Source organism: Paenibacillus sp. MCAF9, from assembly GCF_052114265.1.
Lineage (GTDB): Bacteria > Bacillota > Bacilli > Paenibacillales > Paenibacillaceae > Pristimantibacillus.
The window spans coordinates 57,672-115,342 of sequence record NZ_JBFREL010000014.1; the positions used below are offsets into that span (position 1 = coordinate 57,672).

At 46.8% G+C, this 57,671-nt stretch carries 44 protein-coding genes and 1 pseudogene (2 of these 45 cut by a window edge); 37 read left to right on the top strand and 8 right to left on the bottom strand.

The features are described 5' to 3' along the window. On the bottom strand, positions 1–5 hold the beginning of the coding sequence (locus tag AB4Z45_RS20355; RefSeq protein WP_441911190.1) for a VanZ family protein. Its footprint begins 997 nt before the window's first position; only the first 5 of its 1,002 coding nucleotides appear in the window; it begins with the start codon at positions 3–5; its stop codon lies beyond the left edge, outside the window. Between the two features lie 202 nt (positions 6–207). On the opposite strand from AB4Z45_RS20355, the gene AB4Z45_RS20360 reads away from it, so the two are divergent. Both AB4Z45_RS20360 and AB4Z45_RS20365 read left to right on the top strand, forming a co-directional pair. Continuing rightward, a complete protein-coding gene (locus AB4Z45_RS20360; protein WP_441911277.1) occupies positions 208–1,239 on the top strand; it encodes an ROK family protein in 1,032 nt (343 codons plus the stop codon). Between the two features lie 89 nt (positions 1,240–1,328). Further along, positions 1,329–1,427, top strand: a complete 99-nt coding sequence (locus tag AB4Z45_RS20365; protein ID WP_441911278.1) for a maltose acetyltransferase domain-containing protein — start codon at positions 1,329–1,331, stop codon at positions 1,425–1,427. Here AB4Z45_RS20365 and AB4Z45_RS20370 read toward each other — a convergent pair. Then, a complete protein-coding gene (locus tag AB4Z45_RS20370) occupies positions 1,410–2,183 on the bottom strand; it encodes a copper amine oxidase N-terminal domain-containing protein (RefSeq protein WP_441911192.1) in 774 nt (257 codons plus the stop codon). The two genes, AB4Z45_RS20365 and AB4Z45_RS20370, sit on opposite strands and share 18 nt — an antisense overlap. Positions 2,184–2,359: 176 nt before the next feature. Here AB4Z45_RS20370 and AB4Z45_RS20375 point away from each other — a divergent pair, with 176 nt between their 5' ends. Continuing rightward, on the top strand, positions 2,360–3,550 hold the full coding sequence (locus AB4Z45_RS20375; RefSeq protein WP_076269411.1) for an acyl-CoA dehydrogenase family protein: 1,191 nt from the start codon (positions 2,360–2,362) through the stop codon (positions 3,548–3,550). 79 nt (positions 3,551–3,629) lie between these two features. Here AB4Z45_RS20375 and AB4Z45_RS20380 read toward each other — a convergent pair whose 3' ends face one another. Continuing rightward, positions 3,630–5,171 carry a sensor histidine kinase gene (locus AB4Z45_RS20380; RefSeq protein WP_441911194.1) on the bottom strand — a complete coding sequence of 514 codons (1,542 nt, stop codon included), beginning with the start codon at positions 5,169–5,171 and terminating at the stop codon, positions 3,630–3,632. Beyond that, positions 5,168–5,854, bottom strand: coding sequence for a response regulator transcription factor (locus AB4Z45_RS20385; protein ID WP_441911196.1), 687 nt, complete (start codon positions 5,852–5,854; stop codon positions 5,168–5,170). The genes AB4Z45_RS20380 and AB4Z45_RS20385 overlap by 4 nt, the downstream gene beginning before the upstream one ends. A gap of 301 nt (positions 5,855–6,155) precedes the next feature. Between AB4Z45_RS20385 and AB4Z45_RS20390 the strand changes: the two genes are divergently transcribed. The 13 genes and pseudogenes from AB4Z45_RS20390 to AB4Z45_RS20450 all read left to right on the top strand — a co-directional run. After that, positions 6,156–7,811 carry a urocanate hydratase gene (locus AB4Z45_RS20390; RefSeq protein ID WP_441911198.1) on the top strand — a complete coding sequence of 552 codons (1,656 nt, stop codon included), beginning with the start codon at positions 6,156–6,158 and terminating at the stop codon, positions 7,809–7,811. Then, positions 7,808–8,908, top strand: a complete 1,101-nt coding sequence (locus tag AB4Z45_RS20395) for a DUF917 domain-containing protein (protein WP_441911200.1) — start codon at positions 7,808–7,810, stop codon at positions 8,906–8,908. Before AB4Z45_RS20390 ends, AB4Z45_RS20395 begins: the two co-directional genes overlap by 4 nt. Positions 8,909–8,953: 45 nt before the next feature. Beyond that, positions 8,954–10,513 carry an HAL/PAL/TAL family ammonia-lyase gene (locus tag AB4Z45_RS20400; protein ID WP_441911202.1) on the top strand — a complete coding sequence of 520 codons (1,560 nt, stop codon included), beginning with the start codon at positions 8,954–8,956 and terminating at the stop codon, positions 10,511–10,513. Continuing rightward, positions 10,503–11,873, top strand: coding sequence for a dihydroorotase (locus AB4Z45_RS20405; protein WP_441911203.1), 1,371 nt, complete (start codon positions 10,503–10,505; stop codon positions 11,871–11,873). Before AB4Z45_RS20400 ends, AB4Z45_RS20405 begins: the two co-directional genes overlap by 11 nt. 39 nt (positions 11,874–11,912) lie before the next feature. Then, entirely contained in the window at positions 11,913–13,175 is a 1,263-nt protein-coding gene (locus AB4Z45_RS20410; protein WP_441911205.1) for a Zn-dependent hydrolase, read from the top strand. Further along, the gene (locus tag AB4Z45_RS20415; protein ID WP_441911206.1) at positions 13,165–14,418 is read left to right on the top strand and encodes a Zn-dependent hydrolase; all 1,254 of its coding nucleotides are present in this window, start codon (positions 13,165–13,167) and stop codon (positions 14,416–14,418) included. The genes AB4Z45_RS20410 and AB4Z45_RS20415 overlap by 11 nt, the downstream gene beginning before the upstream one ends. A 96-nt stretch (positions 14,419–14,514) precedes the next feature. After that, positions 14,515–15,159, top strand: a complete 645-nt coding sequence (locus AB4Z45_RS20420) for an ABC transporter permease (protein ID WP_441911208.1) — start codon at positions 14,515–14,517, stop codon at positions 15,157–15,159. Between the two features lie 18 nt (positions 15,160–15,177). Next, positions 15,178–16,083 carry an ABC transporter substrate-binding protein gene (locus tag AB4Z45_RS20425; RefSeq protein WP_441911209.1) on the top strand — a complete coding sequence of 302 codons (906 nt, stop codon included), beginning with the start codon at positions 15,178–15,180 and terminating at the stop codon, positions 16,081–16,083. A gap of 68 nt (positions 16,084–16,151) precedes the next feature. Continuing rightward, positions 16,152–17,108, top strand: coding sequence for an ABC transporter ATP-binding protein (locus AB4Z45_RS20430; protein WP_441911211.1), 957 nt, complete (start codon positions 16,152–16,154; stop codon positions 17,106–17,108). 5 nt (positions 17,109–17,113) lie between these two features. Next, the gene (locus AB4Z45_RS20435; RefSeq protein ID WP_441911213.1) at positions 17,114–17,752 is read left to right on the top strand and encodes an ABC transporter permease; all 639 of its coding nucleotides are present in this window, start codon (positions 17,114–17,116) and stop codon (positions 17,750–17,752) included. Between the two features lie 48 nt (positions 17,753–17,800). Beyond that, positions 17,801–18,544, top strand: a complete 744-nt coding sequence (locus AB4Z45_RS20440) for an IclR family transcriptional regulator (protein ID WP_441911214.1) — start codon at positions 17,801–17,803, stop codon at positions 18,542–18,544. Positions 18,545–18,691: 147 nt separating this feature from the next. Further along, positions 18,692–19,810 (top strand): peptidoglycan-binding domain-containing protein, encoded by a 1,119-nt coding sequence (locus AB4Z45_RS20445; RefSeq protein WP_441911216.1) that lies wholly within the window; start codon positions 18,692–18,694, stop codon positions 19,808–19,810. 584 nt (positions 19,811–20,394) lie between these two features. Continuing rightward, a pseudogene (locus AB4Z45_RS20450) lies at positions 20,395–20,630 on the top strand (transposase); the annotation flags it as partial. A gap of 89 nt (positions 20,631–20,719) precedes the next feature. On the opposite strand, the gene AB4Z45_RS20455 reads toward AB4Z45_RS20450, so the two are convergent. Then, positions 20,720–21,457 carry a collagen-like protein gene (locus AB4Z45_RS20455; RefSeq protein ID WP_441911218.1) on the bottom strand — a complete coding sequence of 246 codons (738 nt, stop codon included), beginning with the start codon at positions 21,455–21,457 and terminating at the stop codon, positions 20,720–20,722. A gap of 330 nt (positions 21,458–21,787) precedes the next feature. On the opposite strand from AB4Z45_RS20455, the gene AB4Z45_RS20460 reads away from it, so the two are divergent. Further along, positions 21,788–23,413, top strand: a complete 1,626-nt coding sequence (locus AB4Z45_RS20460; RefSeq protein ID WP_441911220.1) for an S-layer homology domain-containing protein — start codon at positions 21,788–21,790, stop codon at positions 23,411–23,413. Positions 23,414–23,530: 117 nt separating this feature from the next. Here AB4Z45_RS20460 and AB4Z45_RS20465 read toward each other — a convergent pair whose 3' ends face one another. Next, on the bottom strand, positions 23,531–24,406 hold the full coding sequence (locus AB4Z45_RS20465; protein WP_441911222.1) for a helix-turn-helix domain-containing protein: 876 nt from the start codon (positions 24,404–24,406) through the stop codon (positions 23,531–23,533). 94 nt (positions 24,407–24,500) lie between these two features. Here AB4Z45_RS20465 and AB4Z45_RS20470 point away from each other — a divergent pair, with 94 nt between their 5' ends. Continuing rightward, positions 24,501–26,807 carry a glycoside hydrolase family 95 protein gene (locus AB4Z45_RS20470; protein ID WP_441911223.1) on the top strand — a complete coding sequence of 769 codons (2,307 nt, stop codon included), beginning with the start codon at positions 24,501–24,503 and terminating at the stop codon, positions 26,805–26,807. A gap of 86 nt (positions 26,808–26,893) precedes the next feature. On the opposite strand, the gene pdxR is transcribed toward AB4Z45_RS20470, so the two are convergent. Further along, the gene (pdxR, locus tag AB4Z45_RS20475; protein WP_441911225.1) at positions 26,894–28,267 is read right to left on the bottom strand and encodes a MocR-like pyridoxine biosynthesis transcription factor PdxR; all 1,374 of its coding nucleotides are present in this window, start codon (positions 28,265–28,267) and stop codon (positions 26,894–26,896) included. Between the two features lie 116 nt (positions 28,268–28,383). On the opposite strand from pdxR, the gene AB4Z45_RS20480 reads away from it, so the two are divergent. From AB4Z45_RS20480 to AB4Z45_RS20495, 4 genes are all read left to right on the top strand, one after another. Then, positions 28,384–29,328 (top strand): DMT family transporter, encoded by a 945-nt coding sequence (locus AB4Z45_RS20480; RefSeq protein WP_441911226.1) that lies wholly within the window; start codon positions 28,384–28,386, stop codon positions 29,326–29,328. Between the two features lie 103 nt (positions 29,329–29,431). Further along, the gene (locus AB4Z45_RS20485; protein ID WP_441911228.1) at positions 29,432–30,712 is read left to right on the top strand and encodes a DUF445 domain-containing protein; all 1,281 of its coding nucleotides are present in this window, start codon (positions 29,432–29,434) and stop codon (positions 30,710–30,712) included. Beyond that, positions 30,713–32,047, top strand: coding sequence for a DUF445 domain-containing protein (locus AB4Z45_RS20490; protein WP_441911229.1), 1,335 nt, complete (start codon positions 30,713–30,715; stop codon positions 32,045–32,047). A gap of 241 nt (positions 32,048–32,288) precedes the next feature. Further along, positions 32,289–33,938: a response regulator transcription factor gene (locus tag AB4Z45_RS20495; RefSeq protein WP_441911231.1), complete on the top strand. Its 1,650-nt coding sequence runs from the start codon at positions 32,289–32,291 to the stop codon at positions 33,936–33,938. A 114-nt stretch (positions 33,939–34,052) separates the two neighbouring features. On the opposite strand, the gene AB4Z45_RS20500 is transcribed toward AB4Z45_RS20495, so the two are convergent. Continuing rightward, on the bottom strand, positions 34,053–36,788 hold the full coding sequence (locus AB4Z45_RS20500; RefSeq protein WP_441911233.1) for an alpha-mannosidase: 2,736 nt from the start codon (positions 36,786–36,788) through the stop codon (positions 34,053–34,055). A 253-nt stretch (positions 36,789–37,041) separates the two neighbouring features. On the opposite strand from AB4Z45_RS20500, the gene AB4Z45_RS20505 reads away from it, so the two are divergent. From AB4Z45_RS20505 to AB4Z45_RS20575, 15 genes are all read left to right on the top strand, one after another. Beyond that, positions 37,042–38,847, top strand: coding sequence for a cache domain-containing sensor histidine kinase (locus AB4Z45_RS20505; protein ID WP_441911235.1), 1,806 nt, complete (start codon positions 37,042–37,044; stop codon positions 38,845–38,847). Between the two features lie 27 nt (positions 38,848–38,874). After that, a complete protein-coding gene (locus AB4Z45_RS20510; protein WP_441911236.1) occupies positions 38,875–40,239 on the top strand; it encodes an ABC transporter substrate-binding protein in 1,365 nt (454 codons plus the stop codon). A gap of 25 nt (positions 40,240–40,264) precedes the next feature. Further along, positions 40,265–40,843 (top strand): signal peptidase I, encoded by a 579-nt coding sequence (lepB, locus tag AB4Z45_RS20515; protein ID WP_441911237.1) that lies wholly within the window; start codon positions 40,265–40,267, stop codon positions 40,841–40,843. A gap of 1,135 nt (positions 40,844–41,978) precedes the next feature. Continuing rightward, positions 41,979–42,905, top strand: coding sequence for an ABC transporter permease (locus AB4Z45_RS20520; RefSeq protein ID WP_441911238.1), 927 nt, complete (start codon positions 41,979–41,981; stop codon positions 42,903–42,905). Positions 42,906–42,939: 34 nt separating this feature from the next. Continuing rightward, complete coding sequence (locus AB4Z45_RS20525) at positions 42,940–43,824, top strand: carbohydrate ABC transporter permease (RefSeq protein WP_441911240.1); 885 nt, start codon at positions 42,940–42,942, stop codon at positions 43,822–43,824. Positions 43,825–43,880: 56 nt separating this feature from the next. Then, entirely contained in the window at positions 43,881–45,431 is a 1,551-nt protein-coding gene (locus tag AB4Z45_RS20530) for an extracellular solute-binding protein (RefSeq protein WP_441911241.1), read from the top strand. 272 nt (positions 45,432–45,703) lie between these two features. Next, positions 45,704–47,872: a carbohydrate-binding protein gene (locus AB4Z45_RS20535; RefSeq protein ID WP_441911243.1), complete on the top strand. Its 2,169-nt coding sequence runs from the start codon at positions 45,704–45,706 to the stop codon at positions 47,870–47,872. Between the two features lie 98 nt (positions 47,873–47,970). Beyond that, on the top strand, positions 47,971–48,633 hold the full coding sequence (locus AB4Z45_RS20540; protein WP_441911245.1) for an HAD family hydrolase: 663 nt from the start codon (positions 47,971–47,973) through the stop codon (positions 48,631–48,633). A 192-nt stretch (positions 48,634–48,825) separates the two neighbouring features. Continuing rightward, positions 48,826–50,049 (top strand): enolase C-terminal domain-like protein, encoded by a 1,224-nt coding sequence (locus tag AB4Z45_RS20545; protein WP_339208028.1) that lies wholly within the window; start codon positions 48,826–48,828, stop codon positions 50,047–50,049. Between the two features lie 31 nt (positions 50,050–50,080). Then, positions 50,081–50,917 carry an NAD-dependent epimerase/dehydratase family protein gene (locus AB4Z45_RS20550; protein ID WP_441911247.1) on the top strand — a complete coding sequence of 279 codons (837 nt, stop codon included), beginning with the start codon at positions 50,081–50,083 and terminating at the stop codon, positions 50,915–50,917. A 275-nt stretch (positions 50,918–51,192) separates the two neighbouring features. After that, a complete protein-coding gene (locus AB4Z45_RS20555; RefSeq protein ID WP_441911249.1) occupies positions 51,193–52,323 on the top strand; it encodes an ABC transporter ATP-binding protein in 1,131 nt (376 codons plus the stop codon). Beyond that, a complete protein-coding gene (locus AB4Z45_RS20560; protein WP_441911251.1) occupies positions 52,320–55,271 on the top strand; it encodes an extracellular solute-binding protein in 2,952 nt (983 codons plus the stop codon). Before AB4Z45_RS20555 ends, AB4Z45_RS20560 begins: the two co-directional genes overlap by 4 nt. Further along, complete coding sequence (locus tag AB4Z45_RS20565; RefSeq protein WP_076269448.1) at positions 55,268–56,239, top strand: carbohydrate ABC transporter permease; 972 nt, start codon at positions 55,268–55,270, stop codon at positions 56,237–56,239. The genes AB4Z45_RS20560 and AB4Z45_RS20565 overlap by 4 nt, the downstream gene beginning before the upstream one ends. A gap of 4 nt (positions 56,240–56,243) precedes the next feature. Continuing rightward, entirely contained in the window at positions 56,244–57,101 is an 858-nt protein-coding gene (locus AB4Z45_RS20570) for a carbohydrate ABC transporter permease (protein WP_054027383.1), read from the top strand. Between the two features lie 27 nt (positions 57,102–57,128). Then, a protein-coding gene (locus tag AB4Z45_RS20575) for a YIP1 family protein (RefSeq protein WP_441911253.1) crosses the window boundary here: on the top strand, positions 57,129–57,671 show its 5' end (the start). Its footprint extends 1,473 nt past the window's final position; the window shows 543 of its 2,016 coding nt (coding positions 1–543); the start codon lies at positions 57,129–57,131; its stop codon lies beyond the right edge, outside the window.

Consider the following 57,671-nt stretch of genomic DNA (forward strand, 5'->3'; position numbering starts at 1 on the left):
TACATCAAAACATCCTTTCTTGTCTCTGTGCGGTAATTACCAGAACAATTGCTTTATGTGTTATTCTACAGAATAAACATGTAAACTTTTTTAAGCATCTCTTATTTTTTCCTGAAGATTACTTTTATCCAAGACGATATTCTGATATTATCGGTTTAACTTATTAAATTAATTTAATAAGTATAGCACTCAGAGGTGGTGATCATCATAAATGATCTATTTGCAACTCCAAAAGAATGGAAAAAAGTTATTTTACGCAGCATTCGTGCGGCTCTTCTGGAGCATGGGAGTGCCACGAAGGTTGAGCTAAGTCAAAAGCTTGGAGTAAGCTTCCCTACCATTAGTAAGTTTCTCACGCAAATGGAAAAGGACGGGGAACTCATTTTAGTTGGTCTCGACCATTCAAGTGGCGGAAGAAGAGCAAACAGATACGCATACAATCCCGAGTTCATGCTCGGTTTGGCTATATTTTTAGAGAAAACAGAAACTAACTATACCATTTTTAATTGTTTAGGCGAAGAGAAGGAACAAGGCAGTACTTCAAGTGTGCTAATGAATGATGCTTTGAGCTTATCTCAATTACTTGAAAGCATTATAGAAAAGCATCCCAAAATCAGCTCTGTAGCTATAGGTGTGCCGGGTTCAGTCAATAATGGCCGAATTATTTTCATCCCGAGCTATGAGCAGTTTCATGATTTTGATTTAAAAGGATATTTTGAGGAGCGTTTATCCATACCTGTCGTTGTAGAGAATGATATGAATGCGGCTGTCCTTGGATACTACGACAACCGGAACAATAAAGACAAGGGTTCCTTGGTCTACTTGTATTTGGGTCAAAATGGTCCTGGTGCCGGCATTATGATTAATGGTGACGTCGTGCGAGGCAGTACGTTTTTCTCAGGAGAAATATCCTTTGTTCCTCAGTATGATGACCGAAATTTTGTACAAGCCCTGAATAACGGGGATGGAACAGAAACTGCATTGGTTCATGATGAAAAAAAGATTGATGCGATTAGTCGGTTGGTAGCCTCATTTACAGCTACAATAAACCCGCACACGATTATTTTCTCCAATGATGAAATAAATAAGCAAATAACCGACCAAATAACATTAAGAAGCGCAGCTTATATTCCTAAAGAACATTTGCCGGAGCTTACTGTGAGCGACTGGAAACAAGATTATTTGTATGGATTACAGAAGCTTGGTTTAGGCCTGATGATTTCAGGAACAAGAAAGTAAACGAATGTAGTGACCAGACAAACCGTATTTCTGCTTACAATTGAAACAACAACCAGGAGTGGTACCAAATGAAGACAGAAAAAGAGAAAATGCTCAGTGGTGAGCTTTATAATGCAGCCGATGCTGTGCTGGTTGCGTATAGAATGAAAAATTGCTGGGTTTATGCTTGTTTAAGGTGCCGAGCTTGAGAAAATAATATCGTCGACCATCCATGTATTTTGAATTTGTTTAAGGATGATTCTTCGCTCGACAATCATGCCTCCAGCATTTAAGGGGGATTCATATTGATTGATATATCCTTCCTTTCCTTCGGAATGACTGTATGCTGTACCTGTGAATGGAACGTTGAACTCTAGCCCATTTTGTTTGATGATTTTATTAATGAATGTCCCAGTAAAATTGGATTTAAAATGGGCTCTAATTTGTGAATAGGATGATAGATTAGTCGCTTCGTTCGCTTTTTGGATCAGCGTATTAATATGTTCTTGCGGGATTGTAGACAAGTTAAAAGTAGACTCTGTAGTAATTCTAACTTGTTTGTCGCCTAAAGAAATGTCGGCTACTCTACTTTTAGCATCCCAAGAAATAGTACCGCCTAAGCTTTGTGAGATAAAGCGAATGGGGACGTATGTAACCCCTTTGGTTATTTGAGCAGGAACATCAATCGTGATTTCAGTTCCATTTTGCATCACTTTATTTGAATTAATTTTGAGCATAACCTCGGTTTTTCCGTTAAGAATGGTTACCGTTTTGGACTGTTGGTTCCAATTAACCACAGCTCCTAACCCTGCAGCAACATAGCGTACTGGAACTAAAGTGCGTCCCTGAACCACTTTTCCCTCTATTACGAATGGCTGATTTGCTGCTTCTGCATGAATGTGATTAACTGAAAATATACTGGCAGACAACATAAGAGATAATAATGCAATAGTAGTTTTTTTCATCTGAAAGCCCTCCATATCATGTATATAGTAATAGACGACTCTACAAAGGATTAGTTGCTTAGATAACCTAAGCAATTTAATCCTTTTTTCATTTTTATTTTGGCAGGATGGGTGTAAACTGAAAGGAAAGATTGCTATACAGATATGAAAGTGTGGATAGGAGGCTGGACAGCTTTATGCAGGTGAAAATCGAAAAGGATCGGTTCGTTCGCAATGAGCGCGAAGCGGAAATCGCGGCGACAGCGGATCAGCTGGCGAGCAAGTTTGCAGGAAGATCAGCTAAGCATGATAGGGAAGGCTCTTTTCCACATGACAACTTTGCCGATATGCGGGAGTGCGGTTATTTGAAGCTTACTGTGCCGAAGCAATATGGCGGGGATGAAGCGTCATTGTATGAATTTGTACTAGCGCAGGATCATTTGGCCCGCGGTGACGGTTCAACGGCGCTCGCCGCGGGCTGGCATCTGGGGCAGGTAATGCAAATGCGGATAAGCCGTCCATGGCCCGAAGCTTTATACGCCAGCTTTTGCAAGGAGGTTGTAAGCAAAGGCGCCACAATAAATCATTATGCAAGCGAGCGAGCAACTGGAAGCCCAAGCAGAGGCGGCAAGCCGGAAACTACAGCGATAAGAACGGCTGGAGGTTTCCTTATTAACGGGCGCAAGACCTATAGCACGCTTAGTCCTGATGTGTCTTATTTCACCATATCTGCATGGATGGAAGAAGAAAATCGTGCAAGCGAGTTTTTAATTCCAATGGGTGCAGGCATAAGTATTGAGGAAACATGGGATACACTCGGCATGCGGGCAACAGGGAGCCATGACCTCCTGTTGAATCAAGTATTCGTGCCAGACAGCGGTACGCTTGAAGGCGCAGAAATTAATCGTAAAGGCGGGACGGCCTTCGATGGCGGAACGCTGCTTCATATTCCTGCCTGTTATATCGGCATTGCACATGCGGCACGTGATTTTGCAATTCACTTTGCCCAAAACTATCGGCCTAACAGTTTGCCAGGCCCGATATCCGAACTGCCAACGATCCAGCGGCAAATTGGCGAAATGGAAGCGGAGCTAATAACGGCTCGCACCTTACTCTACAGCATCGCCGATCGCTGGGACCGGGAACCGGAGGGACGGAGCGGATTAAAGCCAGAGCTGGGCCTCGCTAAATATGTGGCGACCAATTCAGCCGTTCGTATCGTTGATCTTGCCATGAGAATAGTGGGGGGAAGCAGCTTGTCTCGCACGCTTCCGCTGGAGCGGATGTACCGTGATGTTCGCGCAGGCTTGCATAATCCGCCGATGGATGACATTACATTAAACGGATTAGCTCAGCGAGCATTAGCAGAGATGCAGTCTGCGGAATAAATAATAAATCATGAAGAAGAGGCAGTCTCAAAAGTAGAAAATCTACTTTTGAGACTGCCTCTTCCTGTTTTTTTCTAAGTTAATATTGCATATCGGCCGGCTGGCGCGGGGTGGTTGGGAGCAAAATGCGGAAGGTTGTTCCTGCACCGGGCAAACTGTCTACTGTAATTGTACCTCTATGAGCATCTACAATCGATTTCGTAATGGCAAGCCCGAGACCTGCGCCGCCCATCTTTCGCGTTCGGGATGATTCGTTTCGATAAAAGCGCTCAAACAAATGCGGCAGATGCACGGCCTCAATCCCTGTTCCATTGTCGGCAACGCGTATTTCAGCTTGATTATTGTACGAAGCAAGCGTGATGCTGATCACGCCTGTCTCCGAATCGGTGTGCTGCACCGCGTTGAAAAATAAATTGAGCACCACCTGTTTCAGCTTATCCGCATGGAACTGACCGCTCACATGAGGAGTGAGAAGCAGCTCTACTGTGCGATTGCCAGCAATCAATTGTAATTGAGGTTCCATCTCGAGCAGAAGCGCATCCAGCTTTGTTTCGGCCAGCTGCAGCTGCGGGTCTTGATCAAGCTTCGCCAGCAAGAGTAAATCCTCGACCAGCTTGTTGATACGATTGGATTCAAGAAACATGCTGTTAAGCGCGCGCGCGAGTTGCTCCGGATTCGAGGCCGCTCCGCGCAGCAGCACTTCTAGAAATCCGTGAATCGAAGTAAGCGGCGTACGCAGCTCATGGGAGGCGTCCGCTACGAAACGCCGCATTTTTTCAGTTGTTTTCCGTTCCGCCTCGAAGGAATGATCGAGTCGCTCAAGCATGCCATTAAACGCATCGGATAAACGATCGATTTCCTCTTGTCCTTGGCTGGCGGGAATTCGTTTCGTTAAGCTGCCTGCATCGGTTTGCTGCGCTGCCACAACGACGCGAGATAAAGGACGAAGCGTACGCCGAAGCAGCGGCAAATAAAGCGCGAGCCCTGCTGCAAGTGCAAGGACAGATAAACCAGCGAATATGGCAAGCTGTGTCATGAGCAGCTGCTTGAGTGAATCGGTTTCGGTGCTCACTTGAATGAGGCCTTCGGCTCTGCCTGGCGGTCCAGCCATACGGAAGACGGCTAGCTGCTCGATGCCTTCGGCATTGTTCAAGATTTTATAGCCAATTTGCTTATGCGCTTTAAGCTGATTTCTAATTTGCTCATATTCGCCCGTTGATAAAGGCGGGGCGTTAAGGTTATTATCCTTCGATACGTCAACCGTGACACCGTTTGGATCAATCAGGACGATAGACAAGCCCGGTTGATAGAACATGGGCGAGTCGCGTCGATCTCGCTGCGGCCGTTCAGCCGGATTAGCGGGATCACCCTGATTGCTCGTTTCAGGGTGGTTATTCGTATCCTTCCCATCCATAAACCAATCCATGGGCATCGACATGATTTGAGCATTTAAGGCATCGGCTTTATTTTGAAAAATAAAGTCCTTCATAATGAAGTATTGAAGCACGCCAATTAATAGAAACAAAGCCGCTAGTATAAGCAGCGACCGATATAATAATTGATATTTTAGTGAACGTGGAGCAAAGAAACGAGTGACGTCTGACGTTTTAATACGCGTCATGGCAGATCCATCCGATAGCCGGCCCCGCGGAGTGTTCGAATGAGGCGATGCTCCTTGTCGTCCAATTTGTCGCGAAGCGAGCGGATATACACCTCGACAATATTTTCTTCTCCACCGAATTGATATCCCCATACTTTATCCAAAATGAGTGATTTACTAAGCACGACACCATGATTTAGAATGATAAACCTTAGCAGCTCATATTCGGTAGGAGACAGCTCAAGAACCTGTTCCATATAAATGAGTTCTTTGCGGCGGTCATCGAGCCGGAACGGTCCATACACAGCTTCGCCAAGCAAATTAGGAAACTGATTCCGCAGTCTTGCACCTATGCGGGCAAGCAGCTCGCTGAAGCTGAAGGGCTTCACCAAATAGTCGTCAGCTCCAAGGGTTAAGCCTTTGACACGATCCTCAATCTCATCTTTTGCTGTCAGCATAATAATAGCGATATTATCGCCGGTAGCCCTTAATGCCTCGCATACTTCAAATCCGTTCAGCCCGGGCATCATCACATCGAGGATGACGACATGGGGCTGAAAGGTACTCGCTTCCTGCAAAGCGGATTCCCCGTCATAGGCGAACCGAAGATCAAATCCTTCGTTAATTAGACCGAGCTCCAGAAATTGCACGATATTTGGTTCATCATCCACAAGCAATATTTTAATCCCTTTCAAGGACACCATTTCAAATTCCCCTTTCGCAGCTTACCCCTCTATTATCTGTCTTTTTAGAAAAAGATGCATCTGTTTACTCGTTCTTTCAGCAAACTTTCAGCCACATACGAAACCGATTGATGGGTTTAGTTTACAGGTTCTATTTTGCGAAAAATGAGGTAACCTTTATATTTATAAAGCATCTTATTCCTAGTGCGTTACTTAAACTGACGTAAACTTGTTTTTTTGTATTGACTAGAGAGGAAACGTTTGTTAATTTATTGATTAATAGAAACTAATTATTGAATAATGATAATAAGGAGAATCGAATATGGATCGAATTGTAGCTGCCAGAGGCATTGAACTGCGTTGCAAAGGCTGGAGGCAGGAAGCGCTGCTGCGAATGCTTGAGAATGTTCTTGAAAATGGCGAAAACCAACAAGAGCTTACTGTCTATGCTGCCCTTGCCAAAGCGGCGCGTAATTGGGACTCCTATCATGCCATTGTCAGCACGCTCAAATCGTTAGAGGAAGATGAGACGCTGGTCATTCAATCAGGCAAGCCAATCGGCATTATGAGAACGCATAAGTACGCTCCAATTGTTGTAATGGCGAATTGCAACATTGTTGGCAAATGGGCAACGAGCGACAATTTCTATAAATATCAAGAGCAGGGATTAATCGTTTGGGGCGGTTTGACCGCGGCAGCTTGGCAATATATCGGTTCACAAGGAGTCATACAAGGAACCTATGAGATTTTTCAATCGATAGCTAGAATGCATTACGACGGCAATCTGGCTGGGAAGTTTATTTTGACAGCCGGTCTCGGAGGAATGGGCGGCGCCCAGCCGCTTGCAGGAACGATGGCGGGTGCCGTTATTTTATGCGTAGAAGTGTCCGAGGCTAGAATCGACAAACGTATCGAGGTCGGCTATTTGCAGAAAAAAACGGCAAGCTTGGATGAGGCTTTGGAATGGATTCAAGCAGCTTGTGCGAATAAGGAGAGCTTGTCAGTCGGTCTTCTTGGCAACGCAGCCGATATTTATCCTGAACTGATTCGCAGAGGCATTCAGCCTGACGTTGTAACCGATCAAACGTCGGCGCATGATCTCATGTACGGTTATATTCCTTCAGGCTACAGTTTAGATAAGGTTGCTGAGCTGCGCAGAACAAAACCGGATCAGCTTCAAGCGGATGCAAGAGCTTCTATCGCATTAGAAGTTGAGGCGATGCTGGAGTTTCAGCGCAGAGGTGCAGTCGTTTTTGACAATGGCAACAATATTCGTTCGCAGGCTGTACAAAATGGAGTTACAAATGCTTTTGATATTCCTGTGTTTACCGAAGCGTTTCTAAGACCGTTGTTTTCTCGTGCGATTGGGCCGTTCCGCTGGGTCGCTTTGAGTGGTGAGGTTAGTGACATTCGCAAGATTGATCAATACATTTTGGAGCATTTCAGCGATAACGAGGTTGTAGTGAATTGGATTCGCTTAGCAAATCAGTATGTTCCGGTCGAGGGCTTGCCTGCACGCATTGGCTGGTTCGGTCATGGCGATCGGACGAAGCTGGCACTAGCGGTTAATGCCATGGTTCAAGCTGGCGAGCTAAGCGGTCCCATTGCTTTCTCGCGTGATCACCTCGATGCGGGATCAATGGCTCACCCGAATATTATGACGGAGAACATGAAGGATGGCAGCGATGCAATATCGGATTGGCCTCTGCTTAATGCGATGATTAACTGTTCATCGATGGCTGATCTTGTAGCGATACATTCCGGAGGCGGCGGCTACAGCGGATATATGACAAGCGCAGGTGTCACGCTCGTTGCAGATGGCACATCCGATGCAGAGCTTCGATTAAAAACGACGCTAGACAATGACACAGGCCTTGGCGTACTGCGATACGCTGACGCTGGTTATGAGGAAGCGCTGGATGAAGTAAGCAAAAAGGGAATACGACGAATTGATACGAATCGAAAGGAGAATGCATGATGCGTGAATTAACGATAGAGGATGTAAAAGCAGCAGTAAGAGGAGGGGCAGTATTCGCATCCGGAGGCGGAGGCTGGGTTGATCATGGCCTTGAGATTGGAGGAGCAGCAGTGGGTATTGCTAGACCAAAGCTGGTTTCGGTTGATGAGCTGCCTGATGATGCCATTATTGTGACAGCGACGGCGATTGGCGCTCCAGCGGGCAATGACTGGGAAATGTGGGGCATTGATTATATTAAGGCTGTTCAACTGCTGATGGACAACTATGACGGCAAGGTTGTGGGGGTTATGACACCGCAAAACGGCATGTCGAGCACCATTAATGGCTGGCTTCCAGCTGCAGCGCTCGGATTGGTTGTCGTTGATGCGACTGGTGATATTCGTGCGCATCCAACAGGCAAGATGGGTTCGATGGGCCTTGCTTCCCGCACCGATTATGAAACGATTCAGGTCGTTGTAGGCGGACGCAGAGATACGGGTTCTTATTTGGAGCTCGTTGTAAAAGGCACGCCAGCTAAGACATCGAATATATTGCGGACAGCTGCAGATATGTCGGGAGGATTTATCGCTTCTGCTCGCCATCCGATTCCAGCATCTTATGTGAAGGAGCATGCAGCAATTGGCGGCATTTCGTTAGCGCTTGAGCTAGGTTATGCGATGATCGAGGCTGAGCCGAACGGCGCGGAAGCGATTATGGAAACGGTTTGCAGCAAAACAAATGGACAGATCATCGGTCGCGGTGTCGTTTTGAAAAAGGACGTTCATTATTCAGGCGCTTTCGATATTGGCACCATTACAATGGCGGATGGATCAGGCGGTCAACTGACGATGCATGTCATGAATGAATATATGGCAGTGGATGATGCTGATGGTAAACGACTTACAACTTATCCGGATGTCATTACGACCTTTGAAGCAGCAACAGGTCTGCCGATCAGCGTAGGCGGCGTGAAGGAAGGCATGGAGATCGCATTGTTTGCAATCGACAAGCAATATGTGCCTTTAAGCTCCAGTGTGAAAGACGCTACCGTATATCCAGAAGTGGAAAAGGCGCTTGGCATACCGCTTGCTGAGTATGGCTTGAAGGGTATTGTCTAGCACGATTATTCTAATTTATCGATATCTACTAAGAAGGTGCCTGTTATGAATGAAGTTATAGATGGTATCGGTTTGGAGGATACACAGTCGTCCGAACGGGTGGTTACGCTTGATGGCAATGCGCTCACGATTCGCGAGCTTGAGCAAATTGCATTGGAAGGTTATCGCGTGGAGTGCTCGCAGCATGCATTAAAGCGAGTAGAGGAGGCTCATGTTCTCATTCATGAGCTTGCCGCCGAAGGCATTCCGATCTATGGGCTAAACCGCGGCGTAGGTCTTAATAAAGATCGAACCATTACAACGGAGATGTATGAACAGTTTAACCGCAATCTTATTTATTCCCATTCGGCGGCTATTGCGCCTGCTGCTTCTGAGCAGCAGGTGCGGGCCGTGCTCGTTGCCAGGCTGAATTCATTGCTTATTGGTTGTACAGGTGTGCAGCCTGCGGTCGTACTCATGTATCAGGATTTGCTTAACGCAGCTATCCATCCGATCATTCCGCTTCGAGGATCTGTTGGCGCAGGCGACATCTCGGTTTTGTCTCATATCGGCTTAACGATGATGGGAGAAGGAAATGTGAATTACAAAGGCCAGATGATGAGCGCGGAAACGGCTTTTCAAGCTGCGGAGATTACTCCTGTGAAGCTGGGGCCAAAGGATGCACTGGCAATTGTAAGCTCCAATGCGCTGTCCGCGGGCACTGGTGCACTGGCAGCAGCAGCAGCTTTAAAGCTGCTCGGTACGGCAGATGCTATTTTTGCATTGTCGCTTGAAGCGCTTCGGGGATGCATGAATCCGCTTGATCCGGCGTTATTTGAGGTAAGGCCATTCGAGGGAGCTGCAGCAAGCGCGGCAAATGTGAGAAGTTATTTGCAAGGAGGAACGCTGCAGCAGTCAAGTAAAAACGATAAAATTCAAGATCCGCTCAGCTTTCGCAGTGCTTGCCATGTACATGGCGCAGCTCGTGATGCGCTTGCTTATGCGACAAGGCTGCTGCTCATTCAATTAAACGGTTCTGATGATAATCCTTGTGTATTAATAGATGAAAGAAGAGTAGTGCCCTCCTCAAACTTTGACGTAACCTCATGGACCGTGGCGTTTGAGATGGTTGCGATTGCGCTAAGTCATGTATCGAAAATAAGCTGCTACAGATCACTTAAGCTCGGAACGCCATCCTTTACCGGTCTGGAGAGGTTTCTAGCCCCGAATCCAGAGTCTATCGCTTTCGGAACGCTTCAAAAAACATACACCTCCCTTGATGCGGAGATCCGCTTGCTTTCTAATCCGGTATCTGCTGATTATTTATCGCTGGCAGGCGATATGGAGGATCATGCAAACAATACACCGCTCGTCATTCGTAAGCTCGAAGACATTATCGATCGCTTAACCTACATTATAGGGATGGAAGCGCTGCATGCAGCCCAAGCCATTGATTTACGCGGCATACAAGCTGAATTAGGCAGAGGCTCGGCCGCTGTTTATTCACAAATTCGCAGTGCAGTGCCTATGTTGACGGAAGATCGTCCGCTAACCCCAGATATTTCTGCTATGTATGAGCTTATTCGCAGCGGCATTCAATTCGAAGGAGGAGCAAATGGTGAATAACAGCTATGATCTCGTCATTTATGGAAATCTCGTACTTCCAGGGGGCGTCGCATACCATTCCGCAGTTGGAATCAAGGACGGTAAAATTGTTCGTATTGGTGATAGAGACGACACAGACATGTCTGACACAACAGAAATAATTAATGCCGAAGGCAGCTATGTGCTGCCTGGTGCAGTCGACGCTCATGTCCATTGTTACAGCTCGCTTGACGAAGGGTTTTACACAGCGAGTGCGGCTGCAGCTGCCGGAGGCGTAACGACGATTATTGAAATGCCTTATGATGCGACGGGGATGATCTGCACGCTTCCTGCTTTCGAGGAAAAAAAACAGCAGCTGGAGCAGCAATCTATAGTTGATATGGCGATGCTTGTTACGATTCATAAGCAAGACGGTTATGACCATATCCGCCAGCTTGCCGAGGCCGGTGCATGCGGCTTTAAAGTGTCGATGTTTAATACAGATTCCTTCCGCTTTCCGCGAATAGATGACGGACAATTGCTTGATTCGTTTGCGGTTATTGCTGAAACAGGTTGTCCGGTTGGCGTGCATGCGGAAAACGATGAGATCGTCCGCAGATATATTGATAAATATCGCTCCCAAGGCGCAGATCCACGTTCGCATGGCTGGAGCAGACCGAAAGTAAGTGAATCAGCAGCAGCGCTGACCGCTATGGAGCTTGCTTATGAGACAGGAGTCAAACTGCATTTATATCATTGTACGTATCCACGTATTTTTCAGCTGGTGGACTATTTCCGTTCAATTGGAGCGAAAGTCACTGCGGAAACCTGTACCCACTATTTGACGCTAAGTGAAGAAGATATGCCGCGTTTGCAGGCGAAAGGTAAAATCAATCCACCGCTTCGCACGAAGCAGGATAAAGAGGATTTATGGGACCTATTGAAAACAGGATCGATCGATATGATTACTTCCGATCATGCTCCGTGGCTAATTGGGCGTAAATCAGACGAGGATATTTTTAATAATGCTTCAGGTGCTCCCGGAGTAGAGCATTTGCTTCCGATTATTTACAGCGAGGGAGTGGCGAAAGGAAAATTGGCGCTTACCGACATGGTCAGGCTGATCAGTCAAAGGCCTGCTGACGTATTTGGGCTTGGTCATCGCAAAGGCAGATTAACTGAAGGTTACGATGCCGATATCGCGATTATCGATCCTGCTGCAGCTTGGACGCTAGATGAGCGTGAGCTTCAATCGAGCGCTGGCTGGAGTGCTTATAACGGAATGAGTATGCAAGGAAAAGTAACGCACACGCTCGTAAGGGGAACGCTTGTGTATGAAGCGGGAGCTGTTACCGGCAAGGCGGGTCATGGCGAATTTATTAAAGCAGAGCATCTTGCTTAATCATTTTGCGAGAGAGGAATGAATGGGATGGGTAGCAAAATGGATAGACTGGTGCCAAGTGTATCTCGAATGATGTCTGATATTGAACATCTATCGATGTTTGTTGATCCATCTAAACCCGGTTGGACGCGTCGTCCATTTACGAAGCAGTATGCTGACGGCAGGCGCTGGCTGACCGAGAAAATGGAGGAAGCGGGACTGTCTGTTTCGCTGGATGCAGCTTCAAATTTGATAGGCAGCTTGCCTGGCAGCGATCCGAATTTAGCGCCTATCATGATTGGCTCCCATACGGATACCGTTACTGGCGGCGGGCGGTTTGATGGAATCATAGGAGTGCTGGCCGGCATAGAAATCGCCCGTTTGCTTCAACAAACAAGAACGCAGCTTCGGCATCCGCTGCAAATTGTCGATTTCACGGCAGAGGAGCCGAGTGAGTTTGGCATCTCCACGATTGGGAGCAGGGGGATGGTCGGCAATTTGCCTGAAGCGATGCTGGAGCTTCGCGACGATACTGGGCTGAAGCTTAGCGATGCGATTAATCAACAAGGGGGAAATGTCGAACGGCTGATGAGTGAGGCGAGGCAGCTGGGTGATGTAGCGCTCTACCTTGAGCTTCATATCGAGCAAGGTCCGGTGCTTGAGCAATCAGGCCATCAACTTGGGGCGGTGCTCGGTATCGTAGGTATTCATCGCTATCGTGTCACGCTCAAAGGTGCGCCAAATCATGCAGGGACGACGCCGATGACGCTTCGGAGTGATGCGCTGGCAGGCTTTTGCGAGATTGGTTTAGCATTTGAACGTCACTGCAACGATCATGCAAGCGTAGCCGTAGGCACGATCGGCAAAGTGACGAATGAGCCGAATGCATCCAATGTTGTGCCCGGCCTCGTTCGGTTTGAGCTTGAAATCCGCTCACTTGATCGTACGGTGGCTGACGCGGTTTACGCCGCTTTTGCTGCGGAGACGATCCAGATTGCTGCAAGGCGAGGCCTTCGTTTGTCGCTTGAGCTGCTGTCGAAGTCAGATTCCGTCATTGTCAAAAAGTCTGTGCTGGGTGGAGTGCTTGCAGCCTGTGCTTCTGTTGCTCCAGCTATTCACCTCGCAAGCGGGGCGGGGCATGATGCGAACCAGCTTGCGCGCATTGCGCCAATCGGCATGATCTTTGTTCCTAGCAAGGATGGCAGAAGCCATTGTCCCGAGGAATGGACCGATGAGGATGATATTGCTGCGGGTACGCAGGCTCTAGCCGCCGCATTGCTTTATTTTGATAAGGAGGATTTAAGCGGGTGGCATGATGGCTAAGACTCAGCATGTGCAGGTCAACGGTAAACGGTTATGGGATTCGATTCAAGCTTTGGGTTTAATCGGCGCAGATCCAAACGGCGGTGTAACACGGCTATCGCTCAGCAATGAGGAATTTATAGCGAGGCAATTTATTATCAGTGAAATGAAAGCAGCGGGACTAGAAGTCAGGCAGGATGAAGCGGGCAATCTAATTGGGCGATTGGAGGGGGAGGAGCCGCGGGCAGGAGCTGTAGTGACGGGCTCTCATATCGATACGGTCATTCAAGCAGGCCAATTCGATGGAGCGCTCGGTGTACTTGGGGGTATTGAGGTTTTGCGAACGATCAAGGAGCAGTCAATCAGGCATGATAGACCTTTCGAGGTCATTTGCTTTACGGACGAAGAGGGCGTGCGCTTTGGAGCCGGCTATTTGGGAAGCCGTGCGATGGCAAATACTTGGGATGAAAAGTGGCTGGATCTTATGGATTCTTCCGGCATGTCGCTTCGCGAAGCGATGGAGCATGGCGGCTTGAACCCTGATCAAGCAGCTCTTGCAAGTCGCAGATCAGAAGCCATTCATGCCTATGTTGAGCTTCATATTGAGCAAGGACGAGTTCTGGAAGAGCTGAATAAAGCGGTTGGCATTGCAACAGCGATTTATGGACATCGCTGGTTCGAAGTGACCATTCATGGACGAGCGGACCATGCAGGAACAACGCCCATGAAGTTAAGACAGGACCCTATGCCTGCAGCAGCAGAGGTTGTGCTAGCTGTGGAACAAATCGCAGTGAAGTATGGGGGCGTCGTAACAACAGGGACGTTTAAGCTTGCGCCAGCCGCAATCAACGTAATTCCGGGTGAAGCGGTGTTTACACTCGATGTGCGGCATGAATCCTTGGAGTCGCTCAATAAGCTGGAGGCTGCGATAAAAGGCGAGTTGTCACGCCTTACTGCAGCAAGAGGGCTGACTTACGCTATCCGGATATTAGATGCTGCTGTGCCTGTTCAAACGTCGGAGTATATTACAAAAGTGATTGCAGATAGCTGTGAGGATGCAGGTTTGCCTGCGGAGTATATGATTTGCGGCGCAGGTCATGATGCGGTGGTCATGAGTGAATTAACGGAAATGGGGCTCATCTTGGTACGTTCAAAGGATGGCATCAGTCATCATCCACTTGAATGGAGCAGCCGTGAGGACTGTGAAGCAGGAGCAAATGTACTGTTGCAAACCCTTATTCAGCTAGGAAATGATGTAAATTAATAATTCCGATTGACATAATGGGGTATAAAGTTTAATAATAGTGGTAACAAGTTATTGTTTAGTGATAATACATAAGGGAAGGAGGATGACAAACGAGTGAATGTGTTCCTCGAAGCTTATGAATATGTGAATGCTAACAGCGACAGATTTTTGGAAGCGGTCAAGGTGCATTTAAGCATAAGTCTCTACGCGCTCCTTATTGCTTTCGTCGTATGTGTGCCGCTCGGTATATTATGTGCCAAGAAAGAGTGGCTGACCGGTCCGATTATGGGGCTATTCAACTCCTTGCGAGTCATCCCAAGCCTTGCGGTTTTAGTCATTATTTTACCGATCATGGGAACTGGCTTTGCACCGGCATTAGTTGCATTAACGCTGCTTGCTTGTCCGCCTATTCTCATTAATACATACATGGGCTTTAGAGGTATTGAGCCGGCGATTATTGAAGCTGCTTCAGGCCTTGGTATGGGAGAGAAAATGATTATGCGGAAAATCGAGCTGCCGTTAGCTGCTCCGCTGCTGCTGTCAGGACTAAAAACAGCCGCCGTAGAAGTTATCGCCAGTGCAACATTGGCCGCATTCATCGGAGGAGGCGGGCTGGGAACGTATATTATCAACGGTCTTGGCATGTACAAATTCTCATTGCTGCTTGTCGGGGCGCTGCCGGTAGCGCTGCTAGCTATTTTATCGGAGATCGGATTTGCTGGAATTGAAAGAGCAGTAACCAAATATCAGCGTGTATAATGAAAGGGGAAAATTCAGATGAAAAAGAATTGGGTAAGCTTGGCATTGTTGATTATAAGTGTGGTACTCGTTATTAGCGCTTGTTCTTCTAAGGGAGGTTCAGGCAAAGAAAAGATTAAAGTCGGCTCGAAAAACTTTACGGAATCATTGATTTTGGGTGAAATGTACGCACTGGCACTTGAGGACGTAGGTTACAAGGTAGATCGTAAGCTCAATCTTGGCGGCACACTCGTTGCCCATGAAGCGCTCAAAAAAGGCGACATCGACTTTTATCCGGAGTATACAGGAACAGGCTTAATCAACGTATTGGAATTGCCGCCAAACTCCGATGCCAAAACCGTATATGATACTGTAGCAAAAGGCTACAAAGAGAAATTCAACCTGGTTTGGCTGGAGCCAACAAACGCAAACGATTCACAAGGTCTCGTTACAACAAAGAAAATTGCTGAAAAATATAATCTTTACAAAATATCAGATTTGGTGAAATTAGCTCCTGAGCTTAACCTCGCTGCTGTTCCTGAGTTTGAAGAGCGCGAAGACGGATTAAAGGGACTAAATACTTTCTACGGTAAAATGAACTTCAAAAGCATCAAGCTGTTTGATTACGGCATCAAATATCGCGTAACACTAGATGGCGAAGCGGATGTAACAGTTGGCTTCACGACAGATGGCGATTTGACGAACCCGGATCTTGTATTGCTTGAGGATGATAAGAAGTTTTGGCCTCCTTACTTCGTAGCTCCAGTGCTTCGTGGCGAGCTGAACGAGAAGGACCCTGAAATTGCTAAAGTGTTGAACAAAATTTCTGCAAAGCTGGATAACACAACTGTTCAGAAGCTGAACGCGCAAGTGGATATCGACAAGAAAGAATACGCGGATGTAGCGAAGGCATTTTTGGAAGAGCAAGGTTTATTGAAAAAATAATTCATAATTAAATGCAGCGGGGTTTCTCCATTTTGGGGAAGCCCCCTTCCTACAGGAGTTGATATAAAATGAGCAAAGAGGCCATTATTTTTGAGCAGGTGTCCAAAACATTTCCAAAGTCTGCGAATCCCTCCGTTAATGAAACGAGCCTTATTATTCCGCAAGGCTCCTTTGTTACGATACTGGGTGCTTCAGGCTGCGGCAAAACGACCTTGCTAAAAATGGTAAACCGAATTATTGAACCGACCGCAGGCACGATTTCGATATTTGGCAAAGACATTCGCAGCTTGCCCGTGACGGAGCTTCGCCGAAGCATCGGTTATGTAATCCAGCAGGTAGGGTTGTTTCCGCATTTGTCGATTGAACAAAATATTGCAACGGTCCCCAATATACTAGGCTGGGAACGCCAAAAAACAGCGGAGAGAATCGATTATTTAATGGATCTTGTTCATTTGCCTGCAAGCTATAAGAAGCTTTATCCGCGGCAGCTGTCAGGTGGACAGCAGCAGCGTGTAGGGATTGCTAGAGCGATGGCAGGTGATCCAGCTATATTGCTGATGGATGAACCGTTTGGAGCGATTGACGCTATTACGCGTACAAAGCTGCAGGATGATTTTAAGCAAATACAACAAGAGCTTGGCAAAACCGTATTGTTTGTGACGCATGACGTGGAAGAGGCGATGAAGCTCGGCGATCATATGATCGTGATGAACGAAGGGACGATCCAGCAGTATGATACGCCTCTTGCCATCATGTCCAAGCCGAGTAATGCTTTCGTATCGCAACTGATTCAAGCCGATGATTTGTTCCAACAGCTTCACCTGATTCGGGCAGATGAGAAAATGATTGCGCTGGAAGAACCGGCTGGATCTGATATTCCCCGTATGCCCGCTGGTGATAGTTTAAAGTCGGCGCTTCAAATTCTGCTGCAGCAAAATGCACCGTATGTTGCTGTGGAAAATACCGAACATGAAATCATTGGCAAAATAACGCTTGAGCAATTGAAGCTGCAGAACGGCAGGTGAGAGGAATGCTTGATTATTTAACCCGCCATTATGATGATTTGTTAACCTCGTTGCTGGAGCATATTTATCTCACCTTTGTTTCGTTATTTATCGCACTTGTTATTGCGCTGCCATTAGGTTATTGGCTGTCGAGGCATCGGCGGATTTCCGTTCCTATTTTGTCCGTACTCGGCATTATCTATGCGATTCCAAGCCTCGGGATGTTCGCTTTGCTTATTCCGCTAGTTGGCCTTGGCAGCAAGCCGGCGATTATCGCATTAGTGGTATATAGTCAGCTGATATTGGTGCGAAATGTCATTTCAGGCTTTCAATCGATTGAACCTTCGATTATTGAAGCAGCCAAAGGAATGGGCTATGGCAAGTGGAGGCTGTTCGTCCATATCGAGCTGCCGCTGGCACTGCCTGTCATTATTGGCGGCATTCGCATAGCATCGGTATCGGTAATAGGTATAGCAACCATAGCGGCGTGGATTAATGCCGGCGGGTTAGGCGGTATTTTATTCGAAGGCTTATATCAAAACTCTGTGCCAAAAATGGTATGGGGCACGCTGCTCGTATCGTTATTAGCTTTATCTACAAATACGATTTTGCTGCAAGTTGAAAAATCAACGATGCGCAGAGCACGCGGAGAACAAAGGGTATGATATACTGATCCTTATAATTGACTACTATTGTAAATATTTTGAGGTGCAATGATGAATGGAACTCAAACATTAGGACGTGCTATCGATATTTTATTCGTGCTCGCTGAATCGGGTGCAACGCTCACGGTTAGTGAAATTGCGGAGAAGGTAGGCATCCCCGACAGTACCGCATATCGTTTTATTCAAACACTTATAAAAAATGGTTTCGTAGAGCGCAAGGGCAGAGGACAAATCGGTTTAGGTCTTCGTATTTTTGATTTAGCAAGAAGCTTATCGCAGCAAATCGAGAAGGAGCTTCTTACGATTGCGAGGCCGATAATGGAGGATCTCACTGCACTTACGAATGAAACGACGGTGCTTTTTGTCCGCTCCGGTTCCAAAGCCATTTGTATCGAAAATGTAACGAGTAAACGTTTGATTAGGCTTTCTATTGAAAATGGCAGAATATTGCCGCTTAATTCAGGCGCTTCAGGGAAAACGCTGCTCGCTAATGAAAATGACAAAGTTATTGAAGAAATGTGCAAGCTTTTTGGCGAAGATGCCGGCAAACCATCGCTTTTGCAAGAAATGCATCGTATTAGGGAAGCGGGTTATTGCTTTACTTTGGGTGAGGTGGATACGGATGCTTTCGCAATTGCTGCCCCTATTTTTGATCCTCAGCAGCGAATCGTAGCCAGCTTATCTGCAGCAGGACCTATCCATCGGCTTAACGAGAATGAAATTCCCAATGTGATCCAATATGTAAAAGCGGCTGCATCACAAATTTCGTGCAAGCTCGGCGGTTTGGCATAAGTATTTTCAAATAAGATGTAGAAGAGTAGCGGAGCGCAAATAAGCGATCCGCTTTTTTTTATTGATTCAGTGTGGAATGAAATTAAATATTTGGGGATAGTAAGGGGGGAGTTAAATTCAAGAATCAAAAAGGATGGTGTATTTTGCATGCAACAACATAAAAAGGCAATTGGATTGGATGAACAACGCAATAAGATTGGGAGGTTTGCTGCAAGGTACATAGGTGCTGCATTACTCGCGATCACATTGATGTTCAGTATGCCTCATACTGGACAAGCGATTGGCAAAAATGCTAAGGGTCCAGATGTCTATGTTATTCAAGGCATGCTGAAATCCCTGGGCAGCTATTCTGGTAAAATTGACGGTCGTTATGGGCCTTCTACAGTGCGCGGCGTAAAATATTATCAAAAAACACATGGCTTGCCTACAACAGGCGCCGTAGATGCTAAAACGCTACAATCTATTTCTTATTCCTATTCGGAGAAGAAAGCAGCAACGAAGGCAAAAACGCAAGCAAAATGGAAAGGTAAAGCAAAAGGACTCGGCAACGGTAAAGGCGCTGGCAATGGAGCTGGTGGCGGTGCAGGCGGCGGTGCAGGCGGCGGAGCTGATGGCGGTGCAGGCGGCGGAGCTGGTGGCGGCGCAGGCGGCGGAGCTGGTGGCGGTGCAGGTGGCGGTGCAGGCGGCGGAGCTGGTGGCGGAGCAGGTGGTGGCGCAGGCGGCGGAGCTGGTGGTGGCGCAGGCGGCGGAGGCGGCGGAACTGGTGGCGGTGCAGGCGGCGGAGCTGGTGGCGGAGCAGGCGGCGGAGCTGGTGGTGGCGCAGGCGGCGGAGCTGGTGGCGGTGCAGGCGGCGGAGCTGGTGGCGGTGCAGGCGGCGGAGCTGGCAGAGGTTATGGTGAGAACCAAGGCAAAGGCGGCGGATTTGGCGGAGGCCAAGGAGAAAACCGTGGCAAAAGCGGCGGCATTGGCGGAGGCCAAGGAGAAAATCGTGGCAAAGGCGGCGGGTTTGGCGGAGGCCAAGGAGAAAACCGCGGTAAAAGCGGCGGCATTGGCGGAGGCCAAGGAGAAAACCGCGGTAAAAGCGGCGGCATTGGCGGAGGCCAAGGAGAAAACCGTGGCAAAGGTGGCGGTATTGGCGGAGGTCAAGGCAATAACCAAGGTATCGGTGGAGGCAACTCTAATAACCAAAGCAACAAAGCTCCATCAGAAAATCAAGGCAAGGGCGGCGCTCAAACGGAAAACCAAGGGCCGAATGGAAGCCATTAAGCAACTCGTATCATTGATGATATGGGAAGCAGAGAATAAAAGTTTTTTAACTAATGGAACGATATAAACTTAAAAGGGGCTGTACCTAAAGAATTTCCTAATCATACAGCCCCCACACTTCACGTAATATGCTGGCAAAAAAAGAACCTTCAGATTCACTTTCATAGTGGTTTTGAAGGTTCTTTTGCACATACTATGGGATTCTTTCACACCGATTTACCCTTTTGGGATAACCCCTTTTCTAATTAGGCAAATATGTACTTCTACATTGTTCTTCATTATTTTCTATCATGCATATTCGCAGGATAGCGGCATCTTTCTCACATTTACGTGTAGCTATATTGTATTTCCTACAATATAAGCGCTCTTAAAGTGCTAAAATGACAGACCATATAGCAAGTTATTGCGAAAATACAACATAACTCTCCAACACAGCTAAAAAGGCCGAAGTTCCTGCAATCGTACAGGATAGCTGGACATAGATCGCGGAGATTGGTGTTGGACACATCTCAAAATAGCATCAAAATAAAGAAAAAGTGTAAACTCGCTTACCTAAAGTAGTAATAACAAGGACAAAGATGCGTTCGTTGTCGGTAAGACGAATAATTGAATCCGGAAGTGTATACGGTCAGTCAAGAATAACCAGGGATTTCGGCGTTTTCTGATTCGCGGCTTGCCTAAGGTAAGTCTAGAGGTCGGGTGTCTTTCGCTTGCCTACAATCTGCTTAACCAAGCAGCTATACACCAAAACAGAAAAATAGCGGACAGGAATAGTCCTCCACCGCTATTTTTTCATGTTTCCCAACATTTTTGTTCATAGTGTGCTCTCTGTCTAGCGTACTTATTACTTTTGAGACTGCATCATTCTTATGCTTTTGGATGTTTCAATAACAGTCATTCTGCTTGCGATTATGCGATTTGCGTAATAACAAGATGAGCTGAAACAGGTCTTGTTCCTCCAGCGAGAGGTGTGATCGTAAGTGCCGTGGAATTGCCCGCAGGGTTTCGCACGGTGAGTATTGAATTAATGACAGTCGTTTGTATAAGAGCCATCCCTACAATTTGAGAAGTACCTGTTGCTCGGCCAACCACTGTATAAGCTAGATCAGCGCCATTAACGGTTAAAATCAGCTGCCCCGGTTCGGTCACACTTACTTGAAACAAAATCTGATACGTTCCAATTACAGCTAAGTTAAACGTAGTAGCACCAGTACGAGTAATGTTAGTTCCGCTAGTAGGTCCATCTTGCGGGAAACTTACATCTGCACCGACAGCAACTGTTGCTGCATTATCAGGCGGCATCAATGCAAAAAAATCAGCGAAGCTTAATACCCCTCCGGCTACGCCAGTTGCGCCTGTAGCTCCAGTTGCCCCGTTAGTACCAGTCGCACCAGGTGTCCCATTAGTACCCGTTGCACCTGTAATACCAGGTGCCCCATTAGTGCCAGTCGCGCCAGTTGCGCCAGCAGCTCCAGGTGCTCCATTAGTGCCAGTCGCGCCAGTTGCGCCAGCAGCTCCAGGTGCCCCATTAGTGCCAGTCGCACCAGTTGTTCCTACTGAACCAGGAATACCCTGGGGTCCTTGAGGTCCGGTTGGTCCTGCCGGAGCAGTTACATTTACTTGAGGAGGAGGACATGTTACCTTCACAATCTTTTTAACAACTCTATTACAGCGTTTTTTTCTTTTTCTGGATCTGCATACTATTACACGTACGTTTTTGCAGCGCTTTTTTCTACGCAAACAGCTCACTAAAGACACCTCCCTATTGATGGTTTAGTGTACGTTTATACCTTTTTTTAAGGTTGGATGAATAACCATTTTTAACTAGACTAAAAACTATTTTAAGAAAAATGGGTTAATGATAGGGTGATTTCGCCGCCCAAAAGTTGGGTCTATTAGACTTTTTATGGAATATAGGATATGATTCTATCGAATAATCGATAGAGTGAGAGCTATGCTCATAAAGGAGAGGATGTAGTGAGGTTCAAAGGGAAAACAACCGTTATTATTGGAATCCTGCTGATGTTTATGCTGGGAAACGCCATGCAGGCGTTTGCGTATGATGCGCAATTAAAGCCCTATCGTGATGTGCCTGTTAAGGATTGGGCAGCCGAATCTATTTATCGTTTAGTCGCACTTGGAGTTGTTTCTGGATATGAGGATGGAACCTTTCGTCCAAGTGCCGAACTTACGAGAGAAGCATTCGTAAAGCTGCTAGTCCAATCCGTTAAACCAGTGATAGATAAAGAGAAGTCTGCTGGACTCTCCGACGTAGCCAAGGATCGTTGGTCTTATGCCTCTATTAAACCCGCATATGACGCTGGTTGGTTGGATTTGCTCATCGTAAATGGGAAATTTAATCCGAGTCAAAATATTAAGCGTGAGGAAGTAGCAGCTTTAACGGCTTTTGCGCTGCTCCAAGGAAAAACGGCAGATGAGAAACAGCAATGGTTAGATACAGGCTGGCTGGAAGCTAGCGAGAAAGCCGCATTTGCCGATATGAATCAAGTGGATAAAAACCTTGCACCGTACGTGCTGCGTACATACGCGGATTCCATTATGCAAGGGGACAATAAAGGCTTGTTTCTTCCGAAAAAGTCGTTATCACGACGTGAGGCAGCGGCCATTGTTGATCGGATGATCAGCTCCCAAAGCGAAATCCGCCAGCTTGAGGTATCAGCTTTTTTTGCAGCAGGTGGACCTTACAAAAAACTGGATAGATTCGCCGCCGCAGATGAGGTTATCTTTGACTGGGCTAAGCTTGACTATCAGGGAGCAGGCAAAGCATCCGTTCTTTTGTCGCCGCCAAGCGACTGGAAGCAGAGTCTGACAGCGGCAGAAACGAGTGGTTCTACAAAGACGCTAATGATCTTTGGGAATACAACGCTTCAGAAGCTTGGTGATTTCATAATCGATGCTGAAGCTCGCAAAGCGTTTGCTAGTTCAGTAGTCGAGGCAGCCGCTAATCCATTGTATGGTTTTGAGCGAGTGGCTATTGATTTTGAAGGCATGGTACCTGCTGAGTATAAGCAGCCTTTCGTTGAGCTGCTTCGCGCAATTAAGGCCGAACTAAGCAGTGAAATATCACTTACGGCAGTTGTACCGCCTTCTTATTATTATGCAGGTTATGATTACAAACAAATTGGCGAACTGGCTGATGAAGTTATATTGATGGCCTATGAATTTACGCATGAGGAAAGTGGATTGCCGTCTGCGCCGCTTACGCTTGTTGGTGATTCCGTACGAAATATACTCTCGTATATTCCAGCAGCTAAGCTGAAACTAGGCATTTCTAAGCAGGCTAACCAATGGACTACAAAGGCAGATGGTACTGTAGAGTTTTTCCGGTCGCCAGCCATTGCTGCTGTAGAAAGTCGCTTAACAGCTGCAGATACCAAATCCGTCATGCAGCTGCCGTACTTTTTGAATCAAATTACGTTTAAGGACGATAGAGGCTCGCATCTACTTTGGTATGAGAATACGCAAAGCATCGAAGCCAAAATACGTTTAGCGAAAGCGTTTGGCCTGCGTGGTGTTGCGGTATGGCAAATCAATCAATTAACGGATGCCGATTGGACTATGATCTCTTCTTATCATCATTAAGCAGCAAAAAAATAGGACAAAGCAGACTGATACAGCTGCTTGTCCTTTTTTTTTTCGCCATTAGAAGGCAGACCCTTAGAATTATACCCTTATACCTTAGTTTCTTACATCGTCACATTATGAATGCGCTTTTATAATTGAATTATCGTCTTGAAACGATCGCTTCTCCGAATAGGCTGTTCGATAATCGGTTGGGGTTAGATTTGTTTCTTTACGGAAAAATTTCGTGAAATGATTCGTTTCTTTAAAACCGGATTGATCGGCAACCTCCTTAATACTGCGAGAGGTTGTTGTTAAGAGCTGTTTGGCGCGATCTATTCGTTTGCGGCTGACGTATTTAAGCGGAGGCATTCCGAAATGTTTTTTGAAATAGGAACTAAAATAGTTGGGATGAAGATGAACAGCTTCGGCCATTTGATCGACGCTGATGCTCGTATGAAGACGACTATCTACATATTGCTGTATGACGTTCAAACGGTTCATCTCTTCGGTTCGGTGCTGCAGCACGCGAATTGGAACGGATTCGAGAAAACAGCTTATGATTTCCAGCAATACAGCTTTTTCTCGGAGCCTGGCAACAATTGAATCTTGTTTATGCCATTCGATGAGCTCATGGAACAAGCGCATCATGCTGTTCGTATCCTGAATGTTGATGCAAAGAGGAACCCCAATCCACTGAAAAAGATCAAGGGGACCTGCCATGATATTGAAATGGCACCAATACTTTAAGTATGGACGATGATTTAAAGAGGAGAACGATATCTTTGTATGCGCAGGCGTGAGAAACAGCTGACCGGGTTTAGGATAATAGTCGTCGTTGCCAATGCGAATCCAACCTTCCCCCTCGCAAATAAAATATAGCTTATTGTACTCGGGAACAGAATTGGTTTCTCCCCAATTGAGAGAGACTTGCGTTTTATGCGCCATAAGCAATTTTAGCTGCAGCGACTGCAGCAGCTCAGATAACGCATGTTGTTCACTTGTTCTATCCACCTGCGGCACCGCCATCCAATGTTTTTTGAAGGATTATTAATATAGTAATGGATTGTTCTCTTAAATAATAGATGAATGAAAAGGGGAATGGAAGATGACACAGATTGAAGAAACGCGCTTATGGTATAAGGAGCCTGCCTCCAATTGGGAGGAAGCACTGCCTGTTGGCAATGGTAAGCTCGGTGGCATGGTATTTGGGGGCATAAGACGTGAGCGAATTGCTCTGAACGAAGACAGCGTATGGTATGGCGGACCGCGTGATCGCAACAATCCAGATGCGCTGCCACATCTGCCGAAAATTCGTGAGCTTCTGAGAGAGGGAAGACTGCATGAAGCGCATGATTTATCTGCGATGGCTTTATCTGGCGTTCCCGAGACACAGAGGCACTATATGCCGCTTGGAGATTTAGAGCTAAACATAAGATATGATTCGAAAGAAGAAGTACGAGATTATGTCCGAGCTCTCGATATCACCAACGGTATTGCAAGTGTAACCTTTACTAAAGGAGAAGTACATTTTGCCCGTGAGACATTTGCTAGTTTCCCAGATGAAGCGCTAGTTACAAGATTCTCAGCAGATAAACCGGGAAGCATTAGCTTTACAGCCCGTTTACTGCGCGGCAGTAATCGCTACTATGACGAGCTGGTGAAAGCAGACGAGAATACGATCGTGATGCGCGGCATGTGCGGCGGTTCAGGCGGATCTGATTTCCGAACTTCTTTGCGCGCGGTTGCGGATGGCGGCTTTGTATCAATTATTGGCGAGCATCTCATCGTGGAAGGCGCCAATAGCGTAACGCTTCTATTAACCGCAGCAACTTCTTTCCGTCATGCTGATCCGGAGGCATATGCTGTCGATGCAGGAGTCCGAGCTGGCTTAATAAGCTATGATGAATTGAAATCGCGTCATATTCAAGATTTCACTTCATTGTCAAAGCGGGTACAGCTACGCTTAACGGATGCTGCTCATTCGAATGCTGCCGATGTACCTACAAATGAGCGTTTAAAGCTAGTTCAAGAAGGCAGCGCCGATGTAGGCTTAATGGCCTTATATTATCAATTTGGCCGCTATTTGCTCATTTCAAGCAGTCGTCCGGGCTCGCTTCCTGCCAATTTGCAAGGCATTTGGAATGAGAAGATGCTGCCGCCATGGGACAGCAAATATACGATTAATATTAATACGCAAATGAATTATTGGCCGGCAGAAGCGGGGAATCTAGCAGAATGCCATGAACCGTTATTTGATCTCATCGAACGGATGCGTGAACCTGGCAGAATAACCGCAAGAGCAATGTACGATTGTGGAGGTTTTGTCGCTCATCATAATACCGACATTTGGGGCGATACCGCTCCGCAAGACATTTATTTGCCAGCCTCGTATTGGACGCTTGGTGCGGCTTGGCTTTGCCTGCATATGTGGGAGCATTATGAATATGGCCTTAATGATGCTTTTCTTGAGCAAATATATCCAACCTTGAAGGAGTCGGCACAATTTTTTGTGGATTTCTTGACGGAAACAGAGGATGGTCTGCTCGTATTGAATCCTTCTGTATCTCCTGAGAATACCTATTTATTGCCAAATGGACAATCCGGTACGTTATGCATCGGTGCATCGATGGATAGTCAAATTTTATATGAATTGTTTACGGCTTGCGCAGAAGCAGCGAAGAAGCTCGGCATCGACTCATCGGAGCAGGAGCTTTGGCACAATATGAGAGCCCGTTTGCCGGAGCCTGCAATTGGCAAACATGGGCAAATTCAAGAATGGATGGAGGATTACGAGGAAGCGGAGCCGGGACATCGTCATATCTCGCATTTGTTCGCCCTGCATCCGGGCAAGCGCTTTACGGTTAGAGGAACACCTGAATGGGCAAATGCTGCCAGAGTAACGCTAGATCAACGGCTTGCAAGCGGCGGCGGTCACACGGGTTGGAGTAGAGCTTGGATTATTAATTTCTGGGCAAGGCTCGAGGACGGGGAGAAGGCGTATGCGAATGTGCAAGATCTACTAAGTCATTCCACGCTGCCAAATCTGTTTGATAATCATCCTCCGTTCCAAATCGATGGCAACTTCGGAGGCGCTGCAGGCATAACGGAAATGCTGCTTCAATGCCATGCGGGCAGCCTGCATGTATTGCCTGCTTTGCCGGACGCATGGCCTCATGGAGAAGTGACAGGTCTCCGTGCAAGAGGAGGCTTCGAGGTGGACATCCGCTGGTCAAATGGTTTGCTTGTTGAGGCACGCCTACGTGCTGGCGCAGCTAATAGCTGCGTCGTGCAAAGCAGCATTCCGCTCATCGTAAGGGAAGATGGCCGTGAGGTGAAAGACGTATTCAGCAAGGATGGGCTTGTATCATGGACGGTGAGCGCCGGAAGCGAGTACGTGCTTTCTCCGAAGTAGAGGTTAGCCCAAAGAAAACCAGCTGTACCTGATAATCGGGTGCAGCTGGTTTCTTTGGGTTGCCGGCTTTTCTCGGCTGGAGAGATTCAATTCATTAGGGCTTTACCAATGCGCCGGACGCCCTCATAAATTTGCTGATCATCCAAATGCCCGTATCCAAGCAGCATCCGGTTATTCGGCAGCAAGGCCGCAAATACAGACGCTGCTTCCAACCGGTTTATTAAATCTTCCGGCAGCTGCGCTTCAAACTGAGCGACCAAATGCAAACCAGCTGCTCGTCCACATATGTGGTAAGGCAGTGTAATTTGCTCATGTAAAGCATCAAGCAGCAGCTGGCGTCTCTTTTTGTACAACTTTTTCATTTTTAAAATATGAGCATTAAGCGATCCGCTGTTCATGAAACGAATCAAAGCGAGCTGCTCAATCATAGGCGTTTGATAGTCAGACAGCCGCTTAAGCTGACGACAGGACTCGATTAGCGGTTCAGGGACAATCATATAGCCGATTCGCAGCGAAGGGAACATGATTTTGCTGAAGGTTCCAATATAGACAACCTGCTTAGGACATAAGCTTTGGAGTGAATGGATAGGAGCGCCGTCATACCGGAATTCGCTGTCATAATCATCTTCGAGGATAAAGCTGCCGTTTTGGCGGGCGTATTCAACTAATTCAATCCGCCTTTGTATCGGTAAAATGCCGCCAAGCGGGAATTGATGAGAGGGTGTGACATAGATGCATTTTGGCCGCAGGTTTACGGGAAGCTTGTGGGTTAATAGGCCGGAATCGTCAACGGGAACGCCATGTAGCGCGGCTCCTGTAGAGGTTAATATCGTCTTTAAATCTACATTGGACGGATCTTCGACTAAAACATCTTCCCCGTCTCTCAGCAGCAGCTTAACGATCAGCTGAAGCGCCTGTACCGCACCGTTTGTAATTATAATTTGTTCGGGATTGCTGACGACTCCTCTTGAAATCCACAGCTGTTTAGATAGCAGACGACGCAATTCCAAATCACCGGACGGATCGCCATAACCTAATTCAGCAATAGAGGAATCCATGCATACACTTTGCAAAATAGAGCCCCATTTTTTCGTCGGAAAAAGATTCAGTGCTGGCAGGCCTGTTCGAAACGAGATGAAATCGAGCTCTGATGTGTTCGTCGATTCTGCTAATGAAGCGGGTAATGGTAACGGTGACGCCTTCGTGAAGCCAAGCAAGCAGGCTCCTTGAGCGACATAAGTTCCTGCACCAGAGCGACCTGTTATGTATCCTTCAGCTAATAAAAGCTCATAGGCTTCCAAAATCACGTTGCGCGAGACATGAAGCTGCGAGGCAAGCTCTCTTGTGGATGGAAGCTTGTAGCCAGCAGGCAGCTCACCCGAGAGAATAGCAGCTTGGAGTGAGTTAAAAACCTGGCGAAACATAGGCAAATTCGCTTGTCTATCGATGGACAGCCACAAAATATCCAGACTCCTTTGGAAGTGGTACTTTGAAAATGCCTGTTTAATGGCACTACAACCAGTTAACGACCCTTTGCTACAGTATACATGAAACAAAAGTAGAGGGGTTGCTGAATGTGAATCATTCTCGTATTATTGCGTATGTTGAGCTGACCATTGCCGCTATTCTCATCGGAAGCTCCATAGTAGCCGGCAAAATAACGACGATGCAGATGCCGGTTTTTTTGTCACAGGCGATTAGCCTTGTTATTGCTTTATTGTTGTTAATTCCGTTTTTGATGCTAAGCGGCAAATCCTCGCTCCGAGTCGGGAGAAAGGATTTTTTATTTTTACTGCTGCAAGCGTTTCTCGGGATGTTTTTATTCCGCGTATTCATGCTGTATGGCCTGCGAACCGCGCTCGCAACCGAAGCGGGTATTGTGACGAGCTTAACGCCGGCGGTCGTTGCTTTCCTTTCGTATATGATTTTAAAAGAAAAATTAACGAATCCGATTAAAATAGGCATCATTTGCTCCATACTGGGTGTTGTTAGCATTCAGGTGCCTGGATGGCTGATTCCTTCCTCTGCACCTCCGTCACAAGCTTCGTATATTGGACTTTTGCTCATTTTAGGCGCAGTTGTTGGGGAATCGATGCTTACGATCCTGCGCAAAATGACCGCAAGCAATGTCTCTTCACTGCTTGGGACAACCTATGTAACCTTGTTTTCATTCATCATGTTTTTGCCTATTGCGCTTGTTGAGGCTAAACAATACGATTTCAGCAGTGTAACTGTTGGCGATATCGGCCTGTTGTTTTATTATGGTATTTTCGTTACCGCCTTGGCTTATATATTATGGTTTCGCGGTGTTTCCAAAGTGAGTGCGGGAACAGCCGCTGTCTACACAAGCTGCATTCCGCTTAGCACGGTGCTTCTATCCTACGGCATTTTAAACGAACCTTTCTCATGGTCTCATCTCGTAGGGGGAGCGTTTGTTTGCTTAGGCATTTGGCAAGTTTCTAAGAGCGATTCATTAGTGCCGCGGAAGCTGAAAAAAAGCCCTAAAAGCAGCAGCGCTTAATCTTTATAAAGATCAATTCTCAGATTATAGAAACTCCATTGTTTCACACCCTATACATATGGGATAATTGATGTGGAACGATCATCAGGAATGGAGCTTGTGTATGAACAAATTCAGTATTAAGAAAAAAGCGGATTTAGCGCTTCTTTTCTCAGCGATCGGAATATTGGCGGCGTTTCCCTTTCATGAAACATTTATTGGAGGCCTGTTATTTTCCTTATTTAGCGCTGCAACGATCGGCGGACTGGCGGATTCCTTTGCGGTTAGCGCATTGTTTGGAAATCCTTTGCAAATAAAGTGGCCGGTCTGGATGGGAACCAACATCATTTCTCGGAATCGTGAGCGCTTGATTGGCGAGCTTGTCCAAATGGTTCAAAATGAATTGTTAACCATCCCGAATATTAGGGAGAGGCTTGACGAATACAATATTGCAGACGTTTTAGTCACATATTTGAAGCAGCACGGCGGCGAACAGGGTGTGAATGACATTTTGCAGCAGCTGGCGGATGATGTAATTACGACCATTGATTTGCAGGAACTGGCCAAAACCGTTCAAACCTTCCTTCTCGAGCATGCCGATTCGATTCCTGTAGCAGACATTGCTGCCGATGCTGGCGATTGGACCATTAAAAATGGTTACGATGATCGGATTATCGAGTTTATCATTCCGGAGCTTATCAAAATTGTGAAATCGGCACCATTTGGCGCTGTTGTAGGCCAAATCGTCGATTCAGCCATTCGTTCCTACGAAGGCGATAAGTTTAGAAGGAAGCTGATCGATTTCTCTGCAGGGCTGGAAGCGGCAAATATTAGCGGACGATTGCAGGAGTGGCTGGTATCTTTTCTACAGAAATTTCATGCTGAAGACCACCCGCAGCGCAAGGAAATCAAAGCTTTTATTGCGCAATTTGTTGCAAGGCTGCGTACGGATGAACAATTGCGTAGCCGAATAGAAGCGGGGAAAACAACGCTTCTGGCATCTGTTAAGGATGAGCTTAAGCTCGATGCGTTCATCCAGCGGGGACTGGAGTCCATTCGACTCGCTGCGGCTTCCAATGCGGAAGGCGAGCAGGTACGCTATCCTTGGATCAAGGATAAAGTGGAAGAAGGAATAGCTTATGTAGTGGGAAATACAGAGCTGCTTACTCGGCTGGATCAATACGTGAAGACGACGCTGCTGAAATGGGTGGAGCAGAAGCATTCTTTTATCGGCAAAATGGTAACTGACAAGCTGAACAGCTTCTCTGAAGAAGAGCTTATCGAGCTGGTTAAAGAGAAAGCGGGACGCGACTTGCAGTACATTCGGATTAACGGAATTGGTATCGGAGCGCTTATCGGCGTAGTCCTGCATCTAGCGACGTTTTGGATTGGAGGGCGAGCATAAATGGCTATGAGAAAAAAAGCAAACCGCAGCTTAATATTGCTTGCCGCCTTGTTCGTCATTGCGGCTTGCTGCTTATATGTCTTCCCAGACCAGTGGTGGGCACGGATGCTGCTCTACACGACTGAAGCGGGACTCGTTGGCGCATTAGCTGATTTATTTGCTGTCACGGTATTGTTCCGTCACCCATTTGGGTGGAAGTGGATTCCGCATACAGCGATCATTCCTAGAAATCGCGATAAGCTGATTGAAGGCGTCGCGAATATGGTCGAGCAGCAGCTGCTCAGCAAAGATTTGTTAAAGGAAAAGGTAAAGCAAATATCGCTTGTAGAGATCGGCATTTCGTGGATCGATCGCCGACCAAACGGTATGCTCGCTGAGCAAGGCTGGACGCTGGTGGCTGGTCTGCTTGCCAAGCTGGACATTAAAGGTCTATCCGTCTTATTGGATGAGAAAGCACGAAAAAGCTTAGGGAAGATCAGCTTGTCTCCTTACGCGGGCAAGGCGCTCAAATGGGTGATGGCTAAAGGCAATTTCCAAAGCTGGGTTAGCCAGATCGTTGAGTTTGCAGCGGCACGCGCAGCGGAAGAACAAACCAAGGTTGTCATTCGTGAGCTGCTTGGCAAGGAGAAGGAGAAGTTTGTAAATCAAGGCAGTATCTTCTCCAAGTGGCTCAAAAAAATGGCAGTGGAGATCGCTGAGTCAACGAATGCGCTGAATCTCGACGATGCTACAAATGTGCTGTTTGACGATTTGCAGCTGCTTATTAATGATTTGCGGAATCCTGAGCATGAGCTTCGTGTTTTACTGGAGGAAATGGTGCTGCAGCTTGCCGACAATTTGCAGCACCGCGAGGATGTTTCGGCTGCTGTAGATGAATGGAGAGATGAAGTGATTGAGAAGATCTCGTTGCTTCCTTCTATTGAAGCTTTGCTCGGCAACTTTAGACAGCTGCTGATCAGCGAACCGAAGCAGCAGCTAGCCTTGCCGCAGAAACATTCCGTCAATCCATCCGATATTAAGGAGCTGATTAATCAGTTCATTATGTCATACTGGGAGTGGTTCAAAGCAAACGAGGAAACGAAGGGCTGGCTGGAGCAATACGTGCAGAAATTCGTGCAGAAGATGATTGAAACCGAGCATGCAATAATCGGAATCATCGTACGCAAGACGCTTGATAGCTTCACAGAGCAAAAGCTGGTGCATTTCATCGAGAGCAAGGTCGAGACCGATCTGCAGCGTATTCGTTTGAACGGAGCTTATATAGGCTCAGCGCTCGGAGCGGCATTTTATATTCTGCTGTACGGAGTATACGAGCCGATTTTGAACTTGTTATAACACGAGAAGCAGCTGTTTCCAGCAGGTTTTTGAGACCTATTGGGACAGCTGCTTTTATTTTTGAGTGAGTTTGTCTTTTGATGATTGTATGAAGGTGCGCAGGTGCATCCGTTTATTTAATACTACACCATAAAGTTTGCAATTACCCCCGTGTAATCCGAAATACAGTCAGGTAGTATGTAGTTAGGTAATGGTTCCGTATTGAACATCTTTGAAAATGCATGAAGGGGAAGGTGAGAGGATGCTGCGTGCTTTAATAGTGGACGATGAATTCGAAATCCGCGAAGGTTTACGTAACCGCTTTCCATGGGAAACATTCGGAATTGACGAGGTACTGCTGGCTGATGATGGGGATACGGCATTAATGCTTGCACTAGATATGAGACCGGATCTTATCGTCACAGATATTAAAATGAACCGGATGTCGGGGCTGGAATTTCTTCGTTCGTTGACTGCCGTTGAAAATTATAAACCGGAAGCGATTGTTGTAAGCGGGTATGATGATTTTGAGCTGGTGAAGCAGGCGATTCAAATCGGCGTTATGGACTATATCCTGAAGCCGATCAATTTGGACGAGCTGACCCAAATCGTTAGAAAAACGATGGATCATATCCACCGAAAGAGAATGGACCATCATAATGAACAGCAGCTTATTAATCAAGTGAGGTTTGCGATTCCAAAAATGCGCGAGGAGCTGCTCAGAGAAATGATTGAGCAGGACTATGATCCTTACCGTGAAGCACGGAGAAGACATCGCTTGCAGACTTTGAATTTGGAGTGGATAGCGAATCAGCATATGACGCTTGTTGTTGTGGAAGCTGATGATTTGAAAGCAATCGAGAATCGCCATACGAAGGAAAAGGATTTAATATTGTTCGGAATCGGCAATGTGGTCAATCAAACGCTGGAGGAAGATTATCCTCACCCCTTTGCGCTTTGCATGGACAGCAGCAATCGATGGATTGTCATTTTCAGCTGCTCGCGGCCAGAGCATGCGGAGCTGAGCCGGGGCTTGGCGCAGCTTTGCTTACAGCGAATCAACGATTTCGTTAAGGTGAAAGCAAGCGCTGGCATGCGAACAACACCTTGTACATTTGAAAATCTTCATGAAATGTATGCGGAAGCGATAAACGTATTGGAGCAAAAGGCTGTATACGGAGGCAATCGATTATTTACGGAGCAGGGTTTATTTTATGAGGGTGACGGGAGTGACTTGTCGCTTAGCGAGCCTGAAGAGGTGCTCGATCTCGTGAAGTATGGCACGGATGAGGAAATTACAGCAGCGATGGATCGATTTGTGGAGATGGTACAAGCCTGGCGTCTCAATCAATTGCGTGACATTCAGCAAAAAATATTTGAATGGCTGTTCGAGGTGTTTCGCAGAGCAGCGGCGGCAGGTGTTCCAAGCAAAAATTTGGGCAGTAATCCGATCGCGGTGTGGGAGCTATTAGAGCAATACGATACATTGCAGTCGCTGCGTGTGCAAACAGAGCTGTTCCTACTTGCAATTGCAGCAGATTTCCGCAAGCTGTCCAATACGCCGAGCCAGATCGTTTATGAAGCGGAGAAAATATTGCACAGGGATTATGCTGAAAGCTTAACTCTTCAAAGCGTTGCAATGGCCGTTCATGTGACGCCGGTATGGCTGAGCAAGCTCTTTAAAAAGGAGAAACGGAAAACCTTTTTGGAATATTTGACAGAAATACGGATTGAGAAGGCGAAGGAAATGTTAGGCGACATCAAATACAAAGTGTATCAAATCTCATTTCAGGTGGGGTATAAGGACCCGGTGCATTTCTCGAAGCTGTTTAAAAAGCAGGTCGGCTGCACGCCGAAGGAATATAGACGACAAAGAGGCATCGCGGATGAAGAGCCAGCTGTGCCACACTAATGAGATGAAAAATTGCGCTCAGCAAGAAGCATGAAGAGGCAGACTCCTAGGTGAAAACGGCATAACCTTGGGAGACTGCCTCTTTGCATTTTATCTTTTAATTTTTTGATTTGGTTATTTTGAAGCAGCGGCTAAACCAATCGTTACGATTTTGAAGCCTTCGACCTGAACGCTGTTTTTGATCTTATTAGCGCTATCGTTCTCCATAATGTCACTTACATAGGACGCAGAAGCAGCGCTTGGATGAATAGCTAAGCTGGTCGTGGATTCTGCTAAATTGTACCATCTTGCCATGCTGTCGCCACGTTCTTCATTGATCTTCAGGCTGGAGAAAGCGAGCTGGTCACCATTCCATTTGAGGAAATCACAAGCAGGAGCGAGCTCGCCATCATGCAATCCAGCTGCGATTGCCGTAACGGGTATTGGGAAACGATAGGCTTCGCGATAAGCGGCAAAACGTTCTTCAGCGCTGCCGTAAGGAATGATCATCCATTCGGCTTCATTTGTACCTAAGCACTGCGCTTCAGGCGTATGAAATACACCCCAATCGCCAAGCTCTCCGACGGAGCGCAGAAGGGTTACAGCGATCGTATTTCTGCCATCTTGAAGCACTTCATATTCATTTAAGCCTTTGCCTGCAATCGTGAGGCCTCTATGCTCGCTGTGCACGTCAATGAACGTCTGCATATGCTGAGCATTGCTCGGATTTTGCCATTCCTTTGCAGGAACGTTTTGACGCTCAGCGACCTCGAAGATTGAATCTGCAAAATGTGTGGATGCAGCAATATCCGAAGGAAGCAGCACGCGCAGCCTGTGATCTTGCGATTGATTTTCTATGCGCGCATGGACTTGAACACCTTTGCCCTCACGTTCTAGGCTAACTAGTGTCACAATTTCTAGCGGTACAAGGGAAGTTGATCTGCCAGCCTTCCGCTGCCGGAATTCAACCATTGTGCGGATTTCTTCAGCCAGAAGATCGTCTGCCCGTGCAGGTATAGCAAGGTGATGAGTGATTTCAATGGCTGCTCGGTAAGGCGAATCTTCAACCACTCGAATTTCGGCGTTGCTGCCCTTAGTCGTGATCGGCAAGTCGCCGACTGGCTGCTTGAAAATATATTCATTGCCGATATCGCCTACATTCTCGTAATGGCCAAGATCCGAAAACAGCTGCTGGCTTTTCTTATCATAAACCGTAAAACTTCCGTCTTCCTCTATCGTCAATGTAAGACGAGCATTTTCCAGTGTTCGTTCACTCGTCACTAATGAATGGCGATTCTCGCCGGAAGTTTTAATCTCATTTTGACATGGTATCCAAGCAAAAGATTCATATCCCATCGAAGGCAATATGCCGGTCTCGAAGGTCAGACGCAGTGCGCGAGCCATATAGGGCTGCCGGAATTTATCATTTGGCAATTCATAGCCGAAGCGAACGCCCAAATCATGAGCAGTAAAGTCGATGCGTTCACCACTGCCGTTCACCAAGTACCCTTCGGCGTGCGTCCGATCTTGAACCTGCTTAGCAATGACAACAGGATCTTCGCTTTGATCGAAGAAACGGTGCGACCATTCAATCTCGAATTGGTGGACTGACGAGCCTTCATAGCCGCTTGAGTTAAAGACGATGAAGGGAGCAGCTGACTCACTGATATTGGCAAAATGACTTGTATTGACCTTAGCGCTAATAAATTTAACGCTCTCGGTCGTTAATGCTTTGCCAACCTCCATGCTTTTGGCAAAACGAGTTTTCATTTCTTGGTACACCTCATCGACACTGCAGCCGCAAATGCTGTCATGCGGATGATTTTGCATCAGTGTCTTCCAGGCATATTGGAATAGACCATGCGGATATGGCTTGCCGAGCTGATGAGCAATGGCAGAGATCGGCTCGGCCACTTTCTCCAGCAGCGTCTGATTTCGTTGATTAAGCTGTTTAATGTAAACACGAGCAGACGCTGTATTCACTAACGAATACCAGCCGTCCGTTTGCTGGCCGCGCAGCTCGCCGCGCGTTAGGCTCAGGTTCGGAGGCTGCTGCGTCTGAACCGCCTTTACATAATCGTCAAAGTTGGAGTGGATGAACTCGTACGCAGGGAACAGCTCTCTCGCCACGCGGAGCGCTTCGGAGAGATTGGTCTGAATGGGCTGATGATCGCAGCCGTTCATAAGCAGCAGCTGCGAGGTTGAAGCATATTGTTCCGCTCGCGCAAGGCGATGCTCCCAGTAAGGCTTTGCTTTGAGGGGATCAACTGGAATCTCCATGCCGTTGTTATACCAATTGGCAAAAAGGATGCCTAATACGCTTGAACCGTCGGGTGCCTGCCAGATGAGCTCGGAATAAGGGGACTCAAGGCCTGAGGAATCTTCCACCCGATTGTTGAAGCCAGTTGCTTTTACACCTCTTCCGAACACGGCGGTATCGATGCCTGCTTGTCTTAAAAGCTGAGCAGCTTGACCCATATTGCCAAACGAATCTGGGAAATAACCAAGCTTCGAAATCGGTCCATATTTTTTGGCATCCCGATGTCCGATTTGCAAGTTTCTTACGTTTGCTTCGCTGCTGGTTAGAAACTCATCCTGCAAAATATACCAAGGACCCAAAGAGAGCTTGCCTTCATCACACAGCTTTTGTATTTGGCTCTGCTTCTCTGGGTACACCTGCAAATAATCATCTAAAATTATCGTTTGACCATCGAGGTAAAAGCTGCGAAAATCAGGATCGGCCTCGAACGTTTCCAGCAGCGTGTCCATTGTCTCAATCAGCTTGACATGATGGGCTTCGTAAGGCATATACCATTCTCGATCCCAATGGGTATGCGAAATGACATGTACCACTCGTTTCGATGCAGTCATCGTTGTTCCTCTTTTCGTTGGTAGGTTAGGTATTACGCCATTAGTCTAAAGAATATGCAAGCTGCTCACAATGAGGGATATGCAAACTTTAAGGGGTATTATTATCGCTTTGCCAGGAATGTGGAATTATGCATATCGAAATGCTGTAACAAGCTTAAATTACTTATTGCAAAAGTAGCTCAATGAAGTATATTATCGAGGACAAGTCTACTCCAGTGATGGGGTTAGCATAGTGGAAGGCAGGTGTACACTTGTGAATAAAGTGTCCTTTCGGCTCGCTTCATCCTTTCGCAATCGGATGATTCTCATATTTTTTATGATCATTATCGTTCCATTTCTGCTTTTTGCGTATTATGCGCATATTAAATCGATCGAGGGCATCTCCAATACGAATACGAAAATGTCCATGAGCTATCTTCTGCAAGCAAGAAAAAACTTCGAAATTTATTTGGGCAACTTAAATGATCAAGTCAACGATGTCATCGGAAATAAGGAGCTTCAGGATTTATTGGAAACGGAACCATTAAACCTGGCAGAAGAGGAAGCGTTTACAGTCAATCTATTGACAGTGCTGTATCATGCTACGTCTACGATTGATGCTTTTAGAGTCAAGGTGTACCCAATCAAGCCAACAGATTATCCATCCTATATGAGGACAATTGATGAATCGGTGCGTATCGGAGACCAGTATTGGTTTCAGCGCTCCAAAGCGACGGTTAGTCCGACGTGGTATTTGACCATGCCCATGCATGGGAAATATGCAAAACCGCTGCTCTCCTATGTGAAGCGATTCTCGGGCTTGTACGATCAGAAATTAAGAGGCATCATTGCGACTGACTTATCTGAGGATTATTTAAGAAGATATTTCTCGCCGTCCGATCAGCTAAAGGATCAGAAGCTGCTGCTCATTAATGAGAAAGGCATCGTGCATTATGATTCTGCAGTTAATGAATGGACAGGCAAGGAATTTCCGTCAACTGCCTTAATCTCTTATATGAAGTCGGGTGATGAAGGCTCTACGTCTATTACGATTGAAGGGGAAACCTATCTCGCAACCTATTTGAAGATGGCTAACCATCCATGGACCATCGTGAGCTTGACCCCTCTTCATGAGCTGACGGGTACGATTGATGAAATTAACCGCATGCTCGTAATCTTTTTGATCGGTTATCTTATTTGCTGCATTAGTGTCGTCTTTTATATCACAGCTTACTATACACAGCCTATTGCGCATTTGGTTCGTTTAATGAGGAGGCTGGAGGCGGAAAATCTTCATTACTTGCTGCCTTCGTCGTCCCGCAAGGATGAGGTTGGCTGGCTGTATAGAGGAGTAAGCAATCTTGTTCAGCGCATAGATGGATTGATTAAGGAGGCAGCACGCTCCGAAAGGAACAAAAAAGCGCTGGAGTTTCAAGTGCTGAGTCACCAGATTAATCCTCATTTTCTATACAACACCTTGGAATCAATTAGGTGGAAGGCGGAAAATCATGGACGCAGCGACATCAGCGAGATGGTATCGGCACTTGGCAATTTGCTGCGGCTCAGTTTAAACCAAGGGAAAGAGATTACGACGCTGCGCCGCGAGATTGAGCAGGTGAAGGCTTATGTATCGATTGAACAAGCAAGAATGGGCAAGGTCGTTCGTATTTTGTATTCCTGTGAGACAGAGACGCTGGATATGCCGTTTCTAAGGCTATTGCTGCAGCCGCTTGTAGAAAATGCGATTCAGCATAGCGTGCGCGACGATTTTGATAAAGGGAAAATTATGATCGCAGCCAGAAAAATCGGAGAGGATATCGTAATCGATATTGTGGATAACGGTAAAGGCATTCCAGCGTCCGTGCTGGAACAGCTGGAGACGGAAGAAGAGCCTAGCGAAAAGTTCTCGCATACGCGCAGAGGCGTAGGGCTTCGCAATGTGAATGATCGTTTAAAGCTTTATTTTGGAGATCGTTACAAGCTTGAAATCAAGACGGGGCCCGAAATGGGAACAACGATAACGTTAAGGCATCCCATTTTGAAGGAAGACCAGAATATCGATTCAATTGGCAATGAGTGAAGCGTGAGTATCAAAGGAGGCATAATCTTGATAAACAAACGTAAACAAACATTTGTTATAAGTATACTCCTGATGTTTATGCTAGTTCTAACCTCTTGCACGTTTAAAGGCTGGGATGGCGAGAATGCGGCAGAGGGATCAAATAGTGGTCAAGAAGGGCAATATTCAGGAAAAACACCAGTTACGCTTAAGCTTCTGACCTGGGGAGGAGAGACGTATAAGGAGCTGTACGATAAATTCAATGCCAAATATCCATGGATTACGATTGAGCCCGTTCAAATCGTGGGCGGCGATGACGAAATCATGAATCAAATTATTGCATTGGAGGCGGCAGGCACACCAGCTGATCTGACTTGGGTTGTTGGTGATTTGCTTCGTTATGAACAAAGCGGCCTGCTCGAAAATTTAAAGCCGTACATGGATGAAGATGCTTCCTTCCAAGGCAAGGTGCTGCCCGATGGATACTTTGATACGATGGCCTTTAACGGCCGCAGGCTTGCTGTGCCGTTCGTCGATGTTCCAATGTGGATTATTGTCAATAAAGATTTATTGGCCAAGCATGGCATAGATATGCCTTCAAATGATTGGAGCTTTGATGATTTGCGTGATATTGCAAAACGTGTCACGGACCCTGCAGCTGGGGAATACGGCCTCACTACGAACAGTGATTTTGTGATGCGCTTGCTGCCGATGAAAGCGGCAGCGGATGGACATGCGCCTAATTTGGCTTACTTAAATGATCGATTGACCCAAAGCTTGCTAAGCACGCCGGATGTGATGGCGGATGTGCGCTGGCTGACTGAATTTGTCACCAAGGATGGGTCTATGCTCTCTTGGGCAGAATCCAAAGCACAAGGCGATGTGGTTAAGCAATTCATAAATGGAAAAACAGCGTTTGACATTGCCGGAGATTGGCTGCTTCCGACACTGCATAAGGAGGCTGATTTTAACTGGGATATACTTCCCTTTCCGAGAGGGCAGGTCAACCAATACTCCTTCCATATTTATGGTCCGCTTGCGATGCTGAGCGGCTCGAAGCATAAAGAAGAGGCATATAAATGGATTAGTTTTCAATTCGAGATGGAAGCGCAGAAATGGAAAATCGAGAAGGGAGCGAATGCTTCCGTTATTGATCCGGAGCTGACAGCTTATATTGATGAGGTTCCCTTGTGGCAAGGGAAAAATATTGAAGCCGTGAAGATGACCAAGGATAACAGCCTCGTATTGCCTGGCGCCACGATACCCGGTTTTTCGGAGTACAACTGGATCAATGTTATCAATGATATCGTATTTCAAGGTGCCGACATTAACCGTATTATTCCAGAGACAGAGACATGGAACAAAAAAACGCTGGAGCTGCGGGAGCATTGGAAGCGGAATCGTGATAAGTGAGAGCAGGCAGCGGAGGGGATGTTTGATGAGGACGAGATGGAAGGTTATGTTTGTTGTTTTCTCGGGCGTCATAATGATCATGGGTGGCTGTAGTAAATCCATTACGGATACGGCTACAGAAAAGAGAATAGAGATCATTCAAAACCCGGATTCCTCATTGACGAAAGTAAAAGTAGAAACGGATGGCATGCTGTCAGAGCTCGGTTATACGCATCCCCATCCATTTGCTTTAAACAATGAAGTGTTGGTTGATTTGAATTATTATAAGGAAAATCAAATATCTCGCGGCGATATTGCCTTATTCCAAGTTAAAAAAGATAAACAAGCGACGGATATAGCAAGAGTTGTTGGGCTTCCTGGTGAGTCGGTTCAGGTTAAAAAAGGGCTAGTTTATATTAATGGAAATAAACTGGATACCTTTTACGGGAGCGATCCTTCTTCCGATAAAAATGATTCTATGAATAAGCCCTTGCAGCTAAAGGAGAATGAGTATTTTATATTGGCGGATGTACGTTGGCGAGGATTCCATGACAGCCAATCAGCGGGTGCTTTTGCCGAAGAGGAAATCGTAGGTAAAGTAGTCGGCTATGAGAACAGACGTTAAGCAGCAAAGGAGGCTAGGAAAGTTACCAAGAGTAATGGGAGCTATGACTTCTTGATGAACAAAGCTACATATGGATACAAAGCTTAATTGGTAAAAACGAAGGAAGAAGTCTGTTACTTAGTTATGTGCATGTAGAGATCACCGGTTGTTTAGGTGGTCTTTTTTTTTGTTTGAACCCGATAAGCACAAATATATGCTTAAAGAGTATTTGAGGCGTCTCGGCGAGGTAGAAATGGAGCTATAAGCACGTATGTGTTCTTACAGCACGAGAATAGCCTTAGTTTGTTGTCTGTAAGCGCAAATATGCGCTTAATGAGTAGATGAGGCGTCTGATCGAGGTTGATATGGAGCTGTAAGCACGCATGTGTTCTTATAGCTTGAGAAAAGGGTTAGTTTGTTGTTTGTAAGCGCAAATATGCGCTTATTGAGTAGATGAGGCATCTCGGCGAGGTGGAAATGGAGCTGTAAGCACGTACGTGTTCTTATAGCGCGAGACAAGCCTTAGTTTGTTGTCTGTAAGCGCATATATGCGCTTATTGAGTAGAAAAGCCGTCTGATCGAGGTGGAAGTGGAGCTGTAAGCACACATGTGCTCTTACAGCGAGAGAATAGCCTTAGTTTGTTGTCTGTAAGCGCATATGTGCGCTTATTGAGTAGAAAAGCCGTCTGGTTGAGGTGGAAATGGAGTTGTAAGCACACATGTGTTCTTACAGCTCGAGACAAGCCTTGGTTTGTTGTCTGTAAGCGCATATGTGCGCTTATTGAGTAGAAAAGTCGTCTGGTTGAGGTGGAAATGGAGTTGTAAGCACACATGTGTTCTTACAGCGTGAGACAAGCCTTAGTTTGTTGTCTGTAAGCGCAAATATGCGCTTATTGAGTAGATGTGGCGTCTGATCGAGGTGGAAATGGAGCTGTAAGCATGTATGTGTTCTTACAGCGCAGGACAAGCCTTGGTTTGTTGTCGGTAAGCGTAAATATGCGCTTATTGAGGTAGATGAGGCGTCTGATCGAGGTGGAAAAGGAGCTTTATGCATAGGAGGATAATCTTAAACCACAAAGTATAAGATTGGCTCATAGTAAGCCCAGGCGGGCTCCCTTAGAATAAAAGTATCACATCAATGGAAGGGAAATCGATTATGAAATCTAATGGAGTCATTCGGGAATTACTTAGAAATCGAACGCTGCTGCTCATGTTCCTGCCCGTCGCGACGCTCCTTTTTCTCTTTAACTACTTGCCCCTTGCAGGTCTAGTCATCGCCTTTAAAGACTTTGACTTTGCTAAAGGAATTTTCGGAAGCGATTGGATGCACCCGCTGCTGAATAACTTTGATTATTTGTTCTCTTCTCCGACCGCTTTTCGGGCGATGAGAAACACGATACTGTTAAACGCATTGTTTATTACAGTCGGGCTCATTTTTGAAGTAGGGTTTGCCTTGCTGCTCAATGAGATTAGAAACAAATATTTTAAGAGAGTTACGCAGTCGTTAACCTTTCTTCCTTTCTTTATTTCGTGGATCGTAGTCGGAGTGTTCGCTTACAATTTAATGAACTTTGAGAGTGGAGCGATTAATCGTGTGCTGGAAACGATAGGCATGCAGCCAATTGATTTCTACAGCGAAGCCGGCTTATGGCCGCTCATTCTAACGATAGCGGTTCGCTGGAAGGTTACTGGATACGGCACAATCATTTATTTGGCGGCATTAACGTCCATCGACAATTCGTATTATGAAGCGGCGTCTATCGACGGTGCGACAAGATGGCAGCAAATCCGTTTTATCAGCATTCCGATGCTGCGGCCAACGATCATTATCTTAACCTTGCTGGCTGTTGGCAGAATCATGAACGCTGATTTTGGAATGTTTTACGCAATGGTCGGCGATGCTTCTCTCTTATTTCCTACAACTGACGTTATTGATACGTTTGTTTATCGCAGCTTGCGCAAATCAGGGGATATCGGCATGGCATCTGCGGCGGGCTTCCTCCAGTCGTTCATTGCTTTCGTGCTCATTATCGGCAGCAATTACGCGGCACGCAAAATAGACAAAGACTCGGCTATTTTCTAAAAACGTCCATTCACATCAAGGGAGGATCATCTGCATGCATCTGAAGAAATTTTCAATTTCACAATTTATTATCATTATAGCGATCTCCTTGTTCAGTCTGTCCTGCTTGTTTCCATTCATTATGGTCATTTCAGGCTCGTTAAGCACGGAGAAGGACATTATGGATTATGGATACACGCTATGGCCAAAGAGCATTACTTTCGATTCTTATCGCATTTTATTTCTAGGCTCTAATCGCATTATTGATGCGTATGGCGTAAGTCTTCTCGTTACGGTGGCAGGAACAATTCTATCCTTGCTCGTAACGAGCATGGGCGCATACGTAATGGCGAGACGGTCATTCAAGTATAGAAACATTTTGTCTATCTACGTCATTATTACAATGCTGTTTAATGGCGGATTAGTACCTTGGTACATCATTTGCGTGAGATATTTGGATCTAAAAGATACACTTTGGGCGCTTATTTTACCGATGCTCGCTAATGCATTCAATATGTTCCTCATTCGCAACTTTATGTTATCCATACCCGAGGATATGAATGAATCAGCCAAAATGGACGGTGCGGGCGACTTTAAAATCTTTTATCGCCTCATTGCACCGCTTTCCTTGCCTGTACTTGCAACCGTCGGTTTATTCGTAGCATTGAGCTACTGGAACGATTGGTTTCTAGGTCTCATGTTTGTCGATAAGCAGGAGCTCCAACCGCTGCAGCTGCTGCTGCGAACGCTTATCTCCAATGTCGAATTTCTGAAAAGCTCGAGCAATGCATCCGCTATGCAGCGAATATCAGCACAAATTCCTTCGGAATCGATCAAGATGGCGCTTACGGTCGTTACGATTGGCCCTATCATTTTCTTGTATCCGTTCGTTCAACGTTTTTTTGTCAAAGGCTTGATGGTGGGCGCAGTAAAAGGATGACTATCTCGGCTTCCGCCGTGTAGTATATAAAACATAAGCTAAGGGGAGAGGTTCAGATGCAGAAAAGCATTACAAAAATGCCGCTATTTATTGCTGTCATTATGCTGCTAAGCGTTATTCTAGCAGCATGCAGCTCAAACAACAGCAATACGCCGAGCAATGGGAAGGCGACTAATGCGCCGACTGGCGGGAACGAAGTGAAGCAGGAGGATGAAGTCACGCTGAAGTTTTATTTTGGCGGTGATAAAAAAGCAGCTACGGATGAGGTTTGGTCCAAGGTCAGCGAATATGTGAAAGCGAAAGGTCTAAACGTGAAGTTTGATATCAACTTCATTCCGTTTGGCGACTTTAAAGAAAAGATGCTCGTTATGGCCGCTTCCGGCGATAACTGGGATATGAACTTTGACGGCGACTGGCTTTCGTACAAGCAGATGGCTGCAAAAGGTTCATATATGGCATTAAACGATCTGCTGCCGGAATTTGCTCCTAATTTGCACAAGAAATATGAGGAGCAGGGCACGCTTGCCGCTGCAACGGTAAACGGCAATATCGTAGGTCTTCCATGGACGATGAAAATGAATGAGCGTAAATTTACTGGCTGGCGCTCCGATCTTGTCGAGAAAGCAGGACTTGATATTCCAGCAGGCTCAATCAAAACGATTGAGGATGTCGACAGATTGCTGCGTGAATTGAAAAAAGCGTACCCGAACGAAAGAATCTCCCGGACGCCGCCGGTATCCCTCATTATGATTCGTGATGAGTGGGTAGATCTTAACTTCCACGGCCTTGGCTTCTATTTAAGCGATGACAAAATTACCATTAAAGCGGTTGAGCAGCAACCATTCTACCTTGAGGCTGCAAAGCTGGCTAAAGTTTGGTATGACGATAATTTGATTAACCGTGATGCGATGATCGATAAGTCAGATGAAGCAGCAGAGTGGAGAAATGGCAAGAAGCTGTTCACTGTAACATCGCATGAATGGGTAAGCGCTAATCCTGGTTTCTCTGATCCGTCATTCAAGATGGAATCGGCAGAGCTTTATCCTGACAAAAGATTCGTTAACCGTACGGCTCTTGCCAATGTTGTGGCCATTAACCGCAACTCCAAAAATCCAGAACGAGTGCTTCGTTTCTTGGATATGATGGAAACGGACAAAACGTTGTATGATCTTGTGCAATACGGCATTGAAGGCAAAACCTATGTACTGAACGGGGAAACGGCTGAATATCCGGAAGGCATGGAAACAACGACGAGCAACTATATGGAGTGGGGCGGACAATGGGCATTCTGGAAGCCGCAATTCATGCGTCCGACGATGACATATGGAACGGATTTCTGGCTGAAGGAAGCTGAATTTGCAAGCAAGCCTAATAACGTCAACTCGCCTATCGACGGCCTGTTTATCGCAGAAGACAATATGAAAAACGAGATTGCAAAGCGCGATACAGCAAACGATGAGCTGAACAGACCGATAGAGTTTGGCGTGGTGAAGGATGTCGAGAAGGCAGTTGCTGCTTATATCGAAACGCAAAAGAAAAATGGACTTGATGTCATTATCGCTGAAACTCAAAGACAAATTGATGAGTTTCTTGCGAAGAAAAAATAAAGTGTGACGAATGAGAAGCCGACCTTATGTAGAGGAAGGCTTCTCCTTTGACAACGTTTGAAAGCGGATACATTGGATAAGTATGAAAGAAGCCGCTGCGAAACGGCAGTTCACTTGTATCGCATTTACAACCAGCAGCCTTAAAACGCGAGCCTGGTCCCCCGGGGGACCAGGCTTTTTTCGATACCCCAGAAGCGGCGAAGGAGGTGGTAGGATCGAATAAATAGGGATTGGAGCATCGCGGTATCATCCATTTTTTGAGGAGGGAATTTATGTTGGTTAAAGGAAGAAGACAGGTTTACGTCCTATTGCTTGTTCTGGTTCTTATCTCAACGCAGCTCTCGTTATCGCCATCCAAGGTATCGGCAGCTGGCAATTTGGCGCTGAACAAAAGTGTAACAGAAAGCAACCATACTCAGAGCTATATAGCTTCAAACGCAACGGATGGCAATCAAGCAAGCTATTGGGAGGGAGCTGCAAACAGTTATCCGAACTGGATTAGGGTCGATTTGGGCAGCAGCCAAGCCATCAATCAAGTAGTTCTTAAGCTGCCGCTTGCTTGGGGTGACCGTACGCAAACTTTATCTGTGCAGACTAGCAGTGATGATACAAACTACAACACCATTGTTGCTTCTGCGGCCTATACTTATCAATCCGGTACAAATGCGGTCACCATCAACTTTACAAGCACAAATGTGCGTTATGTCAAAATAAATGTGACAGCTAATACTGGAGCAACTGGCGGACAAATATCGGAGCTTGAGGTGTATGGACCGACAGTTGTGGCAACGCCAACGCCTTCACCGATTGCGACGCCAGTTCCAACAGCTACACCTGCTCCAACAGCTGCGCCAGGCTCGATATCGGCTTTTGTTCAAACGGCAGCTTCCGCCTTTAACAGTCAATTCGGTACGCAATTGGAAAACTCCAGTGAAGGCGGTCAAAATGTCGCCTATGTGGACAACGGGGATTACCTAGTATTTAACAATGTGAACTTCGGGAGCGGAGCTTCATCGGTTTCCCTGCGTGTGGCAAGCCAAACAACCGGCGGCAATGTTGAAATTAGACTGGACAGCTTAAGCGGCACGCTGGCAGGAACCTGCGCGGTAACGAATACGGGCGGCTGGCAGTCATGGACAACCAAAAACTGTTCAATAAACACAATAAGCGGAGTCCATAATCTATATTTAAAATTTACTGGAGGAGCAGGTAATCTGTTTAATATCAATTGGTTCAAATTTGCTGCTTCCGCAATTGGCGGCGATGTAGTCGGAAAGGTGTTTGCGGGCTACCAGGGCTGGTTTACCGCTGGGGGCGACGGATCACCTCTAAACAACTGGACACATTGGTCCAAAAACAATAATAATCTGACAGCGAACTCCAACGTAAACTTCGAGATGTATCCAGATATAAGAGAGTATACGAAGCTGTATCAAACGAACTTAGGCAATTTAGGCAACGGTCAGCCAGCCAAGCTGTTCTCCTCTTATGATCAAGAAACGGTGAACAAGCATTTTGAATGGATGCAGACGTACAACATTAGCGGCGCAGCGCTGCAAAGGTTCGGGGCGGATGCAAACTATGCGCCGAATAATTGGAATCAGAACCGCGACAGCGTAGCTGTGAAGGTGAAAAATGCTGCAGAAACCTATAACCGCAAATTTTATGTGATGTATGACATTACGGATCTCAATCCAAGCCAGTGGGTCAATGCGGTCAAAAATGATTTTACCAACAATGTTGTTGGCACGATGAATTTAACCTCATCGACTGCCTATGCCAAGCAGGACGGTAAGCTGGTCATCTGTATTTGGGGGATCGGGTTTACCGATCGGCCGGGAACAGCAGCGGAATCCGCAGACTTAATCGCTTGGTTCAAAAACCAAGGCTATTATGTGATCGGCGGCGTTCCTACCCATTGGCGCAATGGGGATAACGATTCGAAGCCTGATTTCCTCGATGTGTACAAATCGCTTGATATGTTATCGCCTTGGTTTGTCGGTCGGTTCAGCCAGCTAGCGGGCGCTGATCATTACAAGACGAATCAGTGGGCGCCGGATTTCGCATTTACTCAGCAGAATGGCATCGTATATCAGCCCGTGATTTGGCCGGGTTTTGCATGGAAAAACATGAAAAACGGTCCCGTCAACGAAATTCCTCGTCTGCATGGCGATTTCATGTGGCGACAGGCTTACAATTTAAAAAGTTTAGGCATCAATACAGGTTATATTGCGATGTTTGATGAATATGACGAGGCGACAGCGATTGCCAAAGCCGCCGAGAACAGCTCGATGATTCCGAACAATCAATATTTCCTTACGCTCGATGCGGACGGCGTAGCCGTATCCTCTGATTTCTATTTGCGGTTGACTGGCGATATTGCACGTCTCTTCAATAATGAAATCCCATTAACCGTAAATCATCCGACTAGTCATCAGTAAACAATCACAGCTTTATATGAAAAAGGCGTTCCCCTAGCGGGATCGCTTTTTTCATGATTATAATAGAGAAAGTTATTAGTAGGAGAGGAGAGAATGTTTTGAACAACATTAAACATATTATTTTTGACTTTGATGGTACACTGGCTGATACTTGGCCGGTGATGTATCAAGTGATTTCAGGTGTATTCCAGAAATATGATGGCAGGCAAGTGTTGATTGAGGATATGTACGCATTGGCAGGGCCGACGGAGCTTCAAATTATTGAACAGCATCTAAACAATCGCGAGCAAGTGGAAGCAGCCATAACCGAATATGTAGCTGAATATGAGCAGCGCCATGAGGAGCTCGTAGAGCGAAATACGGAAATTGCTGATTTGCTAGTCTCATTGCGGCAATCAGGCATTGGAATTGCCATGTTCACAGGCAAATCGCGGCGTACGCTCGATATTTCGCTGGACAAGCTGGGCTGGGAGGTTAGCTTCGACAAGATTGTAACGGGCGATGATGTGGAGAAGCGCAAGCCATCAGCGGAAGGGATCCATCTTATATTGAACGAGCTTGGCTGGGCAAAGGAAGAAACTATTTTTGTCGGCGACAGCAACGATGATATGATGGCAGGTCAAGAAGCTGGAATACGTACCTTTGCTGCCCAGTGGATGGCTGTCGTGCAGGATAAAGATTACCGGGTCCTGCCGGAGCGGATTTTTAACGAGGTAGAAGCGTTCAAGCAGTTTGTACTTGAGCAATTAGAGAAAGTCTAATTTTAAACAGTTAAAAAGAGAGTATCCCATATATTGGATGCTCTCTTTTTTTATATTGCAACTACTAAGGCAATAAGCATCATAGGATTAGGAAAGAGGCTAACAATAGGACAGAAAGTTTAAAAATGCCTCATGTGGAATGCCGTGTGATTGACTTAAACTAAACGAGACACGGAAAGGAAAGGTGAGGGCATGGCGAAAATAACGGGAATCAAATGTATTCGAACGCGTAAGAACGGAACTTGGACGATCGTAAAGGTGATGACCGATCAAGACGGGCTTTATGGACTCGGCTCGGCTTCGGATGTCTACAATCCGGAAGCCGTTGTACAAGTTATTGAGCAATTGCTGGCGCCGCTTCTGATCGGCAAAGATGCCGCTAACATAGAAGATTTGTGGCAGACGATGTATATGAGCGGCTATTGGAGAAACGGAGCTATTTTGCATACGGCAATCGGCGGTATTGATATGGCATTATGGGATATAAAAGGGAAGGAAGCGGGGTTGCCGGTCTATCAATTGCTCGGCGGGGCAAGCCGCGCGGCTGTTCCTTGTTATGGACATGCAGGGGGATCGGATATTTCCGAGCTCAAAGAGGATGTCCAGCGTTTTATGGAGGAGGGTTATACCGTCATCCGCGTACAGATGGGCGGGTATGGGGGAGGAGGCTTCATTAATGCTGACAAAGCGAACCTGCCGGAGCGAGCTTGGACAAAAGGTCCAGTGTTTGACGAGCAGGCTTATTTGAATGCCATTCCGAACATGTTCGAGCAATTGCGGTCAGCGTTTGGCATGGGTATCCAGTTTACGCATGATGTACATGAGCATCTGTCGCCTATCAATGCGATTCAGCTGGCGAAGCGGGTTGAGCCCTATGGTCTGTTCTTTCTTGAAGATGCGCTCGCACCGGAACAAATTGGCTGGTATCGCCATCTTCGTCAACAGAGCGCAACGCCGCAGGCGGTTGGCGAGCTGTTCGTGAATCCGCAGGAGTGGACGGAGCTCGTCAAGGAGAGGCTGATCGATTTCATTCGCGTTCGCGTCTCGAAAGCTGGAGGCATAACGCCGTGCCGCAAAATAGCAGCGCTGTGCGAAGCGTTTGGCGTGCGTACCGCGTGGCAGGAAGGCGGGGAAAATGATCCCGTTAACCAAGCGGCGGCGGTACATCTTGATATGGCGATATGGAATTTCGGCATTCAGGAAGTGAACCATTTTAGAGCGGAAGAGCTTGATGCCTTTGAGGGGCATATCGTTAGAAAGGGCGGTTATCTTTACCCTTCGAACAAGCCGGGTCTTGGCATTGAGCTGGATGAGCTAAAGGCGCAGCTGCTAGTTGGGGACAATTGGAATCGCTCCGCATATCACAATCCTTATCATTTGGATCGAAAGGCTGACGGTACGCTTGTGCGGCCATAATAACAAGTTGAAAATTGGAGGTGCTTTTTCTATGAAAACAATCGCAGTAACTGGCGGGAGCGGCAAGCTCGGAACACAGCTCATTGGGGCGCTTCAGCAGGATGGCTATCAGGTTGTTTCTTTGGACAACGAGCGGTCAAATCAGCTGCATTGCAAGCAAATCAAAGTAGATTTAAATGATTTCGGGCAGGTCGTTTCAGCGCTTCACGGTGCGGATGCCATCATACATATGGCTGCTATTCCTGCACCGCTTGGCCATTCGTACCCGTATATATTCGCGAACAATACGGTTGCAGCGTATCATATTTTGGAAGCCGCCTCGATTCTTGGCATTCGGAAGGTTGTTATGGGCTCAAGCGAGTCTTCTTACGGCTTTGCATGGGCACCGACGCCATTTGCACCGGATTATTTGCCGCTGGACGAGGACCATCCGCAGCAGCCACAAGAGTGCTACGGTCTATCGAAGGTAGTGAATGAAGTGACAGCTGCGATGTTCGATCGAAGAAATGGCATGCAGGTCATTTCACTCCGTTTCTCCATGATTACTAAACCTGAGGATTACAAGCATATTGCGGTTGATAAGCCGGAGTCCTTTAAACATATTTTATGGAGCTATATTGATATACGAGATGCAGTCAGTGCATGTATCGCGTCGCTTCATGTGGAGGACCGCGGAGCGATTTGCCTCAATATTACGAGCAACGATACGCTTAGCGAATGGTCAACCGAGCGTTTGCTGCAGCAGTTTTATCCGGGAGTCATCGATTTGCGCGCGCCTTTAACTGGGCGGACAGCTGTAGTCAGCAATCAAATGGCGAAGGATACGCTGGATTGGAGCCCTAAGTATTCTTGGGCAGACCATCGGTAAACAGTTGAATAAGTACAAATGAAAGAGGCCGACTCAACAGGTGCAAACCTAGGGAGGCGGCTTCTTTTTTTATTGGCAGCAGAAGAGGCTGATTGTGGATTTGATCCTATTTTAGAAAGCGCTTTCTAAGAATGGGGGAAAAATAGTGGTTTTTAGCTGATAGAGGCTAATTTTTGACAACAAAAGAAAATATCACCTCATATTTGCCGGCGAATGTATGCGTTAACATTAATAGTAGCAAGAGGAAGACAATACGTCATGAGAGGTGAGCAAGGGTGGGAAGCATTACGTTTAGCCATGTATATAAGCACTATAAAGGGGAGTCGCGTCCGGCGGTCAACGATTTCCACCTTTCCATTGAGGAGGGGGAATTCCTGGTGCTCGTCGGTCCTTCCGGCTGCGGCAAATCAACAACGCTCCGGATGCTGGCTGGCCTAGAGGAAATCACCGAAGGAGATCTGTACATCGATGAGAAGTTCGTAAATTATGTCTCGCCTAAGGACAGAGATATTGCGATGGTATTTCAGAACTACGCCCTATACCCGAATTTAACCGTTTACGAAAATATCGCGCTAGGACTCAAGCTTCGCAAGACGGCAAAGCACGATATCGAGCTAAGGGTCAACCGTGTGGCGAAAATTTTGGAAATATCGCATCTGCTGGAGCGCAAGCCAAGCCAGCTGTCAGGCGGTCAGAAACAGCGTGTCGCACTCGGCCGAGCGATAGCAAGGGAGCCGCAAGTGTTCCTCATGGATGAACCGCTGTCGAATCTCGATGCGAAGCTGCGTGCTCAAACAAGGGCGGAGATTATTAAGCTTCAGAGCGATCTCAAGCGGACGATGGTCTATGTGACGCATGATCAAGTCGAAGCGATGACGATGGGAACGCGGATTGTCGTTATGAAGGATGGCGTTATCCAGCAGGTTGCCCCGCCTCGCCAGCTTTATGATGAACCGACGAATTTGTTTGTCGCTGGATTTATCGGTTCGCCCCAAATGAATTTCATGGAGGGGGGCCTAGTCTTGGAGGATGGTCTTTATTATTTCGTTAATAAGCGAATAAAGCTGCTCGTTCCAGAATGTCATTATGCGCATTTTGCGGTAAAAAGCGGATCGCTTCGCAACTGTGTGATGGGCATTCGCCCAGAGCATGTGTGGCTGAAGCGGGAAGAAGCAAACGCGGAGGAGGATGACTTCTTTCGATGCGTAGTAGAGATGACGGAAGTAACGGGAGCCGATTCGTACGTGTACGTGAAGGTAGGAGAGAAAACGCTCATTGGGAGAACGGAGCCAGAGATCGTTTATCACAAAGAGGAGAAGCTTGTCGTTGGTTTCAACATGAGCAAGGTTCATTTCTTTGATGAGGAAACCGGCGTATCTTTGGCAGCTGGAGGAGAAGACAGATGAGGAGAATGAGGATGCTGGGCATCGCTCTTCGTCTCATTCTGGTACTGGCGCTGGTGTTCGGAGTCATCCGCTGGATTACGGCCAGCGAACCCGTTCTTCATGCAACCTCGGTGAGCACGGAGCAGCTGCTGTCCTATAAGAGCAAAACAGAGGAGCTGCCATACGCGAAGCTGATGTACCAATATCCGGAGGCGGCCAAAACCGACGAGAGTCTACCGTCCATTCTGATTTCACCAACCGAATATCAAGCTGCTGCTGAAGAATCGGCGGTCAGGATTGATAAGGAGCAAGGTGAAGCTGCGCTTTATTGGGAAAACGAAAAGGGCTGGGTGGAATGGACGTTCGACGTGCCTAAAGGCGGCTGGTATGAGCTTCATTTTGATTACAAGCCTTTAGAAGGCGGCAACGCCTCCGTCGTACGCGGCGTTCAAATTGATGGCCGATATCCGTTTACGGAGTCGGAACGCATTGAACTGGAGCGACTTTGGAAGGATTCCAAATTTCCATATGATCGCAACGAGATCGGACAGCAGATTCGTCCTCCGCAAACCGAACTAGCCGGTTGGAGCGCAAAAGCGGCAACGATATTTTCCGCTTCATCCGAGCCTGTACTCTACCAGTTGGAACAAGGCCAGCATAAGCTGCGGTTGGTTGGGGTGAGAGAGTCCGTCGCGCTCCGAGAAATTGCATTCAAGCCAAAGGAAGAAATTCCTGCTTACGAGTATTACAAAAACTTGCATCCGCCGGAAGAGGAGAAGCAGAGCTGGTTCAGCATGATTGAAGCGGAACAGTTTCAGCGGAAATCAAGTCTTGCGATTCAGACCGATTTTTGGTCGGAGCCTTATATTTCACCTGACCCAAAAGGGCGAATTACTTATAACGTCTTGGGCGGTCAGCGCTGGCGATTGCCAGGCGAATGGGTGGAATGGGAGCTTTCTGTGCCAGAGTCCGGCTGGTATGAAATCGACCTGAAAACATTTCAAAACTATCGCAACGGCTTTGAGGCATATCGCACCATCTCGATTGATGGGAAAACACCGTTTCAGGAGCTGCTTCATTACGGTATTCCGACGAAGAAGGAATTCGACATTGGCACGCTTGCTGATGCAGAAGGCAAACCTTTCCTCTTTTATTTGGAGAAGGGCGCACATGTCCTGCGCATGACCGCTGACTCCTCACTCGTTCAGCCCGTTTATCTGGCTTTGAAGGAGACGCTGGATCAGCTTGCAATATTCGACCGGCATATACGATTGCTTACAGGAAACTATAGCAAATCGGCTTTTGACGCCAACATCGATTCAACGCGAACGTGGAATATGAAGAAGCTTGATCCGGATGTCGAGCAGAAGATGACGGAATTTGTCGCCCAGTTAACGGATATTCGGAATTATATCAATGGTCTCAATAAAAAGGATTCTGATTTATCTGAGGCGATCAAAGGTTCCGTAGCGATACTCGAGAAGATGCTGGTGGATGTGAACGTCATACCGAATAAAATCAATGATTTCTCGACGATTCAGAACAATATTGGAACGTGGATGGCAACGCTGACTCAGCAGCCTTTGCTCATGGATTATATCGTCGTTCGGACGCCAAATACGGTGACGGATCTGAAAGTGCCGACGACGCTTTCAAGAGTGCCTTACTCGATTGCTGATTTTGGCCGCTCCTTCTATTTGGACTACGACACGCGCAAGCATAACAAGAAGGAAGCGCTGACTATCTGGGTACAGCGCGGTCGAGATTACGTCGAGCTGCTGCGTGAGATGGTAGATAATGATTTCACGCCACGGACGGGAATTGAAGTCAATATCAATCTGATGACCAACCCGAATATGCTCATACTTGGAAATGCAGCAGGAGACGTGCCTGATATTGCGCTTGGCGTTGGGGAGTCTACGCCAGCTGACTTCGCAATGCGGGATGCGGCCGCGGAGCTGTCTGACTTTCCAGGCTTCAAGGATGTGCTTGATCGATTTATTCCCGGAGTCAGCCGTTCGCTTAGCTACGACGGAAAAATGTATGGACTTCCAGAGGTGCAGAACTTCCAGATGATGTTCTACAGAACCGACATTCTAGAAGGCTTGAACCTGAAGGTTCCGGATACATGGGATGAAGTGTTCGACATTTTACCAACGCTTCAGGAAAACGGGATGACGATGAATTATCCGAAAAGCGATTTCACTACACTTTTTTTCCAAAATGGTGCAGAGGTGTATTCGCAAGACGGTTTGAAGGGTGCGCTCTCGAGCGATGCCGGCCAGCAGGCATTCAAGCGCTGGACAGAGCTCTACAAGAAATACAATCTGCCGATTGACATACCAGCATTTTTCCAGCATTTCCGCGATGGAGATATTCCTATAGGTGTGGCCGATTTCAACACCTATGTGCAGCTGCTCGTTGCTGCTCCGGAAATAACCGGACACTGGAAAATCGCACCACTGCCGGGCATCGAGCAAGAGAACGGCGAGGTAGCAAGATGGTCGCCGCAGGCTATATCTGCCGCGATGATCATGAAGAAAAGTGAACGGAAAGACGATGCTTGGAAGTTTCTAGAGTGGTGGACCTCGGAGGAGGTGCAATCGCAATACGCCAAAGACGTCGAGTCCTTTTATGGGATTGAGTTCAGATGGAATACGGCGAATGTCAATGCGATGAAATCACTAACTTGGCCGAGCGATGACCTGAAGGCGCTTCAAGAGCAGGCGCGCTGGGCGAAAAACATGCCTTATGTACCGGGTTATTATTTCTTGAACAGAGAGATGGAGTTTGCGTGGAATCGGACGGTTCTCGAGGGCATACCTGCGCAGGAATCGCTTGAAGCTGCTCAGCTTTCCTTACAGCGGGAAATGAATCGCAGAAAAAATGACTTTGGCATATCGGCTAATGAGGATTTGAAAATTCCGCAAATTAAACAACCTTACGAATGGGAGGAACCGCAGAAATGAATACGCAGCTTTCTCCCAGCATAGCTAAGCCGAAGCAGAAATCCGCTTTGCGTGTGAAATGGAATCGCTTTTGGCGGGAAATGAGACGTGATGCTTTTTGTTATCTGTTTCTTGCGCCGTTTCTCATTTGCTTCCTAATGTTTATCGTCATTCCGGTTGTTATGGCAGCGACACTTGGATTTACGTCCTATGACGGCTTTGGATCGCTTCATTTTATCGGTGTACGAAATTACATCAGCTTGTTCACACAGGACATCATTTTTCTAACGAAAGCGATTCCGAATACTTTTTTGTTCGCGTTAATCGTAGGGCCGGGAGGTTATATTTTAGCTTTCCTATTCGCTTGGCTCATTCATCAGCTGCCCATTCGCATTCGCGATTACTACACGCTTGCGTTTTATGCACCGTCTATGGCGGGCGGCGTCGCGTTATCCGTCGTTTGGATTGCGACGTTCAGCGGTGACCGCGTCGGTTATTTTAACAATTTTTTGCTTAAGATGGGCTGGATCGACAGTCCGACGATTTGGCTGCAGGACCCTAAATATTTGCTCAATATTATGATTATCGTATCGCTCTGGGTCAGCTTCAGCGTTGGTTTTCTCGCTATGCTGGCTGGTCTTCAGACGGTAAATCGGGAGCTGTACGAGGCTGGCCGCATTGACGGGATTTCCAGCCGCCTGCAGGAGGTTTTCTACATTACGATTCCGTCGATGAAGCCGCAAATGCTGTTCAGCGCGGTCATGTCGATCGTAGGAACGCTGAAGGCGGGAGGCATATCCACCCAGTTGACGGGGATGGCGATTACCCCTTCCTATTCAGGGCATTTGATTATTAATCATATTGACGATTACGCTTTTATCCGTTTCGAGCTCGGTTATGCATCCTCGGTCTCAGTCATGCTGCTGATCATCAGTTATTTTGCAATGAGATTTGCTTATCGGCTGTTCGGATCAAAGGAGGAGCTGTAAAACCATGATTCGAAAACTTCGCAGAGTGACGCCGTTTCAGATCATCCTTGTCACTGTTTTTACCGCGCTGGCCGCATTCATGTCGCTGCCGATCGTGTTTATTTTGAACCATGCCTTCAAGCCGCAAAATGAGCTGTTTCTTTTCCCGCCGCGATTTTTAGTCCAAAACCCAACGCTGCGCAATTTTGAATCGCTTATATTGCATGCATCAAACGCAACGGTTCCGTTTACCCGTTATTTGTTCAACAGTTTAATTGTAGCGGGACTTACGTTGTTTACGGTCATCATCGTCAGCACTATGGCAGGTTATGTGCTTGCGAAATACCAGTTTCATTTCAAGCAGCTGATTTTGTCTCTTATTACTTTATCGTTGATGTTCGCACCTGAGACCGTTGGGATTCCGAGGTACTTGATCATCAGCGGAATCGGCATCAACAATACGTATTTCGGACATATTTTGCCGGCATTAGCGTCTCCAATCGCCGTATTCATGCTGGTGGGCTTTATATCGCAAATTCCGGGAGAGCTGCTGGAAGCAGCCAAGATCGACGGGGCCAGCCACTTCGGTATTTTTACCAAAATGGTGCTTCCACTCTCCGTTCCCGCCATCGCGACTATATCCATCTTCACATTCCAAGGCGTGTGGGGCGATGTGGAGACGTCAACATTATTCATGCAAGAGGAAACGATGAGAACGTTAGCTTTCTATGTCAATAGTCTGCTTAGCGGACTGCAAAACAGCGTATCGGGACAAAACATGGCCGCTGCTGCCGGCTTGCTCATGTTCGTACCAAATCTAATTATTTTCTTGCTCTTCCAGCGAAGAGTGCTTGAGACGATGGTCCATTCCGGAATTAAGTAATTCAAACCAGCAAAGGAAGTCGTGACGATGAAGAGATTTCTAATATTCCTGCTTCTTGCGGCGACCTCCATGCTTGTCGCACCAGAAGCGATACACGCGGAGCTTCCCTATCGAACGGCCTACTATGACAGCAATCAATCGACTTGGCTGCGTATACAGCCGGTTTATTCACCAGCTGAAACGAAGGGAATTCGCTTTGTAGAGCCGATCGATCTGCAGGTGGGCGCAGACGATAAGGTTTATGTGGCTGACAAAGGAGCGAACCGAGTTATCGTGCTTGATAATGACGGAGCGCTGCTGCAGACGATTGGCGAAGAAGAGGGAGCCGGCATGCTCAGTGCGCCAGAAGGCTTATTCGTTACGCCGGAAGGTGTCGTTTATGTAGCCGATTCGGGCAATCAGCGCATTGCTGTCTATCGTGCCGACGGTACTTTCGACCGAGAGTACAAGAAGCCCGCATCAACGTTTCTGGAGCAGGAGCATTTTGTTCCCGTAAAGCTTGTCGTTGATCGGCGCGGCGTCATGTATGTCAGCTTGAACTCCTCCTATCAGGGCTTGCTGCGCATGAAT

Coding starts and splice junctions, on each gene's coding strand:
- AB4Z45_RS20435 (WP_441911213.1), top strand. CDS start 17,114: ATGCTTGATTATTTAACCCGCCATTATGATGATTTGTTAACCTCGTTG.
- AB4Z45_RS20545 (WP_339208028.1), top strand. CDS start 48,826: ATGGCGAAAATAACGGGAATCAAATGTATTCGAACGCGTAAGAACGGA.
- AB4Z45_RS20385 (WP_441911196.1), bottom strand. CDS start 5,854: ATGGTGTCCTTGAAAGGGATTAAAATATTGCTTGTGGATGATGAACCA.
- AB4Z45_RS20530 (WP_441911241.1), top strand. CDS start 43,881: ATGCAGAAAAGCATTACAAAAATGCCGCTATTTATTGCTGTCATTATG.
- AB4Z45_RS20410 (WP_441911205.1), top strand. CDS start 11,913: ATGGATAGACTGGTGCCAAGTGTATCTCGAATGATGTCTGATATTGAA.
- AB4Z45_RS20500 (WP_441911233.1), bottom strand. CDS start 36,788: ATGACTGCATCGAAACGAGTGGTACATGTCATTTCGCATACCCATTGG.
- AB4Z45_RS20525 (WP_441911240.1), top strand. CDS start 42,940: ATGCATCTGAAGAAATTTTCAATTTCACAATTTATTATCATTATAGCG.
- AB4Z45_RS20365 (WP_441911278.1), top strand. CDS start 1,329: ATGCTCAGTGGTGAGCTTTATAATGCAGCCGATGCTGTGCTGGTTGCG.
- AB4Z45_RS20370 (WP_441911192.1), bottom strand. CDS start 2,183: ATGAAAAAAACTACTATTGCATTATTATCTCTTATGTTGTCTGCCAGT.
- AB4Z45_RS20380 (WP_441911194.1), bottom strand. CDS start 5,171: ATGACGCGTATTAAAACGTCAGACGTCACTCGTTTCTTTGCTCCACGT.
- AB4Z45_RS20570 (WP_054027383.1), top strand. CDS start 56,244: ATGATTCGAAAACTTCGCAGAGTGACGCCGTTTCAGATCATCCTTGTC.
- AB4Z45_RS20550 (WP_441911247.1), top strand. CDS start 50,081: ATGAAAACAATCGCAGTAACTGGCGGGAGCGGCAAGCTCGGAACACAG.
- AB4Z45_RS20400 (WP_441911202.1), top strand. CDS start 8,954: ATGAATGAAGTTATAGATGGTATCGGTTTGGAGGATACACAGTCGTCC.
- AB4Z45_RS20390 (WP_441911198.1), top strand. CDS start 6,156: ATGGATCGAATTGTAGCTGCCAGAGGCATTGAACTGCGTTGCAAAGGC.
- AB4Z45_RS20485 (WP_441911228.1), top strand. CDS start 29,432: ATGAACAAATTCAGTATTAAGAAAAAAGCGGATTTAGCGCTTCTTTTC.
- AB4Z45_RS20520 (WP_441911238.1), top strand. CDS start 41,979: ATGAAATCTAATGGAGTCATTCGGGAATTACTTAGAAATCGAACGCTG.
- AB4Z45_RS20445 (WP_441911216.1), top strand. CDS start 18,692: ATGCAACAACATAAAAAGGCAATTGGATTGGATGAACAACGCAATAAG.
- AB4Z45_RS20490 (WP_441911229.1), top strand. CDS start 30,713: ATGGCTATGAGAAAAAAAGCAAACCGCAGCTTAATATTGCTTGCCGCC.
- lepB (WP_441911237.1), top strand. CDS start 40,265: ATGAGGACGAGATGGAAGGTTATGTTTGTTGTTTTCTCGGGCGTCATA.
- AB4Z45_RS20395 (WP_441911200.1), top strand. CDS start 7,808: ATGATGCGTGAATTAACGATAGAGGATGTAAAAGCAGCAGTAAGAGGA.
- AB4Z45_RS20560 (WP_441911251.1), top strand. CDS start 52,320: ATGAGGAGAATGAGGATGCTGGGCATCGCTCTTCGTCTCATTCTGGTA.
- AB4Z45_RS20440 (WP_441911214.1), top strand. CDS start 17,801: ATGATGAATGGAACTCAAACATTAGGACGTGCTATCGATATTTTATTC.
- AB4Z45_RS20425 (WP_441911209.1), top strand. CDS start 15,178: ATGAAAAAGAATTGGGTAAGCTTGGCATTGTTGATTATAAGTGTGGTA.
- AB4Z45_RS20470 (WP_441911223.1), top strand. CDS start 24,501: ATGACACAGATTGAAGAAACGCGCTTATGGTATAAGGAGCCTGCCTCC.
- AB4Z45_RS20535 (WP_441911243.1), top strand. CDS start 45,704: ATGTTGGTTAAAGGAAGAAGACAGGTTTACGTCCTATTGCTTGTTCTG.
- AB4Z45_RS20430 (WP_441911211.1), top strand. CDS start 16,152: ATGAGCAAAGAGGCCATTATTTTTGAGCAGGTGTCCAAAACATTTCCA.
- AB4Z45_RS20495 (WP_441911231.1), top strand. CDS start 32,289: ATGCTGCGTGCTTTAATAGTGGACGATGAATTCGAAATCCGCGAAGGT.
- AB4Z45_RS20405 (WP_441911203.1), top strand. CDS start 10,503: ATGGTGAATAACAGCTATGATCTCGTCATTTATGGAAATCTCGTACTT.
- AB4Z45_RS20415 (WP_441911206.1), top strand. CDS start 13,165: ATGATGGCTAAGACTCAGCATGTGCAGGTCAACGGTAAACGGTTATGG.
- AB4Z45_RS20565 (WP_076269448.1), top strand. CDS start 55,268: ATGAATACGCAGCTTTCTCCCAGCATAGCTAAGCCGAAGCAGAAATCC.
- AB4Z45_RS20375 (WP_076269411.1), top strand. CDS start 2,360: ATGCAGGTGAAAATCGAAAAGGATCGGTTCGTTCGCAATGAGCGCGAA.